This is a genomic window from Rhodopseudomonas palustris, from assembly GCF_003591005.1.
In the GTDB taxonomy this organism is placed as follows: domain Bacteria; phylum Pseudomonadota; class Alphaproteobacteria; order Rhizobiales; family Xanthobacteraceae; genus Rhodopseudomonas; species Rhodopseudomonas palustris_K.
Window position 1 is genome coordinate 165,786 of record NZ_QYYD01000007.1, and the last position, 41,845, is coordinate 207,630.

Below are 41,845 nucleotides of genomic sequence, written 5' to 3' on the forward strand. Positions count from 1 at the left end.
CCGCCGAGGTTGGGTCGGTGCAGTCCGAAACCTTCAAGGTGATGGAGCGACGGCTGTATCGGGCGATCATGAACCCGGCCATGATGGTGGCCTGGGTGGCGGGCCTGGTGATCGCCTGGCAGCAGGGCTATTTCGTCGCCGGCTGGTTTCACGCCAAGCTCGCCGCGGTGGTGCTGATGACCGTGATTCACGTTCTGCTGGGCCGCTACGTGCGCGATTTCGCCGCAGATCGGAACACGCGATCGCATAAATTCTATCGGATTATCAACGAAGTACCGACCTTGTTGATGATCGGCGCGGTGATCTTCGTGGTGGTGAAGCCGTTCTGATGCCGCAAAATCGGGCGGCGCAGCGATATCGAACGCCTTGCGAAGCATCCGTTGATTTTCTATAGTTCGGGCGTCCCACCTAAAGCAGGCGAATGTGGTTGCGATCCGGTTCCGTTTTGGCCGGCCGCCGCATCGGGTTTGAAGCCTCTTCGCACCTTCCTTGCTCAAGACGTCGTCGACCTGAAGACCTGCGGACTCCCCGTATTTCCAGTCGCCGCTCTCTTCCGCTGACGAATCCCCTCTCTCGCTTTTCCACAGGACTATCCCAATGCGGGAAATGAAACTTCAAGACCTCAAGGCGAAGACGCCGGCCGAGCTCGTCTCGTTTGCGGAAGAGCTGGGGGTCGAGAACGCCAGCACGATGCGCAAGCAGGAACTGATGTTCGCCTGCCTGAAGCAGCTGTCGGCGAAAGAGACCGACATCATCGGCGAAGGCGTCGTCGAGGTGTTGTCCGACGGCTTCGGCTTCCTGCGCTCGCCGGATGCCAATTATCTGCCAGGCCCGGACGACATCTACGTCTCGCCGTCGCAGATCCGCCGCTTCGGTCTGCGCACCGGCGACACCATCGAGGGCCATATCCGCAGCCCGAAGGAAGGCGAACGCTACTTCGCGCTGCTCAAGGTCAACACGCTGAACTTCGAGGATCCCGAGAAGTCCAAGCACAAGGTCAATTTCGACAACCTCACGCCGCTGTTTCCGGACGAGCGCTTCCGGCTCGAGATCGACGATCCGACCCGCAAGGATCTGTCGGCCCGCGTCATCGACATCGTGGCGCCGATCGGCAAGGGCCAGCGCGCCCTGATCGTCGCGCCGCCGCGCACTGGTAAGACGGTGTTGATGCAGAACATCGCACACTCGATTACCGCCAATCATCCCGAGTGCTATCTGATCGTGCTGCTGATCGACGAGCGGCCCGAAGAAGTCACCGACATGCAGCGCTCGGTGAAGGGCGAGGTGGTGTCGTCGACCTTCGACGAGCCGGCGGTGCGCCACGTCCAGGTCGCCGAGATGGTGATCGAAAAGGCCAAGCGGCTCGTCGAGCACGGCCGCGACGTCGTGATCCTTCTCGACTCGATCACCCGCCTCGGCCGCGCCTACAACACCGTCGTGCCGTCCTCCGGCAAGGTGCTGACCGGCGGTGTCGACGCCAACGCACTGCAGCGCCCAAAGCGGTTCTTCGGCGCCGCGCGAAATATCGAAGAGGGTGGCTCGCTCACCATCATCGCCACCGCGCTGGTCGACACCGGCTCGCGCATGGACGAAGTGATCTTCGAAGAGTTCAAGGGCACCGGTAACAGCGAACTGATCCTTGACCGCAAGGTCTCGGACAAGCGCACCTTCCCGGCGATCGACATCTCGCGCTCCGGCACCCGCAAGGAAGAGCTGATCACCGATCCGCAGGTGCTGAAGAAGATGTACGTGCTGCGCCGCATCCTCAACCCGATGGGCACCATGGACGCGATCGACTTCCTGCTCGACAAGCTGCGCAACACCAAGAGCAACGCCGAGTTCTTCGAGTCGATGAACACCTGATCGTCGGCGACCATAACGATACGAAGGGCGCCCCGAAACGGGCGCCCTTTTTGTTTCGGCGTTGCGCCGGGCCGCGTAGCCCGGCAAGACAGCGCATGCATGCAAACGACCAGACCATCTTCGCGCTCGCCACGGGCCTGTTGCCGTCGGCGATCGCGATCGTGCGGATGTCCGGTCCGCGGGCTGGAGAGGTATTGAAGGCGGTGGCGGGCGAGTTGCCGCCGCCGCGAACGGCCCGCCAAGCCGCGCTTCGCGCGCACAGCGGCGGGCCGATCGACGACGCCCTGGTGCTGTGGTTTCCGGCGCCGAGCAGTGCGACCGGCGAGGACGTCGCCGAGTTTCACATTCACGGTGGCCGCGCTGTCCTGGCATCGCTGACGGCGGCGCTGTCGTCGTTCGACGATGTGCGGCCAGCGGAGCCCGGCGAATTTACCCGGCGCGCATTTGAGCACGGCAAGCTCGATTTGACCGAGGCGGAAGGGCTCGACGATCTGATCCATGCCGACACCGAGATGCAGCGGCGCCAGGCGATGCGGCAGCTCGGCGGGTTGCTCGGCGACCGCGCCCGGCAATGGCGTGCGCAGATCATCGAGGCGGCGGCTTTGATCGAGGCGGGGATCGATTTTTCCGACGAGGGCGATGTGCAGGGCGACCTGATGGCGCTGGCGTTTCGCAAGATCGCAGAGTTGCACAGCGAAATTTCAGAGGTTCTCGCAGCCGAGAGCAAGAGCGAACGGCTGCGCGACGGGCTGGTGGTTGCGATCGCCGGCGCGCCGAATGTCGGCAAGTCGACGCTGCTGAACCGACTGGCGCGCCGCGAGGTCGCGATTGTGTCGCCGCATGCCGGCACGACCCGGGACGTCATCGAGGTGCATCTCGACCTCGGCGGCTATCCGGTGACGCTGTTCGACACGGCCGGCATTCGCGACAGCACCGATCCGGTCGAGCAGGAGGGGATCCGTCGCGCCCAGGCCCGGGTCGGCGACGCGGATCTGGTGTTGTGGCTGGACGATGGGCGCGGCGAGGCGCGGCCGTCATGGCCGGACGGCACGGTTTGGCGTCTGCAGACCAAGGCGGACGTGAATCGAACTGCTTCGGCGGATGCTGGCATCAGGCTTCGGATTTCGGCGGCAACAGGCGAGGGGATCGACCTGTTGATTGCTGCGCTGCAGCAATTCGCGGCGGACTATTTTGGATCAAGCGAAGCTGGCGTCATTACGCGGCATCGGCACCGGGCTACATTGCAGGATGCTGCGAGTATGTTGCAATGCAGCATGAAGCCCGGGCTGGAGCCCGAGCTGGTGGCGGAAGAGCTTCGGCTCGCGAGCCGCTCGCTGGGGCGTTTGCTCGGGCGGGTCGATGTCGAGGACGTGTTGGGCGAGATTTTCGGGCGCTTCTGTATTGGGAAATAGACGGCGGGGGAACAGATGCCGTCGTCGCGTCCGCTTATGTTTCACGTGAAACAAGCCACCACGCGGTCCAGCTGATACCGCTTCAAAGTAGAGCGCTGGTGCGCTAGAAGCCAGCTATGCAGACAACTTTCGATGTCATCGTCATTGGCGGCGGTCATGCCGGCTGCGAGGCTGCGGCTGCAGCTGCGCGGACTGGCGCTCGCACCGCGCTGGTCACTCATCGTTTCGCCACGGTGGGAGCGATGTCGTGCAACCCGGCGATCGGCGGACTTGGGAAGGGGCACCTTGTTCGCGAGGTCGATGCGCTCGACGGGCTGATGGGCCGTGTCGCCGACGCCGGCGGCATTCAGTTTCGGATGCTCAACCGCCGCAAGGGTCCGGCAGTCCGCGGACCGCGGACCCAGGCTGACCGTAAGCTGTATGCGGCGGCGATGCAGACCGCGATCCAGGCGATTGCCAATCTGAAGGTGGTCGAGGGCGAGGCTGATGCGTTGCTGTCCGCCGACGGCCGCGTCACCGGCGTCCGCCTCGCCGATGGTCGGCAGCTGACGACCGGCGCGGTGGTCATCACCACCGGCACTTTTCTGCGCGGCCTGATCCACCTCGGGGAACAAAGCTGGCCGGCCGGCCGGATCGACGAGGCGCCCGCGCTCGGCCTCTCCGCCTCGTTCGAGACGCTGGGCTTCAGGCTTGGCCGTCTCAAGACCGGCACGCCGCCGCGGCTCGACGGCCGGACCATCGACTGGGGCGCGGTCGAGATGCAGCCGGGCGATGATCCGCCTGAGCCGTTCTCGGTGCTGACCGCCGCCATCACCACGCCGCAGATCGAATGCGGCATCACCCGGACGATGCCAGCGACCCACGAGGTGATCCGTGCCAATGTGCACCGCTCGCCAATGTATTCGGGGCAGATCCAGTCGACCGGGCCGCGCTACTGCCCATCGATTGAGGACAAGATCGTCAAGTTCGGCGACCGCGACGGCCATCAGATCTTCCTGGAGCCGGAAGGCCTCGACGATCCGACCGTTTATCCCAACGGGATCTCGACCTCGCTGCCGGAAGAGGTGCAGCGCGCGATCCTGACCACGATTCCGGGTCTGGAGCGGACCGTGATGATCCGGCCGGGCTACGCGATCGAATATGACCACGTCGATCCGCGCGAGCTGGAGCCGACGCTGCAGACCAAGAGGCTGCGGGGGCTGTTTTTGGCCGGCCAAATCAACGGCACGACGGGCTATGAAGAAGCCGCCGCGCAGGGACTGGTCGCAGGATTGAATGCGGCGCTGCGTGCGGGGGGAGGCGATCTGGCGGTGTTCGACCGCGCCGATGGCTATCTCGGCGTGATGATCGACGATCTGGTGACCCGCGGCATCACCGAACCGTACCGGATGTTCACCTCACGGGCCGAATATCGCCTGACGCTGCGCGCCGACAATGCCGACCAGCGCTTGACCGGCCGCGGCTTGGCGCTCGGCTGCGTCGGGACGGAAAGAGCGGCGTTTCACCGGTCCAAGATGGCCGCGCTGGCCGACGCCAAGGCGCTGGCGCGATCGCTCTCGATCACCCCGAACGAAGCCGCCCGACATGGGCTCGCACTCAATCGCGATGGCCAGCGCCGCTCGGCGTTCGATCTCTTATCCTACCCGGAGATCGGCTGGGAGCAGGTGAGGGCAATCTGGCCGGAACTGGGTGCCGTTTCGCCCACCATCGCCTGCCACGTCGAGATCGATGCCAAATACGACGTCTATCTGGAGCGGCAGAAGGCCGACGTCGAAGCTTTTCGGCGCGACGAGAGCCTATCGCTGGTCGATATCGACTACGCAGAAGTGCCCGGTTTGTCGAACGAGGCCCGCACCTGCTTGGAGCGGCATCGCCCCCATACGGTCGGGCAGGCGGGACGGCTCGACGGGATCACGCCGGCGGCGTTGGGTATTCTTGCCGCTTTCATCCGACGTGAAGCACGGAAACCTCGGGTGTCAGGGGCTCCATAGCTGTTTCACGTGAAACGCATACCATCTTGCCCTGTTTCACCGTGAAACATGGCGCGCCATCTATCTAACGGTAGCGAGGCGTCTACCCCACCTCTTCCGCAAGCGGGAGAAGGACCAGGCTGTGCTCGTATGACGGTCGTTCCGTTCAGCTGGATTCGGGATTTCGAGGCTACCTGAGCCGCTACGCCGAACGCCCCAGACTGGCCTAAACCAACCAATCAGCCTTCCGACCAACGTTTTACCTCCCAAAGCGCCCTCGCGCCGACTCTTCCGCCTACGTGTCAGGGTTTGGGTGAGGGCGACGCAAGCAACTGTAGCCCCATTCAAGCGTAGCCGGAATCACGCCGGCACCTTATGTGTAGGTCCTTACAGACGGAGCTCACGGCCGATGGCCACCCGCACGCAATCAACGATGCCATCTACCCGGCCGGATCAAGCCGACAAGGCGACTGCCTTAGCCCTCACTCCTGTTTCACGTGAAACAGGGCAGAGGCTGGAGGCCTATCTCGATCTGCTGAGGCAGTGGCAGGCGAAGACGAACCTCGTCGCCCCCTCTACTCTGCCCCAGTTGTGGACCCGGCATGTCGCCGACTCGCTGCAGCTGCTGAAGATCGCTCCGGACGCCCGCCGCTGGCTCGACTTCGGCAGCGGCGGTGGCTTCCCCGGTATCGTGCTGGCCTGCGCAATGGCCGAGGTGGGGGGCCACGTCACGCTGGTCGAGCGTATCGCCAAGAAGGCTGCGTTTCTGCGCGAGGCGCTGCGCGTGACCCAGTCTCCAGGCACCGTCATCCTGGGGGACATCGGGGATAGTGTGGATAGGTTTCCGAAGCCGTTGGATTGCATCACCGCGCGCGCGGTCGCTCCGTTACACCAACTCATCGGTTTCGCCCAACCCCTGATGTCCGAAAACACGCGTGTGCTGTTTTTGAAGGGCCAAGATGTAGAGGCGGAATTGACGGAAGCTACCAAGTATTGGAAGATCGAGCCGCGCTTGCACGCCAGCCTCACGGGCGGTCAAGGGTGGGTGGTCGACCTCGATAGGATTGACCGTCAACCCCTCACCGCCAGCAAAGACTCCGCGCATGACCATCATTGATGAGATTTATCAAGGGGATAGGGCAGTGACCGAGCCCGGACGTCCGCGCATTATCGCGCTCGCCAATCAGAAGGGCGGGGTTGGGAAAACCACGACCGCGATTAATCTCGGCACCGCGCTGGCCGCGATCGGCGAGCGGGTGCTGATCGTCGACCTCGATCCACAGGGCAACGCCTCGACCGGCCTTGGCATCGATCGCCGCGATCGCAGCACCTCGACCTACGACGTGCTGGCCGGCGAAGCGCCGCTGCGCGACGCGGTGGTGGCGACCGCGGTCCCGCGGCTGCATATCGCCGCCTCGACCATGGACCTGTCCGGCCTCGAACTCGAACTCGGCCATTCGCGCGATCGCGCGTTCCGGCTGCGCGACGCGATCGGGATGCTCAACAAGGATATCGATCCGCCGCTCGACTACACCTACGTGCTGATCGACTGCCCGCCGTCGCTGAACCTGCTCACCGTCAACGCGATGGCGGCCGCGGATGCGATCCTGGTGCCGCTGCAGTGCGAGTTCTTCGCGCTCGAAGGTTTGTCGCAGCTGTTGCAGACCGTCGAACAGGTGCGCTCGACGCTCAATCCGGAGCTGACCATTCACGGCATCGTGCTGACGATGTTCGACAGCCGCAACAATCTGTCGAGCCAGGTCGTCGCCGACGTTCGCCAGTTCATGGGCAAAAAGGTCTACGACACCATGATCCCGCGCAACGTCCGCATCTCGGAAGCGCCGAGCCATGGCAAGCCGGTGCTGGTCTACGATCTGAAATGCGTCGGCAGCGAAGCCTATCTGAAGCTCGCCACCGAAGTGATCCAGCGCGAACGCGAACTACGCACGACGCATTGAGGCGATGACCGCGCGCGGAAATGCCGTGCGTAGTCATCCTTCGAGGCGCGCAAGGGCGCGCACCTCAGGATGACGGAAACGCTTTGATCGCGCCGTCAACTGCAGCGTCATCCTGAGGCGCGAGGGGCGCAGCCCCGAGCCTCGAAGGATGAGCCACAGGTGCGGAGCGCGAACGGCAACTAACAACTCTGCGTCATCCGCGATGACGAAGCACGACCATGTAATGCGGAGTAGCGACGTGAAGGCAAGGGAGACGGCGATGGCCGATGAGCAGCGGTCGCGGTTGGGGCGGGGGCTGGCGAGCCTGATAGGAGACGTCGGCGGCGAGGCTGCGCATGTCGAGCGGCCGCGCGGTCAGCGCAAGGTGCCGATCGAGTTTATCAAGGCCAATCCGCGCAACCCGCGGCGTAACTTCACCGACGCCGAACTCAGCGAACTAACTGAGTCGATCAAGCAGCATGGCGTGATCCAGCCGATCGTGGTGCGGCCGGTGAAGGGCGCCAGCGATCGTTTCGAGATCATCGCCGGCGAACGTCGCTGGCGCGCGGCGCAGCGCGCCGGCTTGCACGAAGTACCGATCGTGCCGGTCGATGTCTCGGACGCGCTGGCGCTCGAGATCGCAATCGTCGAGAACGTACAGCGCGAGGATCTGAACCCGCTCGAAGAGGCGCTCGGGTATCACGCGCTCGCCACCGAGTTCAAGCGCAGTCAGGACGACATCGCCAAGATCGTCGGCAAGAGCCGCAGCCACGTCGCCAACATGATGCGCCTGACCAAGCTGCCCGAGGACGTCCAGGCGCTGATCGCCGCCGGCGATCTCAGCATGGGTCATGCCCGCGCGCTGATCGGCGTGCCGGATCCGTCGGCCGTCGCCCAGCGCATCATCGCCGAAGGGCTCAATGTGCGGCAGACCGAAGCGCTTGCACATGACGAGGGCGTCCCGGAACGCAAGCCGCAGAAGCCGCGCGCTGCGACGACGGTGAAGGCACCGAAGGACACCGATACGCTTGCGCTCGAGAAGCGCATCAGCGACGCGCTCGGCATGAAGCTGACCATTGACGATCACGATGGCGCCGGCACGGTGCAGATCCGCTACGCCGATCTCGACCAGCTCGACGATATCATCCGCCGCCTGGAGGCGGGTGGTTAGTCTCCCGTCGTGGCCCTGGTTCCATTGTCGGAACAAGCTGCGCTTGCTGCGATGGGCCCGGGCATGATAGTCCGGCGCGCCTTCACGGCGCCGGCGCCGCAGCGCCCGCTGCTGTCAGTAAGCCTCGCCCTCTCATCCCCACGGACAGATCTCGATGACCCCAGCCAAATATGACGTCCTCGCCATCGGCAACGCGCTGTTCGACGTGCTGGTGCGCACCGAGGACGATTTCCTGGTCCGCCACGGCATGGCAAAGGGCGGCATGGCGCTGATCGATCAGGCCCAGGCGGCGGCGATCTATGCCGACATGGGGATGGCGACGGAAATCTCCGGCGGCTCGGCCGCCAACACCATCGTCGGCCTCGCATCGTTCGGCGCACGGACTGCTTACGTCGGCAAGATCAAGGACGACCAGATCGGCAAGCTCTACGCCCACGACATCCGCGCCGCCGGCGTGGCGTTCGATACCAGGCCGGCGGCTGATGGCCCGGCGACCGGCTGCTCCTACATCCTGGTGACACCGGATGGCGAGCGCACCATGAATACTTATTTGGGCGCCGCGCAGGATCTGGCGCCGGCCGATATCGACGAGGCGCAAATCGCCGCCGCGTCGATCGTGTATCTCGAAGGCTATCTGTGGGATCCGCCGCAGGCCAAGGAAGCGTTCCTGAAGGCCTCGAAGATTGCCCATGGCGCCGGCCGCAAGGTGGCGCTGACGCTGTCGGATGCGTTCTGCGTCGACCGCTATCGCGCCGAATTCCTCGAGCTGATGCGTAGCAAGACCGTCGATCTGATCTTCGCCAACGAGTCGGAACTTCACGCGTTGTATCAGACCTCGGACTTCGACACCGCGCTGAAGGCGCTCGGCCTGGACGTCGCGCTCGGCGTGGTGACGCGCAGCGAGAAGGGCTGCGCGGTGGTCGAGGGCGACAGCGTCACGCTGGTGCCGGCCGCCTCGATCGAGCAACTCGTCGACACCACCGGCGCCGGCGATCTGTTCGCCGCCGGCTTCCTGTTCGGCCTGGTGCGCAATGCCGGCTATGAGAATGCCGGCCGCCTCGGCGCGCTCGCCGCCGCCGAAGTCATCCAGCACATCGGCGCCAGACCGCAAGTGTCGCTGAAGGACCTGGCGCAGCAGCACGGGCTGCCGGTGTAGTTCGCGTCGATACGGCGGGCCTTTGAACACAGCCTCTCTTTTGTCATTCCGGGGCGCGAGCGCAGCTCGCGACCTCGGAATCCATAACCTGTGTCTTTGCTAATTCTGCAAAGGGCCGCCGCCGTGCCTCACCGCGAGTCCAGGGAGTATCGATTCCGGGCTCGCGCTTCGCGCGACCCGGAATGACGAACGCGAAATTGTCGAACTAACTACGCCGTCTTCATCGCCTTCAGCCCGAGCTTCTCTTCCACCTTCTCGCGCATCACGAACTTCTGGATCTTTCCCGTCACCGTCATCGGGAACTCGTCGACGAATTCGACGTAGCGCGGGATCTTGTTGTGGGCGATCTGGCCCTGGCAGAAGGCGCGGATGTCGTCGGCGGTGAGGGTCTCGCCGGGACGCGTGCGGACCCAGGCGCACAGCTCCTCGCCATAGCGTTCGTCGGCGACACCGAAGATCTGCACGTCCTGGATCTTCGGATGGCGATACAGGAATTCCTCGATCTCGCGCGGATACAAATTCTCGCCGCCGCGGATCACCATGTCCTTGATGCGGCCGACGATGTTGCAAAAACCTTCATTGTCGATCACCGCGAGATCACCGGTGTGCATCCAGCCGGCGGCGTCGAGCACGTCGGCGGTCTTCTCGGCTTCGTCCCAATAGCCGAGCATCACGCTGTAGCCGCGGGTGCAGAGTTCGCCGCGCATCCCGCGCGGCACGATGCGGCCTTCGAGATCGATCACCTTGACCTCGACATGCGGATGGATGCGACCGACCGTCGACACACGCCGTTCCTCCGGATCGTCGACCGCGCTCTGAAAGCTGACCGGGCTGGTCTCGGTCATGCCGTAGGCGATCGTCACTTCGCGCATGTTCATCGCATCGTTCACACGGCGCATCACTTCGACCGGGCAGGGCGCGCCCGCCATGATGCCGGTGCGCAACGACGATAGATCGAAGCTGGCGAATTGCGGATGATCGAGCTCGGCGATGAACATCGTCGGCACGCCATACAGCGCGGTGCATTTCTCTTGCGCTGCCGTCTGCAGCGTTGCCAGCGGATCGAACCCTTCACCCGGATACACCATGGTGGCGCCGGAAGTAACTGACGCCAGATTGCCCATCACCATGCCAAAGCAATGATACAGCGGCACCGGAATGCAGATGCGGTCCTGTGCCGTCAGCTTCATGGCGCGGCCGACGAAGTAACCGTTATTGAGGATGTTGTGATGCGTCAGCGTCACGCCTTTGGGCGAGCCGGTGGTGCCGCTGGTGAACTGGATGTTGACCGCGTCGTCGAACTGCAGTTCGCCGGCGAGTTGCGCGATCATCTGACGATGGCGGTCGCCCCCCATCGTGGCCACATCGTCGAACGCGATCGTGCCCGGCGCCTTCGGCCCGCCGATTTGAATCACCGCGCGCAGTTGCGGCAGCTTGGCGGATGTCAGCGCGCCGGGCTGCGAGCGCGCCAGCTCGGGAAGCAGCGTGTTCAGCATCTCCATATAGGCGGAGGTCTTGAACGCCGTCGCGGTCACCAACGCGGCGCAGCCGACCTTGGCGAGCGCGAATTCGAGTTCGCTCAGCCGATAGGCCGGATTGATCGTCACGAGGATCAGGCCCGCTTTGGCGGCAGCGAATTGCGTCAGCGTCCATTCCGGCCGATTCATCGACCACACGCCGATGCGTTCGCCGCGCTGCAGGCCGAGCGCGAGAAAGCCCGCGGCGAGTGCATCGACGCGCTGCGCAAACTCACGCCAAGTCCAGCGCACGTCGTGGTTCGGCGACACCAGCGCTTCGCGTTCCGGCCATTGCGGCGCGGCAAGGTCGAGCGCCTGGCCGATGGTGATGCCGAGTAGCGGCACGTCGGACACGCCGCAAACGTAGCTTGGAGCCTTGTTGCCGGAGGAGTTGCCGCCTGAAGTCTGGTGAGTCACGCCTGGTCTCCTCCTTGCGCGCCGGTTTTGATCGGCCGACGTCTTGATTGATGATGGTCGCGCCTGCGGCGGGGGATGTCGAGCCCCCCGCCGCAGAGCGTGCGGCAAACTTCAGGCAGCCTTCTGACCGGCGGAGAGGCCTGCGTAGATGCCGCGCTCGAACGCCGCAAACGCGTCCAGGCACTTGGTGTCGCCGAACGGCAGCACCTGCATCAGGATCACACCGCAGACGTCGCGGGTCGGATCGATCCAGTAGTAGGTGTTGGCGAGGCCGGCCCAGGCGAGGCTGCCGGGGCTGCGGCCTTCCGGCGTTGCCTCGGTGTTGATCAGGAAACTGAGGCCCCACTTCTTGTCCATGCCGGGATAGAGATCGACGTCGTTGGTGGCGAAGGCGATCGCCGAGTTGAGCTTGGTGACGTTGAGGTCGCCGATACGGTTCTGGCTCATCAGCGCCACGGTTTCGGGCTTCAGCACCTGGTTGCCGTTGCCGCGGCCCTTGTTGAGGATCATCTGGGCGAACTTCAAGTAGTCGGCCGCGGTGCCGTAAAGCCCGCCGCCGCCCATGTGGAATTCGGGCTCCTGCGCGACCTCGAATTCGATCGGTGTCAGCGCGCCGTCCTCGCCGCGGGTATGCACTGCGACCAGCCGGCTTCGTTGCTCGTCGGTGATCTTGAACCCGGTGTCGGTCATGCCGAGCGGCGCGAACAGGTTCTCGCGCAAGTAAGCGTCGAGCTTCATGCCGCTGGCGGCTTCGACCGCTTTGCCGGCGAAGTCGATATTGATGCCGTACTCCCAGCGCGTGCCGGGATCGGACGCCAGCGGCGTCTTCAGCGCGGCTTCCTGGCAGCCGATGATGCCGGGCACGCCATGGTACGCCATGTATTTCACCATGTCGGCATTCCACATGTCGTAGCAGAAGCCGGCCGTGTGGGTGAGCAGCTGGCGCAGCGTGATCGCGGTCCTGGCCGGGCGGGTCCGCGGCGTGCCGTCGTCCGCGAAGCCGTCCAGCACCAGCGGCGCCGCGAGATCGGGCAATAGCTTGCCGATCGGCTCGTCGAGCGACAGCCGACCCTGTTCGACGAGTTGCATCGCCGCTGCCGCGGTGATCGCCTTGGTCATCGAGGCGATCCAGAACACGCTGTCCGGCGTCATCGGCTGCGGCTTCGACAGGTCGCGCCGGCCGAACGCGGCTTGATACAAGGTCTCGCCGGCGCTGCCCGCCATCGCCACGACGCCGGGGATGTCGCCGCTTTCGCAGAAGCGTTGCAGTGATTGGTCGATCTCTGCGCTGTGCATGTGGTCTTCCTCCCATGTGGTTTATTGTCGCAGCGGCATTGTTCCGCCCGGGAACGCCGTGCGCAAGATGGGAGATCGGCGCAGCGGCTGAGCGCTGTGTCGGATCGCGCGGTCGTGAAGGTCGAGCTATCTGGCCGCGCAGATTAAGGAGCCCGCAACCAAAGTGACTTGCGTCACCGCGTCACCGGAACGAAGGCCGCCGCTCGCGGTTCACAATGCGGCCGCAGTCGTGACGAGATCCGCTCAACCGAATGCGCCGATGACCTGGCGGAGCAGCATCAATGACCCCATCCTGGAGCGGCTGGAAACAATACCCGCAAGGCGGCCGAGGTAATATCGAAGCCCCGATCGGACCTGGCATTTACGAAGTGCGCCGCGCCGTCGATGGCGGCATGTTCGCGTTCGATGTCGTCGAGAATCTGGCGATGGCGCTTGCGGCGCTGCAAACCCGTCCGAAGCGGCTGGGCTGGTTCGGCCGCCGCGGCGGCGCCGACCTACCGGAACTGGAATATCGCTTTTATCCGACCCGAAGCTGGGAGCATGCTCGGCTTGCGGCCGACCACATGCTCAGCCGCCGCGAGTCCTGGTTCAACCGCGCCGCCTGATCGCCGCGGCGCAGCATCGGTCACCGCCGTTTGACGACGCGTCGTCGATGCGGAGCGATGCCGATAGGTCTATACTTCCGCGAGCCAATTGTCGGCGCGACCGCGTTGAACGCGCCGCCACCATCTCGAGGAAGTGCCCCCATGTCCCCCACCGCCGCTGCCCGCAAGTCCGGCTCCGCGACCTCCCTGCGTGACCGTTTGAAGGATCCGTCGCTGCTGCGCGAGCAGTGCTATATCGACGGCGCCTGGACCGGCAGCGGATCGATCGCCGTCACCAATCCGGCGACCGGCGGCGAGATCGGCCGCATCCCGAACCTCGGCCCGGCTGAGGCGACGGCCGCGATCGAAGCGGCCGAGCGCGCATTTCCGGCGTGGGCCAAGCTCACCGCCAAGCAGCGCTCCAACATCATGCGCAAATGGTTCGACCTGATCGTCGCCAATCGCGAGGATCTGGCGCTGATCCTCACGACCGAGCAGGGCAAGCCGTTGGCCGAGGCGCTCGGCGAGGTCGATATCGGCGCCGCCTACATCGAGTTTTTCGCCGAGGAGGCGCGACGGGTCTATGGCGAAACCATCCCGACCCAGCGTGCCGACGCGCGGCTGATCGCCATCAAGCAGCCGATCGGCGTTTGCGCCGCGATCACGCCGTGGAATTTCCCGAACTCGATGATCACCCGCAAGGTGTCGCCGGCGCTGGCGGCGGGCTGCACCGTAGTGCTGAAGCCGGCCGAAGAGACGCCGTTCTCGGCACTGGCGCTGGCGGAGTTGGCCGAGCGCGCCGGCATCCCGAAGGGGGTGTTCAATATCGTCACCGGCGATGCGCCGCCGATCGGCAAGGTATTCTGCGAACATCCGGCGGTGCGCTTCGTCGGCTTCACCGGCTCCACCGAAGTCGGCAAGATCCTGTATCGGCAATCCGCCGGCACCGTGAAGAAGCTCGGCCTTGAGCTCGGCGGTAACGCGCCGTTCATCGTATTCGACGATGCCGACATCGACGCCGCCGTCGAGGGCGCGATGGTGTCGAAATATCGCAACATGGGCCAGACCTGCGTCTGCGCTAATCGGCTGTATGTGCAGGACGACGTCTACGACACTTTTGTCGAGAAGCTCGCCGCCAAGGTCAAAGCGATGAAGATCGGCGACGGCACCGAGCAGGGTGTGACGCAGGGGCCGCTGATCAACGAAGCCGCGGTTGAGAAGACCGAGCGGCACATCGCCGACGCGGTCGAACACGGCGCCAAGGTGATCACCGGCGGCAAGCGCGCCGCGCTCGGCGGCACCTTCTTCGAGCCGACCGTGCTGGCCGACGTCCGCACCGATGCCCTGGTGGCGCACGAGGAAACCTTCGGCCCGCTGGCGCCGGTGTTCCGGTTCAAGACCGAAGACGAAGTCATCAAGCTGGCGAACAACTCGCCGTTCGGCCTCGCCAGCTACTTCTACGCCCGCGATCTTGGCCGCGTCTGGCGCGTCGCCGAAGCGCTGGAGAGCGGCATGGTCGGCGTCAATTCCGGCCTGATCACCACCGAAGTCGCGCCGTTCGGCGGCGTGAAGGAGTCAGGTTTGGGCCGCGAAGGCTCGCATCACGGCATGGAAGAGTATGTCGAGATCAAATACGTGATGATGGCGGGGATCTGAGCGGGCAAGCGCAACTACGTACTCGGCTCAGCCACTCACCCAGCCTCATCCCGAGGAGCCCGGCGAAGCCCGAAGGGCGCAGCCGGGCGTCTCGAAGGATGGGCCGCAGGCGCGGAGCCTGTGGCGCTCATGGTTCGAGACGGCGCTTCGCGCCTCCTCACCAGTAGCCGTTGATCACCCGGAGATAACACACTTACAGCCGTCATCCTCCGCGAAGCGGAGGATCCAGTACGGCGGTGCGCCGGTTTATCAAGCGAACGCTCTGGGATACTGGGTCGCCCGCTTTCGGGGGCGATGACGGAGAGGGTGGGGCGGCGCATTGATGACTTCGATACGCCCCGATGATCAGATCATGATTTAGCTCGTGGTCATGGCCGGGCTTGTCCCGGCCATCCACGCCTTTGCGGCCTCGCCGCACCGCCCGCGCCGCGCGACTACTGCGCCCCCAACCCGGAGATGGCTTGCACCCGCCGCACCGGCGGCGGATTCCATTTGCCGGTCAGGGCGTCGGCTGCGGGGGCATAGAGGCGCATCACCAGATTGAACGGGCCTTTCGGCGCCGGCAGCCAATTGGCCTGCTTGTCGGGGCCGGGATTCGGGTTCTGGATCAGCAGGTCCAGCGAGCCGTCGGGATTCGGCTTCAGCGGCATCCAGCTCGACAGCGCGAAGCGGTCGAGCGCATTGGCGACCTGGAAGCCATCCGCATCGTACAGCGTCACCGACCAGAACGCGCGCGCCGGCGGCGTCGCGCCCTTGTCGAAATGCAGCACGTAGGCGCTGGAGCCGTCGAGCGGCTTGCCGGTGTCGTCGGCGAGATTCATCGGGTAGATCGCGTCTTCGGGAATGTTGGCGCCGAGCCCGACCTGGGCGACGATCGCGCGCTTCAGATAGTAGGACCCGTACACCCCCATTGTGTCGGTGTTCATGGTCCAGCCATTGGCGATCCGCGCCAGCGTCGGCACCTTCCAGGCCATCAGATGCTGGCCATCTTCCGGAGCACTGGCCAAAGCCTTGCGGACAACCGGATCGGACTTGTCGAGGTCGAAGCTTTTGCCGGGCTCGAGCCCGATCCGGCGGAGTTGCGCGATCAGCGGCTGGTCGGTGATGTGCGGCGGGTGCAGCTTGAGGAGTTCGGCCGCGGCCGCGAAGTAAGCGGCGGCCGGCATCGTGTCGACCTGTTGCTTCGGCGGCGTCTTCATGTCGACACTCGGATCGATCGCGGCCGCGGCGGAGGGGGCGGCCGGCGGCGAAGCGGGTTTGCCCCATTTTGACAGCGGCGTGACCGCGTAGCCGGCCTGGATGCGGTGCACCGCCGCGTAGTCCGGCGGGCCGTCGGTCTTGGTGCGTCCGATGGTCCAGACGATCGGCGTCGGCGCCTCGATGCGCTGCAACCCGGCCGGGACGGTGCCGGTCCAGCCGGGCGGCGTCACCAGGTAGTTCTGCGCGGCCGTTCCGGTGGTGCGCCAGCCCGGCGACGCGAACACGTCGGTCCACATATCGAGCATCGGCAACAGATAGTAGCGGCCGCCGGTGTCCGGCGCCGACACCACCATCGGCTCGCGCGTCAGATCCAGCCAGGCGACCGAATACAGCGTGTCGAAATTCGGCCGCACCACCGTCTTGAAATCCGCCGGCGGATAGGCCGGCACGTTGACGAAGCTGTTCATCGGCCCTTTGCCGAATTCCTTGCCGGGCTCGATGTTGGTCGACTGCTTGCGGGTGATGTCCATCGTCAGCAGCGGATAGAAGTACAGATAGGCCTCGACGCCGATGGCGTGGGCCTCCTGCTCGCTTATCGGGGACGGTTGGGCTTGCGCCGGAACTGCGGTCATCAGTAGCGCCGTGGCCATCGCCGCGAACGCTGCTTGGGTACGCCGTATCATGTCCTGATCCTCCCTCGTCAAACTCCGAGGAAGCAGGATGGTGGCGGACCCGGTACGCGTTCCTTGATCAAGGTCAAGCAACGCAACGCCAGCGGCTACCGAAACGCTCGTCCTGGTAATCGTACGAGGCGGACGATGGCGTTACTGGCGCAGCATGATCAGCGGATCGGCGCTGTCGGGGCTTCGGCGCCATTGCGCGTTATCGTCGGCTTCGAACCGCCAGGTCTCGCCCGACGGCGCCATCAGCAACAGCGCGCCGCGCTCCAGCCGCCACATCGTCGGCGCGAAGGCCGCCACCGGCTGCTCGCAGCGCGGCTTGAGATAGGCCTCGAAATTGTCGGCCATGGACGCTTCGTTGTTGGTCAACGTCAGGCCGCAGATCGGCCTCCCGTTGCCGCGCACCATCGACCAGTCGCCGATCATCTGGTCCATCGATTTGGCCAGCGATCGCGCCGCCACCAGGTTCTGCAGGATGTAGACGCCCTCGTTGGCGCGCAGGCCTTCGAAGATGCCGCTCTCCACCTCGGTGAAGTCGATCACCGGGTCGCCTGCCGCGGTTTCGAGCCGGACGATGTCAAGACCCTTCACGGTCCAGGCGACGATGTCCTTGGTGAACGGCAGCGCCGCGGCGCAGCCGGCTTCGAGCTCCAGCTTCATGCCCTGCGGCGTCGGCGCCGGGTCTGGCTTCAGCGTCACCACGCAGGTCTTGCTGCGCTCGGTGGTGGACAGCTCCCACTGCCCGATCATGCCTTTCTTCAGCGTCGAAGCGTCTTGAGCTTCGGCCGCGCCCGCCGCGAGCAGCATCAATGCCATCCCGAGACGCGCCAGCATGTCACCGCTCCTTGACGGGGGTTTCGGCGATCGGCGTCAGCGGCGGCTTGCCGGTGAACCATGCCTTGAGATTGTCGACCACCAGTTGGTCCATCGCATTGCGCGTCACCACCGATGCCGAGCCGATATGCGGCAGCAGCACGACGTTGCCGAGCGTGCGCAGCTCTTCGGGCACGTTCGGCTCGTCCGCGAAAACATCGAGTCCGGCCGCCAGGATGGTACCGGATTTCAGCGCCGCGATCAGTGCGGCTTCGTCCACCACCGAGCCACGGGCGACGTTGATCAGCACGCCGCGCGGGCCGAGCGCGGCCAGCACCTCGGCGCTGATCAGCTTGTTGGTGGCGGCGCCGCCCGGGGTGATCACCACCAGCGTGTCGACCTCCTTGGCCATCGCGATGAGGTCCGGATAATGCTGATAGGCAACGCCGGCGGCCGGCTTGCGCGAGTGATACACCACCGGCACGAGCGACGCGTCGAGCCGCCGCGCGATCGCCTGGCCGATCCGGCCCATGCCGACGATGCCGACCTTGCGGTCGCGCAGCGAACCGGCGCTGAGCGGATAGGGCTGGGTCGCCCACAGCCCGGCGCGGACATATTTGTCGGCGCGGATGAATTCGCGCAACGTGGCGATCAAGAGGCCCAGCGCGGTGTCGGCAACTTCTTCGGTCAGCACGTCGGGGGTGTTGGTGACCATGACGCCATGCTGCGCCGCCCATGCGGCGTCGATGTGGTCGTAGCCGACGCCGAACGAGGATACGATTTCGAGCTCGGGAAAGCGCGACAGCACCGCGGCGCTGGTCGGTACCAGGCCGGTGACGGCGACGCCGCGGATGCGCGCGCGCACGTCATCGGACAGCGTCTCGAGGTCGGCCTGCTGTTCGCAGCGATGCAGCGCAAAACCGGCGGGAAAGCCTTCGTCGACCACCGGTTTGCGCGGCCCGTAGATCAATACATCGATCGTGTCCGCCGACCCTGCATCCCCGGCCATCTTGGCTCCCTTACGGTTCTTGTTCCAAGGCGCTCTCATGCCAGCGCCGCAGCAACAGATGCGACACCAGTGCCAGCGCTGCGTAAATCACAATGCCCGCCACCGACAGCAACAGCAAGGCGGCGAACATGCGCGGAATGTTGAGCCGGTAGCCGGATTCCGCAATCCGGTAAGCCAATCCCGAACCCGCGCCGGCCGAGCCCGCAGCGATCTCGGCCACCACCGCGCCGATCAGCGACAGGCCGCCGGCGATGCGCAGGCCGCCGAGCATGTAGGGCAGCGCCGCCGGCAGCTTCAGCCGCCACAGCGTCTGCAAAGGCGACGCGCCGTACAGACGGAACAGCCCGGCGAGATTGCGGTCGACCGAATTCAGCCCGAGCGTGGTGTTGGACAGCACCGGGAAGAACGCCACGATCCAGGCGCACACCACCACGGCGGTTTCCTGCGGCAGATAGATCAAGAGCAGCGGCGCGATCGCGATCACCGGCGTGACCTGCAGCACGATCGCATAGGGAAATAGCGCGACTTCCATCCAGCGCGACAGGTTGAACAACAGCGCCAAGACGATGCCGCCTACCGCGGCGGCGACGAAGCCCTGCAGCGTGGTCCACAGCGTCGACAGCAGCGAGTCGAACAGTACCGGCCAGTCAGCGATCAGCGTCGACAGCACCAACCCCGGGCCGGGCAGGATGTAAGGCGGGATCTGGTTGATCCGAACGATGAGATCCCAGCCGCCGACCACGACGGCGAGCACCAGCAGCGGCAGCAGGATGCGAAACAGCCGCGCCGCGCTCATCCGACCACCCGCGTGCCGCCGGTTGCAGCCAGCGCCAGCGAAACCTCCCGGCATTGCGCCGCGTAGTCCGCCGAGGTGCGGAACGCTTCGCCGCGCGGCTCCGGCGCATCGATACGAAACTCCGCGGCGATGCGCCCGGGCCGCGGCGACATCACCACCACGCGCTGCGACAGATACACCGACTCGAACACCGAATGGGTCACGAACAGCACGGTCTTGCCGAGGTCACGCCACAGCGCCAGCAGATCGTCGTTGAGGCGGAAGCGGGTGATCTCGTCGAGCGCCGCGAACGGCTCGTCCATCAGCAGGATGTCCGGATCGGTCACCAGCGCGCGAGCCAGCGACACCCGCATTTTCATGCCGCCCGACAGTTCGCGCGGATAGGCGCCTGCGAAGTGCTCCAGTTCGACCCGCGCCAGCGCCGCTGCGACGCGCTGCGACGTCTCGTCCCTGGGCGTGTGCGCGAGGTCGAGCGGCAGCGCCACATTGGCGGTGATGCTGGCCCACGGCATCAGCGTCGGCTCCTGGAACACGAAGCCGATGGCGTGGCCGCCGCGCGGCGGCTTCGCCTCGCCGGCGACCTCGATGCTGCCGGAGGAGGGCGTCGCCAGGCCCGCGATCAGCCGCAGCGCCGTCGATTTGCCGCAGCCGGACGGGCCGAGCAGCGATACGAATTCGCCGCGGCCGACGCCGAGATCGATCGGGCCGAGTGCCAGCACGCCGCTGTCGTAGGTCTTGGTGATCGCGCGCAACCGGATCGCATCCGCGTCCGAACTCACGACAGAATGCGGCACCGCCACGATGCTACTTCTTCGGCCGCAGATCGACGCCGACGCCCTTGTTGGCGAATTGCAGCGTATAGGCGCGGCGGAAATCGAGATCGCGCGGCACCACGCCGGCGCGCGTCATCTTGTCGAAGAAGCTGGCGTAGCGCGTGTCGCTCATCGCGCCGATGCCGTTCTTCACCGCGTCGCCGGAATCGACGATGCCGTGCTGCTTCATTTTGTCGACCGAATAGGCCAGCATCTCGTCGGTCATTTCCGGGTTGAGCGATTTGATCATCGCATTGCCGGCGGAATTATCGCCATACAGATAGGTGTACCAGCCGATCATCGAGGCATCGACGAAACGCTGGATCATGTCGGGGTTCTTGTCGATCAGTTCGCGTCGCGTCTCGATCAGCGTCGAATAGCCGTCAAGGCCGTAATCGGCGAGCAGCAGCACGTTCGGCTTGAACTTGGCCTTCTGCTCGATCACGAACGGCTCGGAGGTGACGTAACCCTGCATGGCGGAGTTCTTGTCCATCAGGAAGGGCTGTGGATTGGACGTGTAGGGTTTGATCCTGGTTTCGTCGAAGCCGTATTCGGATTTCAGCCACTGGAAGTAGCTGGTGATGCCTTCCTTGGACACGAACAGCGTCAGCCGTTTCAGGTCTTCGAGCTTTTCGACCTTGGATTCCGGGTGCGTCACGAACACCTGCGGGTCCTTCTGGAACACTGCGGCGATCGCCACCACCGGAACGTTATTTGCGACCGCGTCGAACGATTGCAGCGTGTTGGCGGTCATGAAGAAATCGAGCTTGCCGGCCATCAGCAGCGCGCGGTTGTTGACGTTCGGGCCGCCCGGCAAGATGGTGACGTCGAGCCCGTAGGCCTTGTAGGTGCCGTCCGCGACCGCCTGGAAAAATCCACCATGCTCGCCCTCGGCGACCCAATTGGTGCCGAACGACACCTTGTCGAAGCCGCCGTCCGGCACTTTGCGGGCTGGCTGCGCCACCGGCGGCGCGGGCTTCTTCGGCGGCGGGGGCGGGGCGGGCGTCTCGGCCGGCTTTGCGGGTGCCGGCGGCGGCGAGGCGAGCGCCGGCAGCGCCAACGAGGCCGCGACGACGGCTCCGGTTAACGCTCGCAGCAGGAAGGCGGGGGGCATGATTGGACTCCGTCGTTCGTTTTGCCCCATGATGGGTGCGGCGAGGCGGCGCGGTTGTGTCCGGTCGAGGATTGATAGCGAAACAATGCCGGCATTTGAACCACCGATGCGAATGGCTGCCGCGCGCCGATGACCCGAATGCCGCCCCACGATTGGACCGCGATCCGCTGGCCGGAGATCGAGGCCGCCGAGCCGGCGCGCTGGATCGCCGTGCTGCCGCTTGCTGCCACCGAACAGCACGGCCCGCATTTGCCGCTCGGCACCGACGTGCATATTGCCGAAGCCTATCTGGCGCGGGTCCGCGAACTGCTGCCGGCGGAGCTGCCGGTGACGTTTTTGCCGCTGCAGCCGGTCGGGCTGTCGCTGGAGCATCTGTCATTTCCCGGCACGCTGACGCTTCATACCGAGACCGCGCTGCGGGTTTGGACCGAGCTCGGCGACAGCGTGGCGCGTGCCGGCGTGCGCAAGCTGGTGATGGTGACCAGCCATGGCGGCAACAGCGCTGCCATGGGGCTGGTGGCGCAGGAGCTGCGGGTGCGCCACGGCATGCTGGCGGTGACCACCGGCTGGGCGCGGTTCGGCACGCCGGACGGCTTGTTCGAGACCGACGAGCTGCGCCACGGCATCCATGGCGGCGCGATCGAAACCTCGATCATGCTGGCGCACGCGCCGGAGCTGGTGCGCACCGACCGTCTCCAGGACTTCCGGCCGACCACGCGCGCGATGGAGCGGGACTTCCGCTTTCTATCGGCGCAGCGGCCGGCGCCGTTCGCCTGGGCGGCGCAAGACCTGCATCCGAGCGGCGCGATCGGCGACGCCACCGGCGCCACCGCCGATAAGGGGCGACGGCTGCTCGACCATGGCGCGCGGACATTCTGCGAGTTGCTAGGCGACGTCGACCGCTTCGACCTCGGCGCCTTCGAGACAAAGCCGAAGGCCTGAACGCTGGCCTGCAAGCTGCCGCAGCAATGACCGTCCATCAGCCGGCAGCCGGGCAAAAGGTCGTGGCCAATCCGCCACGCCCGGCTGAGAGATGCGCATCGCTTGCTACATCATCGCACCGCGCGCTTGTGCCTTTGAACTATTCCAGAGTACAGGGTCGCGCACGCCGGATGATCAGCTTGGCGGCCAATTGCCGGCATTGCTTCGATCCGAAGTCAAATCAGTGACAACGACCTCGACTATCGTCAGCTTGCGAGCTGCTCGCACATGCAACCAACTGATGAAGCGACAGCTCGTCGCACGTAGTATTCTACCAGTCGGGTCATTTGATGAACTTTCGCCAGCGCCTTGTATCAGCAGCCCGCGTGCTGCCTCCCGCCACTCTGACCGCACGCAGCGCTTCGTCGCTGCCGTCGCGTGGTCTCGTCAGAAGCTGGCTCGCTGGCGCCGCGCTCGGCGCCCTGGTGCTGCCGCAGACGGCCGCGGCGGCGGATCTGCTCGCGCTCAAGGCGCTGCCGGCGCCGGCCTATGACTGGAGCGGATTCTATGTCGGCGCCCATGCCGGATACTTGCGCGGCCATTCCGACGCCACCCTGCTGGATCCTGCTTTCACCGCCCAGGCGTCGAACGGATCCGGCGGCGTCACCGCCGGCGCGCAGGCGGGATACAACTGGCTGACACGCTCCGGCGTGCTGCTGGGCCTGGAGGCCGACATCTCGTTTCCGAGCTATCTGCCGGCCAATGCCGTGCTGTCGGAATTCAGCGGCACGCCATCGCAGTTGCAGCATCTCGATTTCTACGGCAGCGTGCGGGCCCGCCTCGGCATCGCGGTCGGCCGGTGGCTGCCTTACGTCACCGGCGGCCTTGCCTATGCGCACGAGCGCTATCTGACCGATCCGGAATCCGACAAGACGCTCAACGGCCGGGTCGGCTGGGTGGCGGGCGCCGGCCTCGAATACGGCTTTACGCCGCATTGGAGCGCGCGGATCGAATATCTCTACAGCGACTATCAGCACGCCTCGGTGGCGCTGCCGGGTGGCGGCCGTTACGAGACGGCGCTGAGCCTGCAAACCATCCGCGTCGGCCTCAACCGGCGGCTCGATTGGCTCGGCGGCCGCGACACGGTGCCGTTCGCCGCCGTGGCCGATCCGGAATCCGACCGCTGGGAAGTTCACGGCCAGACCACCGTGGTTGGCCAAGGCTATCCGTCGTTCCGCGCGCCGTATAGCGGCGCCAACAGCCTCGCACCCAACAGCCAGTTCAAGTCGACCTGGAGCAGCAGCCTGTTCGCCAATGTTCGGCTGTGGGACGGCGGCGAGCTGTATCTCAACCCGGAATTCCTGCAGGGCTATGGGCTGAGCGACACCGTCGGCGTCGCCGGCTTTCCCAATGGCGAGGGGCAGAAGTCCGGGTTCGCCTATCCGCATTTCAGCCCATCCCGATTCTATTTGCGCCAAACTTTCGGGCTCGGCGGCGAGCAGGAGCAGTTCGGCTCCTCCGCCTCGCAGCTGTCCGGCAAGGCCGACATCTCGCGGCTGACCTTGCAGGTCGGCCGGTTCTCGGTGCTCGACGTGTTCGACGGCAACAGCTACGCCCACGACCCGCGTCGCGATTTCATGAACTGGTCGATCTGGGCGTCCGGCGCGTTCGACTACTCCGCCGACAAGCTCGGGCTGAGCTACGGCGCCACCGCCGAACTGAACCAGAAGCAATGGGCGCTCCGCGCCGGCTACTTCCTGATGGACGCCGAATCGAACTCGAACAATTTCGACATGCGGGTGCTGCGTCGCGGCGAATACGTCGCCGAACTGGAGACGCGCTACACGCTGTTCGGCCAGCCCGGCAAGCTGCGCACGCTCGGCTTCATCAACAGCGTGTTCGCCGGCAGCTATCGCGAGACGCTGGGCAATCCGCAGTTCGGCGTCGACATCAGCCAGACCCGGAAGGGCCGCATCAAATATGGCTGCGCGTTCAATCTGGAACAGGCCGTCACCGCCGATCTCGGCCTGTTCGGGCGCTGGAGCTGGAACAACGGCAAGAACGAGATCATGGCGTTCACCGATATCGACGACAGCGTCTCCGGCGGCGTCTCGATTCGCGGCGCACGCTGGGGCCGGCCCGACGACGTCATCGGCATCGCGGGGGCCAGTAACGGGCTGTCGCGCGATCACCGCGACTTCATCGCCGCGGGCGGCCTCGGCCCGCTGATCGGCGACGGCGCGCTGACCTATCGGCGCGAGCGCGTGCTGGAAACCTACTATGCCTACGCCATCACGGCTGCCTGGACCGCAACGGCCGACTACCAATACATCGTCAACCCCGCCTTCAACGCCGACCGCGGCCCGGTCTCGGTGTTCTCCGGACGGTTGCACGGGGAATTCTGAGGCCTCCGTCATTGCGAGGAGCGCAGCGACGAAGCAATCCAGCGCCGTGCACTGAGGTTCTGGATTGCTTCGCGAAGCCTGTGCTCGGACGGCGCGAAGCGCCGATCCGGGTGCTCGCAATGACGAAAACTACGCCACCGGCGCAAAGCTTTCCGCGCGCGCCATCGCCCACGCCCGCTTGAAGCGCGCATCGTCGGTGCCGTGCAGCAGCTCGCCGTCGCGCAGCGTCGGGTAGAGCTCGGCGAACGACACCACCTCCGACGGCGAGGCGCGCTGCGAGAAGTGATACGGGCGGACGTCCTGCGGGTGGTCGAGACCGGCGGCGGCGATCAGTTCGGTCAGGGCGTGCAGCGTGGCGCGGTGATAGTTGTAGACCCGCTCGGTCTTGTCGGGCACCACCAGCGCCCGATAACGGTTCGGCTCCTGGGTGGTGACGCCGGTCGGGCAGCGGTCGGTATGACAGCTCAGCGACTGGATGCAGCCGAGCGCGAACATGAAGCCGCGGCCCGAATTGCACCAGTCGGCGCCGAGCGCCATCGCCCGCGCCATGTCGAACGCGGTGGCAATCTTGCCGGCGGTGCCGAGCTTGATCTTGCCGCGCAGGCCGGCGCCGATCAGCGCATTGTGGACGAAATTGATGCCGTCGCGCATCGGCATGCCGAGATGGTCCATGAACTCGAGCGGCGCCGCGCCGGTACCGCCCTCCTTGCCGTCGACCACGATGAAGTCCGGGGTGATGCCGGTCGCCAGCATCGCCTTGCAGATCGCCAGAAACTCCCACGGATGGCCGATGCACAGCTTGAAGCCAGTCGGCTTGCCGCCGGACAGCCGCCGCATCTCGGCAATGAAGCGCATCATCTCGATCGGGGTCGAGAACGCCTTGTGGTAGGGCGGCGAAATGCAGTCCTCGTCCATCGCGACGCCGCGGATCTTCGAGATCTCCTCCGACACTTTGGCGGCCGGCAGCACGCCGCCATGGCCGGGCTTGGCGCCCTGGCTGATCTTCAGCTCGACCATCTTGATCTGATCGTCACCGGCGACGCGTGCGAACAGCTCGGGATCGAACTGGCCGTCGCGGGTGCGGCAGCCGAAGTAACCGGATCCGATCTCCCAGATCAGGTCGCCGCCGTTCTCGCGATGATACGGGCTGACGCCGCCCTCGCCGGTGTCGTGCGCGAAGCCGCCCTTCCTGGCGCCCGCATTGAGCGCCCGAATGGCGTTGGGACTGAGCGCGCCAAAGCTCATCGCCGAGATGTTGAACACCGAGGCCGAATACGGCCTGGTACAGTCCGGGCCGCCGATGGTGATGCGGAACTGCTGCTCGGCATGCGGGCGCGGCGCCACCGAGTGATGCATCCATTCGTAGCCGCTGTCGTAGACGTCGCGCTGGGTGCCGAACGGCCGCTTGTCGAGCACCATCTTGGCGCGCTGATAGATCAGCGCCCGCGTGTCGCGGCTGAACGGCTTGCCGTCCTTCTCGCTCTCGAAGAAATACTGCCGCATCTCGGGGCGGATCTCCTCGAGCAGAAAGCGCAGATGCGCCGAGATCGGATAGTTGCGCAGCACAGCGTGGTTCTTCTGCACCAGGTCCCACAGCCCGAGCAGCATCAGCGCAGCGAACAGCAGCGCCAGCGTCACCACCAGGCCGAACAACTCGCTGTCCGTATCGGTGATCGCAACCGCTGCGAACAGCGCGGCCAGCACGGTGCAGATCGTCAGGGCGATGAAACGCGGCGAGAACGGCAGCAGGATAGTGTCCATGAAGACTCCGCAGGCCGGAGCGTGGCTGCGCCGGCAGGTTGGCGTCCGCCGCTGCGGAGCGCGGCCGTTCTAGCACGCCGATCGCGACTCCATAACGGCAGCGGTTCGCTGGATCACGCCTCGTTGATCCGCTAGGTTGCGGCTCGACGTCGTCCGGAACCGCACGATGGACCGGAGCCGCATGCCCAACCTTCAGGATCTTCGCGCCGGCAAGCCGGGATATTATCCCGATCAGGCGATCTACGCCGCCTATGCGTGCGCACAGCTCGGCCTGACCTTTCGGGATCTGGACGGCGGCAGCGGATTACTGTTCGGCGTGGCTTCGGTGCGCGGCGAACTGTGCTTTGGCGGCGGGCGCTGTTCGTATTACCCGCAGAACCACGCCACCGCGGCGACCCTCGCGACCGACAAGGCGCTCGCCAATGCGCTGCTGCAACGCGCCGGCGTGGCGACGCTGGGTGGGCGTTACTTCTTTCTCCACGACCGCCATCGCGGACTGCGTCCCGCGGGCCACGAACGCAGCGACGCGGCGAACTATCTGGCGAGCCTCGGCGGCCGTGCCTTCGTCAAGCCGCTCACCGGATCGCGCGGCGATTTCGCGCGGGTCATCGACGGCGGGGAGCTCGGCTCGTATCTCGATGAGGTCGCGCGCTACTACGATTCGGTGCTGATTCAGCCGGTCGCCGCGGGCGAGGAGTATCGGCTGTTCGTGATCGACGGCGAGGTTCTGTACAGCGCGCGAAAGCTGCCGCCTTATGTGACCGGGGACGGCGTGCGCACGCTGCGCGAACTCGTGTCCGAGCATGACCGCGCGCTACGCGAGCGGGGGCTGTCGGTCACAGTGACCGCCGATGCTGCGTTCGATCGCGTGCCGGCGCTTGGCGAGCATTGTGATATCGCCGGTCGGATGAATCTCAGCGCCGGCGGCGTGATGAGCATGGCCGATGCGGGCGAAGCCGCGGTCGCCGCGAGCAAGACCGCCGTGAAGGCAATCGGGCTGCGGCTCGGCGCGGTCGATCTGTTCGTCGATCCGGACGATGCGACGGCGGTGCGGGTGATCGAAGTCAACGCCAATCCGGCGATCCGCTTTCTTGAAAGCTGCGGCCGCGCCGATCTGATTCTGGCGATCTGGCGCCACACCTTCACGTCCATGGGATTGCTGTAGATGTTCGACCTGCCAAAATACGGCGAAGGCCTGTGCCTGGCACGGCTCGGGGCATTGCTCGCCAAGCTCGGCGTCGATCGCGAGCGGCTGCAGCGCATCTCGATCGCGGTGTGCGGCTCCAACGGCAAGGGCTCGACCGCCGCCTTCACGGCCAGCATCGGCCGCGCCTACGGGCTGCGCACCGGGCTGTTCACCTCGCCGCATCTCTATCGCTTCAACGAGCGGTTCCGCCTCGATGGCGAACCGATCGGCGAGGAGGTGCTGAATCCGTTGCTGACGCGCGTCGCCGATGCGCTCGCCGAGGTCGCGCGCGAACGCGGAGAAGAGTTCGGCGCGTTCGAGGCGCAGTTCGCGCTGGCCTGCGTGTACTTTCAGGAGAGCGCCTGCGACCTCGCCGTGTTCGAAGCCGGCATCGGCGGCCGCTACGATCCGGTGCGGCTGCTCGGCGCGCAGGTCAGCTGTGTCGCCTCGGTCGATCTCGAACACACCGCGCTGCTCGGCAGTTCGCTGGAGCTGATCGCGTCCGACAAGAGCGATGCCTGCGCGGCGGGCGGCAGCATCGTGTATGGCGAGAACTGCCGGCCGCTGCGCGATCACTTGGCCGAATACAACCGCAGCCGCAACGTCGAGGCGCTGTATGTCGGTGAGGCGATCGGCATCACCGGCGCGACGATCGTCGGCGCGCGGCAGCGCTTCGATCTGCAGATCGGCGAGCGCAACTACGTCGGGCTGGAGACATCGCTGCTCGGAGCATTCCAGCTCAACAACGCGGCGATTGCCGCCGCACTGCTGTCGCTGTGGCTGAAGCGCACACAGCCAGACGCTGATGCTTCGCGCGCTGAGACGGCGATCCGCAGCGGGCTAAGCGACGCGCGTTGGCCTGGCCGGCTGGAGATGATCAGCAATGACCCGCTGACTGTGATCGACGTCGGCCACACGCCGGACGGCATCCGGCAGGCGCTCGCCGGGCTGTACGCAGCGCACGGCGCCACCGGCTGGCTTTTGGTGCTTGGCGCGTCGCGCGACAAGGCTGCGGCCGAGATCGTGGGTGCATTGGCGCCGCAATTCGAGACCATCGTGTGCAGTTCGGCGCATCACAAGGGCGCGCCGGCCGACGTCATCGCCGAAGCGGCGCGCGCGACCAATCCGCGCGCCGATATCCATGTAGCGCCGACCATCGCCGACGCGGTGCGCGACGCGCGCGCGTTGGCGCAGCGGCTCAGCGCCAAAATCTACGTGGCGGGCGGGCTCTTCCTGGCGATCGAATTCGCCGCCGTGCTGCGCGGCGGCCGCGCCGAGGATCTACGCTTCTTCTGATCGCCGCCATTTGAACATTGCGCCGGGCGGCAGCGACGATTAGCGTCCGCCGCCAACAACACGAGTTGCATTCAGGGAGAGACCGATGACCGCCGTCAACCGCCAGGTGCTGCTGATCGAGAAGCCGAAGGAGAAGCTCGGCGCGGAGCATTTTCGCATGGCGGAGGGCGCGATGCCGGAGCCGAAGGACGGCGAGGCGCTGGTCAAGGTGCGCTACATTTCGCTCGACGCCGCCAATCGCGCCTGGATGCAGGGCGCGACCTATCGGGCGGCGGTCGAGACCGACGCGGTGATGCCGGGTGGCGGCATCGCCGAAGTGGTGAGTTCGAAGGCTCCCGGGCTCGCGCCCGGCGACATCGTGTTCGCCGATACGGGCTGGCAGGAATACGCGGCGCTGCCGGCGAAGCATCTCACCAAACTGCCGAAGGTCGAGCCGCTGACGCATCTGCTCAGCGTCTATGGCATCGCCGGCCTCACCGCTCACTTCGGTCTGCTCGATATCGGCAAGCCGAAGGCGGGCGAGACAGTGGTGGTGTCGGCCGCGGCCGGCTCGGTCGGTTCGATCGTCGGGCAGATCGCGAAGATCAAAGGCTGCCGCGTGATCGGCATCGCCGGCGGCAAGCAGAAGTGCGACTGGCTGGTGAATGAGCTCGGCTTCGATGCCGCGGTCGACTACAAGGACGGCGCGCTGTTCAAGGCGCTGCGCGCGGCGGCGCCCGGCGGCATCGACGTGTATTTCGACAATGTCGGCGGCGATATCCTCGAAGCCTGTCTGGCGCAGATGAACCTCAAGGGCCGCATCGCCTGCTGCGGGGCCGTCTCGCAATACGACCGTACCCCGTCGGCCACCGGCCCGCGCGGCATCCCCGGCCTGATCGTGGTGAAGCGGCTAATCATGCAGGGATTTATCGTGATGGACTACATGGATCGCCGCGACGAAGCCGTCGCCGAGCTGCAGGGCTGGGTCGCCAGCGGCAAGCTCAAGGTCCAGGAAGACGTCATCGACGGTCTGGAGAATACGCCGGCCGCCCTGATCGGCCTGCTCGCCGGCGAGAACCGGGGCAAGCGGATGGTGAAGGTGTGAGCCGAGGTGGTGCGCACGCGCTGGCGCGCCAACAAGTATCGAGGCTTACATAGAACTCTCAGCGCGTCATGGCCGGGCTCGTCCCGGCCATCCACGCCTTAACGCCGTCGAGAGGCTGAAAGGCGTGGATGCCCGGAACAAGTCCGGGCATGACGGAGTCACGTGCTTTTAGCGTCGGTTTGGCTAGGCAAATAAGCTGGCGAGCAAGGCGCGTGGCGATCCCGGGATGACTCGAACATCCGACCTACGGTTTAGGAAACCGCCGCTCTATCCGGCTGAGCTACGGGACCGGCCGGCCGCGGCGTGCCGCGGGCGTGTGGAATCCACATAGCAGAGGGGCCGCCCAATCGCCACCCCCCGGAATGGGCGGTGAGGTCTTGCCGCGTCGCGCCGCACCACCACGGTCATCGCCCGGCTTGACTGGGCGACCCAGTATTCCATAGCTCCTGTGACCATCCAACGGCGCTCTGGAATACTGGGCCCTCCGCGTTCGCGGAGGGGGACGGTTAGGAGTGGGGCGATGTGTGCGGACTACCGCTGCTGCTCCGTTACGCTCGTCACGTCCGCTGTCGCGAATGAGACAGGCTGAGGGGACAGCTCGCGCAGCGGTCGCAGCCGCGTCATCCAACCGCGTAGTCCACCGCCGGCCGACGCCTTGTTCCGGCCATCGGCCGCTCCTAGCTTTTGGCCGCCGCGATTTGCCGACGGGCGTGAACGAAGCGGCGAACTTTGCGTTCGGCTTGTTGCCGCCGGTTCATGCGCGGCCGCTAGGATGGATCGCTCAGGATCCCAGGGAGGCGATGATGGGTTTGCTCGACATTCTCAATGGCATGCAGAACGGCCCACGTGGCCCGGCTGATCCGAACGACAACAGTGGCGGCATGTCCAAGTTCACCATGGCGATTCTGGCGCTGCTGGCCTGGAAGGCCTACAAGCACGTCACCGCCGACAATCAGCAACAGGTGCCGGCCGGCAATGCGCGGCCGACCTCGGTGCCGAATTCTCCGCCGCCGAACACGATCAATGCCGGCATGCCGGGTGGCGGGCTGAGTGACATGCTCAAGGGCGGTCTCGGCGGCCTGCTCGCGGGCGGCGCGGCGGGCAGCATCCTGTCGGGCGGGCTCGGCGATCTGCTGCGGCAATTCCAGACCAGCGGCCTCGGCGACGCCGCCAATTCCTGGGTCGGACGCGGCGAGAACCAGGCGATCGGGCCGAACGATCTCGCCAATGCGCTCGGCGCCGATCAGCTCGAAATGCTGCAGCACCAGACCGGGATGTCGCGCGAAGAATTGCTCGACGGCCTCAGCCAGCAGCTGCCGCAGTTCGTCGACCAGATGACCCCGGAGGGCCGGCTGCCGAACGAGGACGAAGCCTCGCGCTGGATCTGAACCGGTCCACGCTCAGCCGAGACGGAACCTTTGGCCGCCCCTGCTCATTGAGCGGGGTGGCCCGCAATCGATGCGGCCGATGATCAACGTTAGCTGAAGGAAAACGGGCGATGGGCGGCATATTGTGGATCATTTTGGTCGGCTTCGTGGCCGGCATCATCGCCCGGCTGCTGGCGCCGGGCCCGAACAACCCGCAGGGGTTTCTGCTGACCACGGTGCTCGGCATCGTCGGCGCGTTCGTCGCCACCGCGATCGGCCAGGCGATCGGCCACTATGGCCCTAACCAGGGCGCCGGCTTCATCACCGCGACGATCGGCGCCGTGTTGGTCCTCTTCATCTGGCACCGCTTCGCCGCCCGCCGAACCATGTAGCATCGCCAGCCACCCGTCATTGCGAGCGCAAGCGAAGCAATCCAGAGCTCCGTGCACTGAGCTGGATTGCTTCGTCGGCTACGCCTCCTCGCAATGACGACGCGTGCGGTTACTGCTTACGCGTCACCGCCTTGAACTCACCGAGATGCATGCCGGCGTCCATGCGGACCAGTTCGCCGGTCATGCTGCTCGACCGCGGCGTGGCGAGGAAGCACACCAGCTCGGCGATATCTTCCGGTGACGACGCGATCTGCAGCGGCACCAGCGCGGTGACGGCGTCGCGCACCTGCTTGGCGGCTTCGGCGCCGCGGCCTTTGGTAAACCACGGCGTGTCGATGTAGCCCGGGCAGATCGCGTTGACGCGGATCGCCGGCGCCAGCGCGCGCGCCAGCGACATGGTCATCACGTTGAGCGCGCCCTTGCTGGCCGCGTAAGCGATCGACGAGCCGACGCCGCTGATACCCGCCACCGACGAGACGTTGACCACCGCGCTGGCCCGGCCCGATGCGGCGGCGCCGGCTTCGAGCAGATCGCGCGCCGCACGGACCATCTGATACGGTCCGATGGTGTTGATGGCGTAGAGCCGCTGAAAATCCTCGGCGGACAATTCATCGAGCAGATGATGCGCAACGTGCTTGGTGGTGCCGGCGTTGTTGATCAGCGCGTCGAGCCCGCCCCAATGCGCCACCGCGGCGACGATCTTGCGGCAGTCCTCATCCTTGGAGACGTCGCCCTGCGACACCACCACCTCAGTAGCGCCGAGCTTGCGGCATTCCTCGGCGACGGCGTGCGCATCCTTTTCGCTCGACGCGTAGTTGATCAGCAGCCGGGCGCCGTCCCGAGCCAGGATCCTGGCCGTCGCCGCGCCGAGGCCCGACGCCGATCCCGTCACGATCACATTCAGTGCACCCTTCGCCATCTTCGCTCCGTTTGTCCGTTCGCGCCCGCTGCGCGTGCGCCACCATATCGGCTGCGAAGCGCGCGGCAAGCCGCCACCGTCCACCGTGCGGAATAACTCCATGCCGGTGCCGCAGGCGGCTGCGCGCGGACCACCGCTTGTCAGCGCCGATGGTTTTCCGCATCATGCTGCGCAACAACAAGGCTGCAGCTCCCCTGCCCGCGCGCGCGGGCTGCGATGAGAGTGCGCGACATGGGGAACGCCGTGACGGAGACCGACAACATCGTCGTCGAGACCGCGGAGAAGATCTTCGCCGACCTCGCCGATGCGCAGACCATCAACGGCGATAAGACCGGAAACTGGAAAGCGCCGCTGTGGCGGGCGCTGAGCGAATCCGGACTGCCGCTGTCCTGGGTATCGGACGAGTTCGGCGGATCCGGCGCCAGCCTGGCCGAAGGATTCGGTGTCCTCAACGCCGCCGGTCGCGTCGGCCTCGCGGTGCCGCTCGCAGAAACGATGCTGGCCGGCTGGCTGCTGACCCAGGGCAGCATCACTTCGCCCGACGGCGCCATGACGGTCGCGCCGGCGCATCCGAAAGATCGCATCACGCTCGCCGCCGACGGTACGCTGACCGGCCGCGCCCGCGGCGTGCCGTTCGCCCAAGACGCGCAGCACATTGCAATATTGGCGCAGGGCGCGCATGGCGCGTCGATCGCGCTGGTCGCGGCGTCGGACTGCCGGATCGACAAGGGCCTGGGCCTCGGCAACGATGCGTCCGATGTCGTCAGTTTCGATAAGGTCAAGCCGCTGCAGCTCGCGGCGGCGCCGCAGGGTTTTGAGGCCACCAACCTACTACTGATGGGCTCGGTGGTTCGCAGCCTGCAAATTGCCGGCACGCTGGAAACGCTGCTCGAGCTCAGCGTTGGTTACGCCAACGAGCGCGTCGCGTTCGAGAAGAAAATCAGCAAGTTCCAGGCGGTGCAGCACAATCTCGCCAAGCTCGCCGGCGAGACCTCCGCGGCGCTGGCAGCCGCCACCTCCGCGGCGGATGCGATCAGCAACGCCGCCGCGTTCGACGATGCTGTGTTTCTCGAAGCCGCCGCCGCCAAGATCCGCTGTGCCGAAGCGGCCGAAAAGGGCGCGGCGATCGCCCATCAGGTGTTTGGCGCGATCGGCTTTACGTCCGAACACATCCTGCACCGCTACTCGCTGCGCGCGCTGGCCTGGCGCGACGATTTCGGCAACGAGAGCCATTGGGCGGTCGAGCTCGGCCGCATGGTGGCGGGGCGCGGCGCCGACGATCTGTGGCCGCTGGTCGCTTCGCGCTGACCGCATCAACGAACGAGATCTTGCGATGACAGCCGCCCTCCGTTTCGATCCGATCCGCCTGCCGCCGGTTTGCGAAGTGCTGCGCAAAGAAGTCCGCGCGTTTCTCGCCGAGGAAATCGCCGCCGGCACCTTCGACCCGCACAAGCCGCAGCGCGAGGATTCCGATGCGCCGGAATTCTCACGCCGCGTCGGCGAGCGCGGCTGGCTCGGCATGACCTGGCCGAAGCAGTATGGCGGCCACGAGCGCACTTTTCTCGAGCGCTACGTCGTCACCGAAGAGATGCGCGTCGCCAACGCGCCGACGCGGCGGTTCTTCGTCGCCGACCGGCAGAGCGGCCCGGTGCTGCTGAAATACGCGCCCGAGCACATCAAGATGGACATCCTGCCGCGGATCTGCCGCGGCGAATTGTGCTTCGCGATCGGCATGAGCGAGCCGAATTCCGGCTCGGACCTGTTCGCCGCCAAGACCAAGGCGACCAAGACCGACGGCGGCTATCTGATCAACGGCTCGAAGATCTGGACCACCTCGGCGCATATCGCCGACTACATGATCGCGATCTTCCGCACCTCGCCGCCTACCAAGGAAAACCGCCGCCACGGCCTGACGCAGTTCCTGGTCGACATGAAGTCGCCGGGCATCAAGGTGAACCCAATCGCGCAGATCACCGGCCAGCACGAATTCAACGAGGTGGCGTTCACCGACGCCTTCGTGCCGGACGATCACGTGCTCGGCGAGATCGACGGCGCCTGGAAACAGGCGACGTCCGAACTCGCCTACGAGCGTTCCGGGCCGGAGCGTTTTCTCGAGACCTACTACGTGCTGACCGAGCTGGTCCGCGCGCTCGGGCCGGAGCCGGACACGCGCGGTGCCGAGGGCATCGGCCGGCTGGTGGCCCAGCTCCACACCATGCGGCGGATGTCGGTGTCGGTTGCCGGCATGCTGCAGGCCGGCAAGGAGCCGGTAGTCGAAGCCTCGATCGTCAAGGACATCGGGACGATCTGGGAGCAGCAGCTGCCGCACCGCGTTCGCGAACTCTCCGCCTTCGTCGATGCGGAGAATTCCAACCACGCCACGCTGGACGAACTCACCGCGTTCGCCACCCGGCTGGCGCCGAAACTCACCATCCAGGGCGGCACCACCGAGGTGCTTCGCGGCATCATCGCGCGCGGCCTCGGCCTGCGCTGAGCACGGCGCGCCTCTCGAACAATAGGGATCACCAGATGACCAGCTTCACCGATATCGCGGTCGAGACCACCGGCCACGTCGCCTTGATCGAAATCCGGCGTCCGCCGCTGAATTTCTTCGACATCTCTCTGATCCAGCAGATCGCCAACGCGCTCGACGAGATCGACGCCAATCCGGAGATTCGCGCCACCGTGCTGGCCGCGCAGGGCAAGGCGTTCTGCGCCGGCGCCAATTTCGGCGATCCGAAGCGGCAGGAAATCGAAGCCAAGGCGGCACAGGGTGACCCGGCCGACAGCCTTGGCCAGATCGGGCATCTCTATATCGAAGCCGTGCGGATCTTCCGCGCCAAGAAGCCGATCATCGCCGCGGTGCACGGCGCCGCGATCGGCGGCGGCCTCGGCCTCGCGGTGTCGGCGGATTTCCGCATCACCTGCCCCGAGGCGCGGTTCTCGGCGAATTTCACCAAGCTCGGTTTCCATCCCGGCTTCGGCCTGACGGTGACGCTTCCGGAGCTGATCGGCCAGAACAACGCCGAGCTGATGTTCTACACCTCGCGCCGCATCACCGGCGAAGACGCGGTGAAGATGGGGCTCGCCAACGAGCTGGTACCGCTCAATGAAGTCCGCAGCGCCGCGCTGAGACTCGCCCGCGAGATCGCCGAATGCTCGCCGCTCGGCCTGCTCTCCACGCGCGCCACGATGCGCGCCGGCCTCGCCGAGCGGGTGATGGAAGCCACCGAGCACGAACTCGCCGAGCAGACGAGACTGCGCGCCACCGAGGACTTCAAGGAAGGCGTCAAGGCGACGGAAGAACGGCGGGCCGCGAACTTCCAGGGGCGGTGACGGTGTAGCAACGATTCGTCAGCCCCGAGTCACCATCTACCCCAGGCGGTCATTCCGGGGCGCGCGTAGCGCGAGCCCGGAATCCCGAAGCGTTCTGCGACTCCTACGTTTCAACAACTGCGAGATTCCGGGTTCGCTCCGCTTCGCGGAGCGCCCCGGAATGACTCGGGGTTAGTTCGTGAGCTTGAACGTGACGCCGGCGAGCGTGAAGCCGTCGGGTTTGAGAGTAACACCCTGCGCCTTCGCGGCCTCGCGCACCTTGGCCACGTCCGCCACCTTGAACGTCAGCGCCGTCATCGCTTCGCTGGCGCCCGGCACGAAGCGGAAGGTTGCGTTCGGCAGCTTCAGCTCCGCAACACCGTCATCGCTCTCGCTCACGGGTAGTTCGAGAATCCGTCCCCAATGCGTCGCGAGGTCCGCCGGGTCGGGGCTTTGCATCTCGACCGCGGTCAGAGCCTGCGTCGTATCGGTGCGGATCGCCTTGTCCCAATCGGGGCCGGCGGGCGGATAAGGGCCGCGGATGTTGTTGCTGCCTTCGGTATGATTCAGCTCGATGAAGGCGGCGCGGCAGTCGCGGGGGTGGAGTTGCACGCCATGATAGGGCGCGTGGTCGATGACGTTGGCGGTGCGCACGCCGAGGCTGGCGGCGTGGCGGCCGCGGGCGTCGGGATCGTCGCAGCAGAAGATCGCCATGTAGCCGCCGCGGCCCTGGGTCTTCTCCAGGAAGCGTCCGGCCGCGGTGCCGGGCTGGGTCGGCGCAACAATTTCGAGGAGCGTGGTGCCCACCGGCAGCAGCACGTTCTCGAGGCCGTATTTGCCGACATGCGGATCGCGATAGCAGATGTTCAGCCCCAGGATCGCGGCGAGCTGCGACGCGGCAGGCTCGAGCGGCTCGGTGACCAGGCAGATCTGGCGCAGGCGGAGAAACGGCGCCATCGTCAGCGGCCCTGGAACGACGGCTTGCGCTTCTCGACGAAGGCGGCGGCGGCTTCCTTGTGGTCGGCGGTCTCGGCGCAGCGCGAGTGATGCAGCGCCTCGGCGTCAAAGCAGGCTTCGAGCGACAGGCTCTCGGCGTTGTTGATGTTGGTCTTGATGTAGCCGAGCGTCACGGTCGGACCCTGCGCCAGCGACAGCGCCAGCTCGTGCGCGGCCTGTTCGACCTCGGCGTCGGGCACCACCTTGGTGACGATGCCGAGCGATTGCGCCTCCTGCGCGGTCAGCACCGGCGAGGTCAGATACAGCTCGCGTGCTTTCGCGGCGCCGATCAGATGGGTCAGGAAATAGGTGCCGCCAAAATCGCCCGACAGGCCGACCTTGGCGAACGCGGTGGTGATCTTGGCCGACGCACCCGCGACGCGCAGATCGCAGGACAGCGCCATCGACAGCCCGGCGCCGGCCGCCGCGCCGTCGATTTGCGCCACCACCGGCTTCGGCAGCTGATGCAGCAGGCGCGACACTTCCATGCCGCGGCGCAAATTGGCGACCTTCTGTTCGAGCGGCGGCGGCGCACCGGCGGCCGCCATCGACTTGACGTCGCCGCCGACGCAGAACGTGCCGCCTGCGCCCTTCAGCAGCACGGCACGCACCTCAGGATCGTCCTTGGCGCGATGCGCCGCCTCGACCAGGCCGCGGATCATGTCCTGATTGAGCGCATTGCGCCGCTCGGGGCGATTCATCGTGATGGTGAGAAGGCCGCGATCGAGATGCTGCAGGACGATGTCAGTCATGGTGGTCCTTGTTGTTGGGCCGGTTGGCGGCCGGGTACCTCAGTTTCGCCATTGCGAGCCACGGGGTCGGCGTGAAGCGCCGCCCGATGACAGGCTCCGCGAAGCAATCCAGGGCTCAGTGCACGGGGCTGGATTGCTTCGCTACGCTCGCAATGACGGTTGCGATTACTTCTTCACCAGCGGGCAGCGCGACTGTTCGAGCGGCTGGAACGCCTGGTCGGCCGGGACAGTGGCGATCAGCTTGTAGTAGTCCCAGCGCTCCTTGGACTCGGCCGGCTTCTTGACCTCGAACAGATACATGTCGTGCACCATCCGGCCATCGGCGCGGACCTTGCCGTTCTTGGCGAAGAAGTCGTTGACCGGCATCTCCTTCATCTTGGCCATCACGGCGGCCGCATCGGTGGTGCCGGCGGCCTTCACGGCGTTGAGATAGTGCGTCGTTTCCGAGTACAGACCCGCCTGCGCCGAGGTCGGCATCCGCTTGGTGCGCTCCATGAAACGCTTGGAGAAGGCGCGGGTGTCGTCGTTGAGATCCCAGTAGAACGCATCGGCCAGCAGCAGGCCCTGCGCGGTCTCCAGCCCGATGCTGTCAATGTCGCTGATGAAGGCGAGCAGCGGCAGGATCTTCTGACCGCCCTTGCGGGTGATGCCGAATTCGGCTGCCTGCTTGATGGCGTTGATGGTGTCGCCGCCCGCATTGGCGAGCCCGATCACCTTGGCGTTCGAGCTCTGCGCCTGCAGCAGGAAGGACGAGAAGTCCGAGGTGTTGATCGGATGCTTGACGCCGCCCAGCACCTTGCCGCCCGACGCCTTGACCACATTGGTGGCGTCGCGTTCGAGATCCTGGCCGAACGCGTAGTCGGCCGACAGGAAGAACCAGCTGTCGAGCCCCTGCTTGACGGTGGCGAGGCCGCTGACATTGGCGAGCGCGTAGGTGTCGTAAGCGTAGTGCATCGTGTAGGGGCCGCAGGCCTCGTTGGTCAGCCGGACCGAACCGGGACCGGAGTACATGATGATCTTGCCACGCGCCTTGGCGATCTCGCCGGCGGCGAGTGCGGTCGCCGAGGCGGCGACGTCGATGATCGCTTCGACGCCCTGATTGTCGATCATGTCGCGTGCGATGGTGGCGGCGATGTCGGCCTTGTTCTGGTGGTCGGCCGCGATGATCTCGATCTTGCGGCCGAGCACGCTGCCGCCGAAATCCTCCGCCGCCATCTTGGCGGCGGTCTCGCTGCCGGTGCCGGTGATGTCGGCGTACAGACCGGACATGTCGAGAATCGCGCCGAGCTTCAGCGGCGGCTGCGACTGCGCTTGTGCCAGCGATACAGCGCCCAGCGACAGACAGGCAACAAGGGTTGTCCGAAACAATTTCACAGCGTCCTCCCTGACCGGCGCCGACTTCAGCCGCGGCGCTTCTGATCGAGGTGCGATCATGCCGTATCGGTCCCGCAGCAGCAAGCGACCAGGATTTCCGGCGGATGGAATGCGCTTGCGTGCAGCGGAAGCGATTAGTAAGCGAGCAAGCTGTGAGAGCTCAGTCGATGGCGACACCGATCCGATCAGCACGCAAACAAAGCGCGGCGCTGACCGCGCTCGTGCTGCTCATGAGCTGCAGCTGCATGCACGCCGGCTGCGCAGATCTGCCCGTGCAGGGTAACGGCATCGTGGCGACGGTCGACGATCCGCGCAGCCTGCGGCTCGATGACGGGCGCGAAATTCGGCTCGCGGGCCTGGAGACCGAGCCGGCGCACAACGCGGCCACGATCGCCGCCGTGTCGGCGCTACGCGGCCGGCGCGTGACGCTGCACGGCATCGACGATTCGCCCGACCGCTACGGCCGGCAGCCTGCTTATCTGGTCGTGGAGGGTGAAACGATGTCGGTGCAGGAAGCTCTGCTCCGCGAAGGCCATGCGGCGGTCGGCCTGGGTATCGGGTCGGCGGAATGCCGGGCCGAGCTGCTGGCTGCCGAAACGGCGGCCCGCGACGCCAGGCTCGGGCTGTGGGCGGAGCCCGGCGTGCTGCTGCAAGCCGGGGACGGCGAGGCACTGCTGGCTCGCGCCGGCCGCTTTACGGTCGTGGATGGCAGGGTTTTGTCGGTGCGCGAGGCCGGCAGCATGATCTTCCTGAACTTCGGCCGGCGCTGGACTCGGGACTTTGCGGTGACTATTTCAAAGCGCATATTGGGGTCGTTCGAGGCCGCGGGCATCTCGCCCAAGTCCTTGGACCACAAGCGAATCCGAGTCCGCGGCTGGATCGAGCGGCGCACCGGCCCGCAGATCGGGATTCGCGAGGTGGGACAGATCGAGGTACCGGGCGCGCGCTAGCGCCCGCGAAAGAGCCATACGTGAGCGGATCCGAGGGACGGCGCAACATTGGGACAAGCCGCCGCTGGCTGGTGCTGCCGCTGTTCGGCGCGCTGGTGCTGTCCGGCTGCGGCGATTTCCGCCGGTTCGAGACCGCCTCGATCCCTTCCAGCACACCCGCCGCGGCGCCGAAGCCGGCGCGGCCGCCGGCACAATCTCCGGCTGCCGAACGCGAGCATGAGCGCATCCTCGCCACCTATGGGGGCGCCTACGACGATCCCCGGCTGGAGGCGCTGATCACTTCCACCGTGGACCGGCTGGTGGCCGCGTCCGACCGGCCCGACCTCACCTACAAGGTGACGATTCTCAATTCCGGCGCGATCAATGCCTTCGCGCTGCCGACCGGGCAGCTCTACGTCACCCGCGGGCTGGTGGCGCTGGCCAGCGATACATCGGAATTGTCGTCGGTGCTGTCGCACGAGATGGCGCATGTCCTGGCCAAGCACGCGGCGATCCGCGAGGACCAGGCGCGGCAGGCCGCCTTGGTGACGCGCGTCGTCACCGACATGGGCAACGATCCCGAACTCACCGCGCTGGCGCTGGCCAAGACCAAGCTGTCGATGGCGAGCTTCTCGCGTCAGCAGGAGCTCGAGGCCGACGGCATCGGCGTCGGCATCTCGGCGCGCGCGCAGTTCGATCCGTTCGGCGCCGCGCGCTTCCTCACCGCGATGGAGCGCAGCGCCGCGCTGAAAGCCGGCCGCAGCGGCGATACCCGGTCGCAGGACTTCTTGGCCTCGCATCCTGCGACGCCGGAACGGGTGCGCAATGCGCAAGCCAATGCCCGCCAGTATGCGTCGGCGGAGCAGACCGCCAAGGGCGAGCGCGACCGCGAGACCTATCTCAACGCCATTGACAACATCGTCTACGGCGAGGACCCGAGCGAAGGTTTCGTGCGCGGCCGCCGTTTTCTCCATCCCAAGCTCGGCTTCACCTTCCAGGCGCCCGAGAGCTACACGCTCGACAACACCGCGCAGGCGGTGATCGGCGTCCGCGAAGGCGGCAGCCAGGCGATGCGGTTCGACGTGGTGCGAGTGCCGGCCGAACAGTCGCTTGGCGACTACCTGAATTCCGGCTGGATGGAAAACGTCGACAAGAGCTCGACCGAGGAGCTGAGTATCAACGGCTTCCCGGCCGCCTCGGTGGTGGCGCGCGGCGATCAGTGGCAGTTCAAGGTCTATGCGCTGCGGTTCGGCAGCGACGTCTACCGCTTCATCTTCGCGACCCGGCAGCGTTCCGCCGAAAGCGAGCGCAATGCGCGTGACACCGTCAATTCGTTTCGCCGGCTGACGCTGGATGAGATCCAGGCGGCGCGGCCGCTGCGCATCAAGGTGATCACCGTGCAGCCCGGCGATACCGTCGAGTCGCTGTCGCACCGCATGGCCGGCGTCGACCGCCCGCTCGAACGCTTCCGCGTCCTCAACGGCCTCGAAGCGAACGGCACCGTGAAGCCGCGCGATCTGGTGAAGATCGTGGTGGATTGAGGCGCGGTCCGATTTTGCTTTGATAGCTTCGGCCGGGTCTTCTGCGAGCCGGTGAATCCGCCGCGGGCGCGGCCTGCCTCTTCTCCCCGCGCAGCGAGCTATCGCTTAGGAGAGCACGCGGACGCCGCGAGGACCACCCTCCCCTGGAGGGGGAGGGTCGCTCGCGCAGCGAGCGGGGTGGGGTGGCGAAGAGTTTATCCGCTG

At 66.0% G+C, this 41,845-nt stretch carries 35 protein-coding genes and 1 tRNA gene (1 of these 36 running past the window's edge); 22 read left to right on the forward strand and 14 right to left on the reverse strand.

Annotated elements, in window-relative coordinates:
- The 8 genes from hemJ to D4Q52_RS09015 all read left to right on the forward strand — a co-directional run.
- Window positions 1-329 carry the 3' portion of a protoporphyrinogen oxidase HemJ gene (gene hemJ, locus D4Q52_RS08980; protein WP_119856197.1) on the forward strand. The gene continues 112 nt to the left of window position 1, outside the view, so the window shows 329 of its 441 coding nt (coding positions 113-441); the start codon falls outside the window, past its left edge; the stop codon is at window positions 327-329.
- Window positions 330-597: 268 nt separating this feature from the next.
- Window positions 598-1,863: a transcription termination factor Rho gene (rho, locus tag D4Q52_RS08985; protein ID WP_054162154.1), complete on the forward strand. Its 1,266-nt coding sequence runs from the start codon at window positions 598-600 to the stop codon at window positions 1,861-1,863.
- A 95-nt stretch (window positions 1,864-1,958) separates the two neighbouring features.
- Window positions 1,959-3,275, forward strand: a complete 1,317-nt coding sequence (gene mnmE / locus D4Q52_RS08990; protein WP_119856198.1) for a tRNA uridine-5-carboxymethylaminomethyl(34) synthesis GTPase MnmE — start codon at window positions 1,959-1,961, stop codon at window positions 3,273-3,275.
- Between the two features lie 116 nt (window positions 3,276-3,391).
- Window positions 3,392-5,266 carry a tRNA uridine-5-carboxymethylaminomethyl(34) synthesis enzyme MnmG gene (mnmG, locus tag D4Q52_RS08995; protein WP_119856199.1) on the forward strand — a complete coding sequence of 625 codons (1,875 nt, stop codon included), beginning with the start codon at window positions 3,392-3,394 and terminating at the stop codon, window positions 5,264-5,266.
- Window positions 5,267-5,654: 388 nt separating this feature from the next.
- Window positions 5,655-6,362: a 16S rRNA (guanine(527)-N(7))-methyltransferase RsmG gene (rsmG, locus tag D4Q52_RS09000; protein WP_119856200.1), complete on the forward strand. Its 708-nt coding sequence runs from the start codon at window positions 5,655-5,657 to the stop codon at window positions 6,360-6,362.
- Window positions 6,349-7,203 (forward strand): ParA family protein, encoded by an 855-nt coding sequence (locus tag D4Q52_RS09005; RefSeq protein WP_119856201.1) that lies wholly within the window; start codon window positions 6,349-6,351, stop codon window positions 7,201-7,203. Before rsmG ends, D4Q52_RS09005 begins: the two co-directional genes overlap by 14 nt.
- 259 nt (window positions 7,204-7,462) lie before the next feature.
- On the forward strand, window positions 7,463-8,353 hold the full coding sequence (locus D4Q52_RS09010; protein WP_119856202.1) for a ParB/RepB/Spo0J family partition protein: 891 nt from the start codon (window positions 7,463-7,465) through the stop codon (window positions 8,351-8,353).
- A 154-nt stretch (window positions 8,354-8,507) separates the two neighbouring features.
- Window positions 8,508-9,509 carry an adenosine kinase gene (locus tag D4Q52_RS09015; protein ID WP_119856203.1) on the forward strand — a complete coding sequence of 334 codons (1,002 nt, stop codon included), beginning with the start codon at window positions 8,508-8,510 and terminating at the stop codon, window positions 9,507-9,509.
- Window positions 9,510-9,718: 209 nt separating this feature from the next.
- Here D4Q52_RS09015 and D4Q52_RS09020 read toward each other — a convergent pair whose 3' ends face one another.
- A complete protein-coding gene (locus D4Q52_RS09020; protein ID WP_119856204.1) occupies window positions 9,719-11,443 on the reverse strand; it encodes an AMP-binding protein in 1,725 nt (574 codons plus the stop codon).
- A gap of 111 nt (window positions 11,444-11,554) precedes the next feature.
- Window positions 11,555-12,739: a serine hydrolase domain-containing protein gene (locus D4Q52_RS09025; RefSeq protein WP_119856205.1), complete on the reverse strand. Its 1,185-nt coding sequence runs from the start codon at window positions 12,737-12,739 to the stop codon at window positions 11,555-11,557.
- 281 nt (window positions 12,740-13,020) lie between these two features.
- On the opposite strand from D4Q52_RS09025, the gene D4Q52_RS09030 reads away from it, so the two are divergent.
- Both D4Q52_RS09030 and D4Q52_RS09035 read left to right on the forward strand, forming a co-directional pair.
- Entirely contained in the window at window positions 13,021-13,344 is a 324-nt protein-coding gene (locus D4Q52_RS09030) for a hypothetical protein (protein ID WP_119856206.1), read from the forward strand.
- A 141-nt stretch (window positions 13,345-13,485) separates the two neighbouring features.
- On the forward strand, window positions 13,486-14,979 hold the full coding sequence (locus D4Q52_RS09035) for an NAD-dependent succinate-semialdehyde dehydrogenase (RefSeq protein ID WP_119856207.1): 1,494 nt from the start codon (window positions 13,486-13,488) through the stop codon (window positions 14,977-14,979).
- 434 nt (window positions 14,980-15,413) lie between these two features.
- On the opposite strand, the gene D4Q52_RS09040 is transcribed toward D4Q52_RS09035, so the two are convergent.
- The 6 genes from D4Q52_RS09040 to D4Q52_RS09065 form a co-directional block, all read right to left on the reverse strand.
- Window positions 15,414-16,862: a DUF1254 domain-containing protein gene (locus tag D4Q52_RS09040; protein WP_119856208.1), complete on the reverse strand. Its 1,449-nt coding sequence runs from the start codon at window positions 16,860-16,862 to the stop codon at window positions 15,414-15,416.
- A 141-nt stretch (window positions 16,863-17,003) separates the two neighbouring features.
- Window positions 17,004-17,693 carry an AprI/Inh family metalloprotease inhibitor gene (locus D4Q52_RS09045; RefSeq protein WP_119856209.1) on the reverse strand — a complete coding sequence of 230 codons (690 nt, stop codon included), beginning with the start codon at window positions 17,691-17,693 and terminating at the stop codon, window positions 17,004-17,006.
- A 1-nt stretch (window position 17,694) separates the two neighbouring features.
- Window positions 17,695-18,681, reverse strand: a complete 987-nt coding sequence (locus D4Q52_RS09050) for a 2-hydroxyacid dehydrogenase (RefSeq protein ID WP_119856210.1) — start codon at window positions 18,679-18,681, stop codon at window positions 17,695-17,697.
- A 10-nt stretch (window positions 18,682-18,691) separates the two neighbouring features.
- Window positions 18,692-19,477, reverse strand: coding sequence for an ABC transporter permease (locus tag D4Q52_RS09055; RefSeq protein ID WP_119856211.1), 786 nt, complete (start codon window positions 19,475-19,477; stop codon window positions 18,692-18,694).
- On the reverse strand, window positions 19,474-20,256 hold the full coding sequence (locus D4Q52_RS09060; RefSeq protein WP_234831126.1) for an ABC transporter ATP-binding protein: 783 nt from the start codon (window positions 20,254-20,256) through the stop codon (window positions 19,474-19,476). Before D4Q52_RS09060 ends, D4Q52_RS09055 begins: the two co-directional genes overlap by 4 nt.
- A 25-nt stretch (window positions 20,257-20,281) precedes the next feature.
- A complete protein-coding gene (locus D4Q52_RS09065) occupies window positions 20,282-21,403 on the reverse strand; it encodes an ABC transporter substrate-binding protein (protein WP_182915274.1) in 1,122 nt (373 codons plus the stop codon).
- Between the two features lie 129 nt (window positions 21,404-21,532).
- Here D4Q52_RS09065 and D4Q52_RS09070 point away from each other — a divergent pair, with 129 nt between their 5' ends.
- Window positions 21,533-22,345, forward strand: coding sequence for a creatininase family protein (locus D4Q52_RS09070; protein ID WP_119856213.1), 813 nt, complete (start codon window positions 21,533-21,535; stop codon window positions 22,343-22,345).
- Window positions 22,346-22,674: 329 nt separating this feature from the next.
- A complete protein-coding gene (locus D4Q52_RS09075; protein WP_119856214.1) occupies window positions 22,675-24,729 on the forward strand; it encodes a carbohydrate porin in 2,055 nt (684 codons plus the stop codon).
- 129 nt (window positions 24,730-24,858) lie between these two features.
- Here the strand turns inward: D4Q52_RS09075 and D4Q52_RS09080 are convergent, their stop codons facing one another.
- Entirely contained in the window at window positions 24,859-26,490 is a 1,632-nt protein-coding gene (locus D4Q52_RS09080; protein ID WP_119856215.1) for an FMN-binding glutamate synthase family protein, read from the reverse strand.
- Between the two features lie 181 nt (window positions 26,491-26,671).
- Between D4Q52_RS09080 and D4Q52_RS09085 the strand changes: the two genes are divergently transcribed.
- From D4Q52_RS09085 to D4Q52_RS09095, 3 genes are all read left to right on the forward strand, one after another.
- The gene (locus tag D4Q52_RS09085) at window positions 26,672-27,655 is read left to right on the forward strand and encodes an ATP-grasp domain-containing protein (protein WP_119856247.1); all 984 of its coding nucleotides are present in this window, start codon (window positions 26,672-26,674) and stop codon (window positions 27,653-27,655) included.
- Window positions 27,656-28,972 carry a bifunctional folylpolyglutamate synthase/dihydrofolate synthase gene (locus D4Q52_RS09090; RefSeq protein ID WP_119856216.1) on the forward strand — a complete coding sequence of 439 codons (1,317 nt, stop codon included), beginning with the start codon at window positions 27,656-27,658 and terminating at the stop codon, window positions 28,970-28,972.
- Window positions 28,973-29,057: 85 nt separating this feature from the next.
- Window positions 29,058-30,056, forward strand: a complete 999-nt coding sequence (locus D4Q52_RS09095) for an NADP-dependent oxidoreductase (RefSeq protein ID WP_119856217.1) — start codon at window positions 29,058-29,060, stop codon at window positions 30,054-30,056.
- 213 nt (window positions 30,057-30,269) lie between these two features.
- Here the strand turns inward: D4Q52_RS09095 and D4Q52_RS09100 are convergent.
- Window positions 30,270-30,346 (reverse strand) — tRNA-Arg (locus D4Q52_RS09100).
- 513 nt (window positions 30,347-30,859) lie between these two features.
- On the opposite strand from D4Q52_RS09100, the gene D4Q52_RS09105 reads away from it, so the two are divergent.
- A complete protein-coding gene (locus D4Q52_RS09105; RefSeq protein ID WP_119856248.1) occupies window positions 30,860-31,444 on the forward strand; it encodes a YidB family protein in 585 nt (194 codons plus the stop codon).
- A 110-nt stretch (window positions 31,445-31,554) separates the two neighbouring features.
- Entirely contained in the window at window positions 31,555-31,815 is a 261-nt protein-coding gene (locus D4Q52_RS09110; protein ID WP_119856218.1) for a GlsB/YeaQ/YmgE family stress response membrane protein, read from the forward strand.
- A gap of 109 nt (window positions 31,816-31,924) precedes the next feature.
- On the opposite strand, the gene D4Q52_RS09115 is transcribed toward D4Q52_RS09110, so the two are convergent.
- Window positions 31,925-32,734, reverse strand: coding sequence for an SDR family NAD(P)-dependent oxidoreductase (locus D4Q52_RS09115; RefSeq protein WP_119856219.1), 810 nt, complete (start codon window positions 32,732-32,734; stop codon window positions 31,925-31,927).
- Window positions 32,735-32,977: 243 nt separating this feature from the next.
- On the opposite strand from D4Q52_RS09115, the gene D4Q52_RS09120 reads away from it, so the two are divergent.
- The 3 genes from D4Q52_RS09120 to D4Q52_RS09130 are packed head-to-tail and all read left to right on the forward strand — an operon-like array spanning window position 32,978 to window position 36,070.
- The gene (locus tag D4Q52_RS09120; protein WP_119856249.1) at window positions 32,978-34,042 is read left to right on the forward strand and encodes an acyl-CoA dehydrogenase family protein; all 1,065 of its coding nucleotides are present in this window, start codon (window positions 32,978-32,980) and stop codon (window positions 34,040-34,042) included.
- A 25-nt stretch (window positions 34,043-34,067) separates the two neighbouring features.
- Window positions 34,068-35,228, forward strand: coding sequence for an acyl-CoA dehydrogenase family protein (locus tag D4Q52_RS09125; RefSeq protein WP_119856220.1), 1,161 nt, complete (start codon window positions 34,068-34,070; stop codon window positions 35,226-35,228).
- 35 nt (window positions 35,229-35,263) lie between these two features.
- Window positions 35,264-36,070 (forward strand): enoyl-CoA hydratase/isomerase family protein, encoded by an 807-nt coding sequence (locus tag D4Q52_RS09130; RefSeq protein WP_119856221.1) that lies wholly within the window; start codon window positions 35,264-35,266, stop codon window positions 36,068-36,070.
- A 171-nt stretch (window positions 36,071-36,241) separates the two neighbouring features.
- On the opposite strand, the gene D4Q52_RS09135 is transcribed toward D4Q52_RS09130, so the two are convergent.
- From D4Q52_RS09135 to D4Q52_RS09145, 3 genes are all read right to left on the reverse strand, one after another.
- Window positions 36,242-37,006 carry a VOC family protein gene (locus tag D4Q52_RS09135; protein WP_119856222.1) on the reverse strand — a complete coding sequence of 255 codons (765 nt, stop codon included), beginning with the start codon at window positions 37,004-37,006 and terminating at the stop codon, window positions 36,242-36,244.
- Window positions 37,007-37,008: 2 nt separating this feature from the next.
- Window positions 37,009-37,797, reverse strand: a complete 789-nt coding sequence (locus D4Q52_RS09140; protein WP_119856223.1) for an enoyl-CoA hydratase — start codon at window positions 37,795-37,797, stop codon at window positions 37,009-37,011.
- A 165-nt stretch (window positions 37,798-37,962) separates the two neighbouring features.
- Window positions 37,963-39,171, reverse strand: a complete 1,209-nt coding sequence (locus D4Q52_RS09145; RefSeq protein WP_234831127.1) for an ABC transporter substrate-binding protein — start codon at window positions 39,169-39,171, stop codon at window positions 37,963-37,965.
- A 167-nt stretch (window positions 39,172-39,338) separates the two neighbouring features.
- Between D4Q52_RS09145 and D4Q52_RS09150 the strand changes: the two genes are divergently transcribed.
- Both D4Q52_RS09150 and D4Q52_RS09155 read left to right on the forward strand, forming a co-directional pair.
- Window positions 39,339-40,121, forward strand: coding sequence for a thermonuclease family protein (locus D4Q52_RS09150; RefSeq protein WP_119856224.1), 783 nt, complete (start codon window positions 39,339-39,341; stop codon window positions 40,119-40,121).
- Between the two features lie 20 nt (window positions 40,122-40,141).
- Window positions 40,142-41,641: a M48 family metalloprotease gene (locus D4Q52_RS09155; RefSeq protein WP_119856225.1), complete on the forward strand. Its 1,500-nt coding sequence runs from the start codon at window positions 40,142-40,144 to the stop codon at window positions 41,639-41,641.
- Window positions 41,642-41,845: the final 204 nt, after the last annotated feature.

Coding starts and splice junctions, on each gene's coding strand:
- mnmE (WP_119856198.1), top strand. CDS start 1,959: ATGCATGCAAACGACCAGACCATCTTCGCGCTCGCCACGGGCCTGTTG.
- D4Q52_RS09070 (WP_119856213.1), top strand. CDS start 21,533: ATGACCCGAATGCCGCCCCACGATTGGACCGCGATCCGCTGGCCGGAG.
- rsmG (WP_119856200.1), top strand. CDS start 5,655: ATGGCCACCCGCACGCAATCAACGATGCCATCTACCCGGCCGGATCAA.
- D4Q52_RS09110 (WP_119856218.1), top strand. CDS start 31,555: ATGGGCGGCATATTGTGGATCATTTTGGTCGGCTTCGTGGCCGGCATC.
- D4Q52_RS09090 (WP_119856216.1), top strand. CDS start 27,656: ATGTTCGACCTGCCAAAATACGGCGAAGGCCTGTGCCTGGCACGGCTC.
- D4Q52_RS09035 (WP_119856207.1), top strand. CDS start 13,486: ATGTCCCCCACCGCCGCTGCCCGCAAGTCCGGCTCCGCGACCTCCCTG.
- D4Q52_RS09050 (WP_119856210.1), bottom strand. CDS start 18,681: ATGGCCGGGGATGCAGGGTCGGCGGACACGATCGATGTATTGATCTAC.
- D4Q52_RS09125 (WP_119856220.1), top strand. CDS start 34,068: ATGACAGCCGCCCTCCGTTTCGATCCGATCCGCCTGCCGCCGGTTTGC.
- D4Q52_RS09105 (WP_119856248.1), top strand. CDS start 30,860: ATGGGTTTGCTCGACATTCTCAATGGCATGCAGAACGGCCCACGTGGC.
- D4Q52_RS09030 (WP_119856206.1), top strand. CDS start 13,021: ATGACCCCATCCTGGAGCGGCTGGAAACAATACCCGCAAGGCGGCCGA.
- D4Q52_RS09115 (WP_119856219.1), bottom strand. CDS start 32,734: ATGGCGAAGGGTGCACTGAATGTGATCGTGACGGGATCGGCGTCGGGC.
- D4Q52_RS09135 (WP_119856222.1), bottom strand. CDS start 37,006: ATGGCGCCGTTTCTCCGCCTGCGCCAGATCTGCCTGGTCACCGAGCCG.
- rho (WP_054162154.1), top strand. CDS start 598: ATGCGGGAAATGAAACTTCAAGACCTCAAGGCGAAGACGCCGGCCGAG.
- D4Q52_RS09150 (WP_119856224.1), top strand. CDS start 39,339: ATGGCGACACCGATCCGATCAGCACGCAAACAAAGCGCGGCGCTGACC.
- D4Q52_RS09095 (WP_119856217.1), top strand. CDS start 29,058: ATGACCGCCGTCAACCGCCAGGTGCTGCTGATCGAGAAGCCGAAGGAG.
- D4Q52_RS09040 (WP_119856208.1), bottom strand. CDS start 16,862: ATGATACGGCGTACCCAAGCAGCGTTCGCGGCGATGGCCACGGCGCTA.
- D4Q52_RS09010 (WP_119856202.1), top strand. CDS start 7,463: ATGGCCGATGAGCAGCGGTCGCGGTTGGGGCGGGGGCTGGCGAGCCTG.
- mnmG (WP_119856199.1), top strand. CDS start 3,392: ATGCAGACAACTTTCGATGTCATCGTCATTGGCGGCGGTCATGCCGGC.
- D4Q52_RS09015 (WP_119856203.1), top strand. CDS start 8,508: ATGACCCCAGCCAAATATGACGTCCTCGCCATCGGCAACGCGCTGTTC.
- D4Q52_RS09140 (WP_119856223.1), bottom strand. CDS start 37,797: ATGACTGACATCGTCCTGCAGCATCTCGATCGCGGCCTTCTCACCATC.
- D4Q52_RS09075 (WP_119856214.1), top strand. CDS start 22,675: ATGAACTTTCGCCAGCGCCTTGTATCAGCAGCCCGCGTGCTGCCTCCC.
- D4Q52_RS09045 (WP_119856209.1), bottom strand. CDS start 17,693: ATGCTGGCGCGTCTCGGGATGGCATTGATGCTGCTCGCGGCGGGCGCG.
- D4Q52_RS09025 (WP_119856205.1), bottom strand. CDS start 12,739: ATGCACAGCGCAGAGATCGACCAATCACTGCAACGCTTCTGCGAAAGC.
- D4Q52_RS09055 (WP_119856211.1), bottom strand. CDS start 19,477: ATGAGCGCGGCGCGGCTGTTTCGCATCCTGCTGCCGCTGCTGGTGCTC.
- D4Q52_RS09085 (WP_119856247.1), top strand. CDS start 26,672: ATGCCCAACCTTCAGGATCTTCGCGCCGGCAAGCCGGGATATTATCCC.
- D4Q52_RS09130 (WP_119856221.1), top strand. CDS start 35,264: ATGACCAGCTTCACCGATATCGCGGTCGAGACCACCGGCCACGTCGCC.
- D4Q52_RS09005 (WP_119856201.1), top strand. CDS start 6,349: ATGACCATCATTGATGAGATTTATCAAGGGGATAGGGCAGTGACCGAG.
- D4Q52_RS09080 (WP_119856215.1), bottom strand. CDS start 26,490: ATGGACACTATCCTGCTGCCGTTCTCGCCGCGTTTCATCGCCCTGACG.
- D4Q52_RS09065 (WP_182915274.1), bottom strand. CDS start 21,403: ATGCCCCCCGCCTTCCTGCTGCGAGCGTTAACCGGAGCCGTCGTCGCG.